General features: G+C 35.2%; 58 protein-coding genes, 2 pseudogenes, 2 riboswitches and 2 other annotated features (1 of these 64 only partly in view). Of the genes and pseudogenes, 19 read left to right on the top strand and 41 right to left on the bottom strand.

Annotated features, from left to right (window positions below; translation table 11 throughout):
• Window positions 1-53: 53 nt before the first annotated feature.
• Window positions 54-632, bottom strand: a complete 579-nt coding sequence (locus ILT06_RS09030) for an ECF transporter S component (RefSeq protein WP_000810851.1) — start codon at window positions 630-632, stop codon at window positions 54-56.
• A gap of 162 nt (window positions 633-794) precedes the next feature.
• A riboswitch (FMN riboswitch) is annotated at window positions 795-934 on the bottom strand.
• A gap of 245 nt (window positions 935-1,179) precedes the next feature.
• On the opposite strand from ILT06_RS09030, the gene ILT06_RS09035 reads away from it, so the two are divergent.
• On the top strand, window positions 1,180-1,866 hold the full coding sequence (locus ILT06_RS09035) for a hypothetical protein (RefSeq protein WP_000711806.1): 687 nt from the start codon (window positions 1,180-1,182) through the stop codon (window positions 1,864-1,866).
• A 29-nt stretch (window positions 1,867-1,895) separates the two neighbouring features.
• Here the strand turns inward: ILT06_RS09035 and ILT06_RS09040 are convergent, their stop codons facing one another.
• From ILT06_RS09040 to ILT06_RS09105, 14 genes are all read right to left on the bottom strand, one after another.
• The gene (locus tag ILT06_RS09040; RefSeq protein WP_064476628.1) at window positions 1,896-2,510 is read right to left on the bottom strand and encodes a peptidoglycan DD-metalloendopeptidase family protein; all 615 of its coding nucleotides are present in this window, start codon (window positions 2,508-2,510) and stop codon (window positions 1,896-1,898) included.
• A gap of 85 nt (window positions 2,511-2,595) precedes the next feature.
• Window positions 2,596-3,177, bottom strand: coding sequence for a cob(I)yrinic acid a,c-diamide adenosyltransferase (locus ILT06_RS09045; protein WP_064476692.1), 582 nt, complete (start codon window positions 3,175-3,177; stop codon window positions 2,596-2,598).
• A gap of 137 nt (window positions 3,178-3,314) precedes the next feature.
• Window positions 3,315-5,090 (bottom strand): sensor histidine kinase ResE, encoded by a 1,776-nt coding sequence (gene resE, locus ILT06_RS09050; RefSeq protein WP_222655025.1) that lies wholly within the window; start codon window positions 5,088-5,090, stop codon window positions 3,315-3,317.
• The gene (gene resD, locus ILT06_RS09055) at window positions 5,090-5,806 is read right to left on the bottom strand and encodes a DNA-binding response regulator ResD (protein ID WP_000426862.1); all 717 of its coding nucleotides are present in this window, start codon (window positions 5,804-5,806) and stop codon (window positions 5,090-5,092) included. Before resD ends, resE begins: the two co-directional genes overlap by 1 nt.
• 302 nt (window positions 5,807-6,108) lie before the next feature.
• Window positions 6,109-7,266: a cytochrome c biogenesis protein ResC gene (gene resC, locus ILT06_RS09060; protein WP_064476629.1), complete on the bottom strand. Its 1,158-nt coding sequence runs from the start codon at window positions 7,264-7,266 to the stop codon at window positions 6,109-6,111.
• A 14-nt stretch (window positions 7,267-7,280) separates the two neighbouring features.
• Complete coding sequence (resB, locus tag ILT06_RS09065) at window positions 7,281-8,906, bottom strand: cytochrome c biogenesis protein ResB (RefSeq protein WP_064476630.1); 1,626 nt, start codon at window positions 8,904-8,906, stop codon at window positions 7,281-7,283.
• A gap of 121 nt (window positions 8,907-9,027) precedes the next feature.
• The gene (gene resA, locus ILT06_RS09070) at window positions 9,028-9,549 is read right to left on the bottom strand and encodes a thiol-disulfide oxidoreductase ResA (RefSeq protein WP_064476631.1); all 522 of its coding nucleotides are present in this window, start codon (window positions 9,547-9,549) and stop codon (window positions 9,028-9,030) included.
• A gap of 94 nt (window positions 9,550-9,643) precedes the next feature.
• Complete coding sequence (rluB, locus tag ILT06_RS09075) at window positions 9,644-10,372, bottom strand: 23S rRNA pseudouridine(2605) synthase RluB (RefSeq protein WP_064476632.1); 729 nt, start codon at window positions 10,370-10,372, stop codon at window positions 9,644-9,646.
• 292 nt (window positions 10,373-10,664) lie between these two features.
• Window positions 10,665-11,195, bottom strand: coding sequence for a spore maturation protein SpmB (gene spmB / locus ILT06_RS09080; protein ID WP_000029511.1), 531 nt, complete (start codon window positions 11,193-11,195; stop codon window positions 10,665-10,667).
• Entirely contained in the window at window positions 11,192-11,788 is a 597-nt protein-coding gene (spmA, locus tag ILT06_RS09085) for a spore maturation protein SpmA (protein ID WP_000247805.1), read from the bottom strand. The genes spmB and spmA overlap by 4 nt, the downstream gene beginning before the upstream one ends.
• The gene (gene dacB, locus ILT06_RS09090) at window positions 11,781-12,905 is read right to left on the bottom strand and encodes a D-alanyl-D-alanine carboxypeptidase DacB (protein WP_064476633.1); all 1,125 of its coding nucleotides are present in this window, start codon (window positions 12,903-12,905) and stop codon (window positions 11,781-11,783) included. Before dacB ends, spmA begins: the two co-directional genes overlap by 8 nt.
• Before the next feature lie 111 nt (window positions 12,906-13,016).
• Window positions 13,017-13,931, bottom strand: coding sequence for a superoxide dismutase (locus ILT06_RS09095; RefSeq protein WP_222655026.1), 915 nt, complete (start codon window positions 13,929-13,931; stop codon window positions 13,017-13,019).
• Window positions 13,932-14,036: 105 nt separating this feature from the next.
• Window positions 14,037-14,528, bottom strand: coding sequence for a YpuI family protein (locus tag ILT06_RS09100; protein ID WP_016133998.1), 492 nt, complete (start codon window positions 14,526-14,528; stop codon window positions 14,037-14,039).
• 22 nt (window positions 14,529-14,550) lie between these two features.
• A complete protein-coding gene (locus ILT06_RS09105) occupies window positions 14,551-14,940 on the bottom strand; it encodes a hypothetical protein (RefSeq protein ID WP_064476635.1) in 390 nt (129 codons plus the stop codon).
• 186 nt (window positions 14,941-15,126) lie between these two features.
• Here ILT06_RS09105 and mprF point away from each other — a divergent pair, with 186 nt between their 5' ends.
• On the top strand, window positions 15,127-17,712 hold the full coding sequence (gene mprF / locus ILT06_RS09110) for a bifunctional lysylphosphatidylglycerol flippase/synthetase MprF (protein WP_064476636.1): 2,586 nt from the start codon (window positions 15,127-15,129) through the stop codon (window positions 17,710-17,712).
• A 4-nt stretch (window positions 17,713-17,716) separates the two neighbouring features.
• Here the strand turns inward: mprF and ILT06_RS09115 are convergent, their stop codons facing one another.
• Window positions 17,717-18,505 (bottom strand): hypothetical protein, encoded by a 789-nt coding sequence (locus tag ILT06_RS09115; RefSeq protein ID WP_064476637.1) that lies wholly within the window; start codon window positions 18,503-18,505, stop codon window positions 17,717-17,719.
• A 175-nt stretch (window positions 18,506-18,680) separates the two neighbouring features.
• On the opposite strand from ILT06_RS09115, the gene deoD reads away from it, so the two are divergent.
• The 4 genes from deoD (at window position 18,681) to ILT06_RS09135 (ending at window position 22,313) form a co-directional block, all read left to right on the top strand.
• The gene (gene deoD, locus ILT06_RS09120; RefSeq protein WP_000110707.1) at window positions 18,681-19,388 is read left to right on the top strand and encodes a purine-nucleoside phosphorylase; all 708 of its coding nucleotides are present in this window, start codon (window positions 18,681-18,683) and stop codon (window positions 19,386-19,388) included.
• Window positions 19,389-19,544: 156 nt separating this feature from the next.
• Window positions 19,545-21,356 (top strand): sensor histidine kinase, encoded by a 1,812-nt coding sequence (locus ILT06_RS09125; RefSeq protein WP_088048394.1) that lies wholly within the window; start codon window positions 19,545-19,547, stop codon window positions 21,354-21,356.
• A gap of 107 nt (window positions 21,357-21,463) precedes the next feature.
• Entirely contained in the window at window positions 21,464-21,994 is a 531-nt protein-coding gene (locus tag ILT06_RS09130) for a tyrosine-type recombinase/integrase (protein WP_000806236.1), read from the top strand.
• A gap of 124 nt (window positions 21,995-22,118) precedes the next feature.
• Window positions 22,119-22,313 carry a DUF3924 domain-containing protein gene (locus ILT06_RS09135; protein ID WP_001094858.1) on the top strand — a complete coding sequence of 65 codons (195 nt, stop codon included), beginning with the start codon at window positions 22,119-22,121 and terminating at the stop codon, window positions 22,311-22,313.
• 290 nt (window positions 22,314-22,603) lie between these two features.
• Here ILT06_RS09135 and ILT06_RS09140 read toward each other — a convergent pair whose 3' ends face one another.
• A complete protein-coding gene (locus ILT06_RS09140) occupies window positions 22,604-23,449 on the bottom strand; it encodes a DUF72 domain-containing protein (RefSeq protein ID WP_064476639.1) in 846 nt (281 codons plus the stop codon).
• Between the two features lie 160 nt (window positions 23,450-23,609).
• On the opposite strand from ILT06_RS09140, the gene ILT06_RS09145 reads away from it, so the two are divergent.
• The 4 genes and pseudogenes from ILT06_RS09145 to ILT06_RS09155 all read left to right on the top strand — a co-directional run bounded on the left by ILT06_RS09145 (window position 23,610) and on the right by ILT06_RS09155 (window position 26,929).
• Complete coding sequence (locus tag ILT06_RS09145) at window positions 23,610-24,881, top strand: ATP-binding protein (RefSeq protein ID WP_064476640.1); 1,272 nt, start codon at window positions 23,610-23,612, stop codon at window positions 24,879-24,881.
• 243 nt (window positions 24,882-25,124) lie between these two features.
• Window positions 25,125-25,504, top strand: a pseudogene (locus ILT06_RS32460) (collagen-like repeat preface domain-containing protein); the annotation flags it as partial.
• A gap of 462 nt (window positions 25,505-25,966) precedes the next feature.
• Window positions 25,967-26,305: a Gly-Xaa-Xaa repeat protein gene (locus ILT06_RS32465; protein WP_240383353.1), complete on the top strand. Its 339-nt coding sequence runs from the start codon at window positions 25,967-25,969 to the stop codon at window positions 26,303-26,305.
• Window positions 26,306-26,500: 195 nt separating this feature from the next.
• Complete coding sequence (locus ILT06_RS09155; RefSeq protein WP_088048392.1) at window positions 26,501-26,929, top strand: hypothetical protein; 429 nt, start codon at window positions 26,501-26,503, stop codon at window positions 26,927-26,929.
• Window positions 26,930-27,055: 126 nt separating this feature from the next.
• Here the strand turns inward: ILT06_RS09155 and ILT06_RS09160 are convergent, their stop codons facing one another.
• The gene (locus ILT06_RS09160) at window positions 27,056-29,098 is read right to left on the bottom strand and encodes a transglycosylase domain-containing protein (RefSeq protein WP_088048391.1); all 2,043 of its coding nucleotides are present in this window, start codon (window positions 29,096-29,098) and stop codon (window positions 27,056-27,058) included.
• 312 nt (window positions 29,099-29,410) lie between these two features.
• Between ILT06_RS09160 and ILT06_RS09165 the strand changes: the two genes are divergently transcribed.
• From ILT06_RS09165 to ILT06_RS09175, 3 genes are all read left to right on the top strand, one after another.
• Entirely contained in the window at window positions 29,411-30,031 is a 621-nt protein-coding gene (locus ILT06_RS09165; protein WP_000231446.1) for a DUF47 domain-containing protein, read from the top strand.
• A gap of 11 nt (window positions 30,032-30,042) precedes the next feature.
• A complete protein-coding gene (locus tag ILT06_RS09170; RefSeq protein WP_000380274.1) occupies window positions 30,043-31,041 on the top strand; it encodes an inorganic phosphate transporter in 999 nt (332 codons plus the stop codon).
• A gap of 117 nt (window positions 31,042-31,158) precedes the next feature.
• Window positions 31,159-31,959 (top strand): sulfite exporter TauE/SafE family protein, encoded by an 801-nt coding sequence (locus ILT06_RS09175; RefSeq protein WP_000455764.1) that lies wholly within the window; start codon window positions 31,159-31,161, stop codon window positions 31,957-31,959.
• A 293-nt stretch (window positions 31,960-32,252) separates the two neighbouring features.
• On the opposite strand, the gene ILT06_RS09180 is transcribed toward ILT06_RS09175, so the two are convergent.
• Complete coding sequence (locus tag ILT06_RS09180) at window positions 32,253-32,480, bottom strand: hypothetical protein (protein ID WP_000882907.1); 228 nt, start codon at window positions 32,478-32,480, stop codon at window positions 32,253-32,255.
• A gap of 170 nt (window positions 32,481-32,650) precedes the next feature.
• On the opposite strand from ILT06_RS09180, the gene ILT06_RS09185 reads away from it, so the two are divergent.
• Complete coding sequence (locus tag ILT06_RS09185) at window positions 32,651-33,163, top strand: Crp/Fnr family transcriptional regulator (protein ID WP_000600574.1); 513 nt, start codon at window positions 32,651-32,653, stop codon at window positions 33,161-33,163.
• Window positions 33,164-33,195: 32 nt separating this feature from the next.
• On the opposite strand, the gene hmpA is transcribed toward ILT06_RS09185, so the two are convergent.
• From hmpA to ILT06_RS09200, 3 genes are all read right to left on the bottom strand, one after another.
• Window positions 33,196-34,404: an NO-inducible flavohemoprotein gene (hmpA, locus tag ILT06_RS09190; protein WP_088048390.1), complete on the bottom strand. Its 1,209-nt coding sequence runs from the start codon at window positions 34,402-34,404 to the stop codon at window positions 33,196-33,198.
• A gap of 159 nt (window positions 34,405-34,563) precedes the next feature.
• A complete protein-coding gene (locus ILT06_RS09195) occupies window positions 34,564-35,082 on the bottom strand; it encodes a hypothetical protein (RefSeq protein ID WP_064476644.1) in 519 nt (172 codons plus the stop codon).
• A gap of 114 nt (window positions 35,083-35,196) precedes the next feature.
• Window positions 35,197-36,294: a site-2 protease family protein gene (locus ILT06_RS09200; RefSeq protein ID WP_088048389.1), complete on the bottom strand. Its 1,098-nt coding sequence runs from the start codon at window positions 36,292-36,294 to the stop codon at window positions 35,197-35,199.
• 150 nt (window positions 36,295-36,444) lie between these two features.
• On the opposite strand from ILT06_RS09200, the gene ILT06_RS09205 reads away from it, so the two are divergent.
• Window positions 36,445-36,642 carry a hypothetical protein gene (locus ILT06_RS09205; RefSeq protein ID WP_001053356.1) on the top strand — a complete coding sequence of 66 codons (198 nt, stop codon included), beginning with the start codon at window positions 36,445-36,447 and terminating at the stop codon, window positions 36,640-36,642.
• Between the two features lie 99 nt (window positions 36,643-36,741).
• Here the strand turns inward: ILT06_RS09205 and ILT06_RS09210 are convergent, their stop codons facing one another.
• The gene (locus tag ILT06_RS09210) at window positions 36,742-37,593 is read right to left on the bottom strand and encodes a YhfM domain-containing protein (RefSeq protein WP_142289430.1); all 852 of its coding nucleotides are present in this window, start codon (window positions 37,591-37,593) and stop codon (window positions 36,742-36,744) included.
• A 183-nt stretch (window positions 37,594-37,776) separates the two neighbouring features.
• Between ILT06_RS09210 and ILT06_RS33040 the strand changes: the two are divergent.
• Window positions 37,777-38,065 (top strand): annotated as a pseudogene (locus tag ILT06_RS33040) (class I SAM-dependent methyltransferase); the annotation flags it as partial.
• A gap of 453 nt (window positions 38,066-38,518) precedes the next feature.
• Here the strand turns inward: ILT06_RS33040 and ILT06_RS09220 are convergent.
• Entirely contained in the window at window positions 38,519-38,728 is a 210-nt protein-coding gene (locus ILT06_RS09220; RefSeq protein WP_000880630.1) for a hypothetical protein, read from the bottom strand.
• A 271-nt stretch (window positions 38,729-38,999) separates the two neighbouring features.
• Window positions 39,000-39,258 (top strand) — a binding site (T-box leader).
• 56 nt (window positions 39,259-39,314) lie between these two features.
• Here ILT06_RS09220 and brnQ3 point away from each other — a divergent pair.
• Entirely contained in the window at window positions 39,315-40,670 is a 1,356-nt protein-coding gene (brnQ3, locus tag ILT06_RS09225) for a branched-chain amino acid transport system II carrier protein BrnQ3 (protein WP_064476648.1), read from the top strand.
• A 23-nt stretch (window positions 40,671-40,693) separates the two neighbouring features.
• On the opposite strand, the gene ILT06_RS09230 is transcribed toward brnQ3, so the two are convergent.
• The 9 genes from ILT06_RS09230 to gltP all read right to left on the bottom strand — a co-directional run bounded on the left by ILT06_RS09230 (window position 40,694) and on the right by gltP (window position 48,417).
• Window positions 40,694-40,990, bottom strand: coding sequence for a DUF3992 domain-containing protein (locus ILT06_RS09230; protein WP_142289442.1), 297 nt, complete (start codon window positions 40,988-40,990; stop codon window positions 40,694-40,696).
• A 97-nt stretch (window positions 40,991-41,087) separates the two neighbouring features.
• Entirely contained in the window at window positions 41,088-41,720 is a 633-nt protein-coding gene (locus tag ILT06_RS09235) for a response regulator (RefSeq protein WP_000598709.1), read from the bottom strand.
• Window positions 41,717-42,772: a sensor histidine kinase gene (locus ILT06_RS09240; RefSeq protein WP_064476649.1), complete on the bottom strand. Its 1,056-nt coding sequence runs from the start codon at window positions 42,770-42,772 to the stop codon at window positions 41,717-41,719. Before ILT06_RS09240 ends, ILT06_RS09235 begins: the two co-directional genes overlap by 4 nt.
• Complete coding sequence (gene liaF / locus ILT06_RS09245) at window positions 42,772-43,512, bottom strand: cell wall-active antibiotics response protein LiaF (RefSeq protein WP_064476650.1); 741 nt, start codon at window positions 43,510-43,512, stop codon at window positions 42,772-42,774. The genes ILT06_RS09240 and liaF overlap by 1 nt, the downstream gene beginning before the upstream one ends.
• A gap of 106 nt (window positions 43,513-43,618) precedes the next feature.
• Entirely contained in the window at window positions 43,619-44,281 is a 663-nt protein-coding gene (locus tag ILT06_RS09250; protein WP_075308722.1) for a PspA/IM30 family protein, read from the bottom strand.
• Window positions 44,282-44,337: 56 nt separating this feature from the next.
• Window positions 44,338-44,694 (bottom strand): lmo0954 family membrane protein, encoded by a 357-nt coding sequence (locus tag ILT06_RS09255; RefSeq protein WP_048370510.1) that lies wholly within the window; start codon window positions 44,692-44,694, stop codon window positions 44,338-44,340.
• Window positions 44,695-44,923: 229 nt separating this feature from the next.
• Entirely contained in the window at window positions 44,924-46,240 is a 1,317-nt protein-coding gene (locus tag ILT06_RS09260; protein ID WP_064476694.1) for a Na+/H+ antiporter NhaC family protein, read from the bottom strand.
• 94 nt (window positions 46,241-46,334) lie between these two features.
• A riboswitch (SAM riboswitch) is annotated at window positions 46,335-46,440 on the bottom strand.
• 120 nt (window positions 46,441-46,560) lie between these two features.
• Window positions 46,561-47,079 carry a ribonuclease FAU-1 family protein gene (locus ILT06_RS09265; protein WP_088048387.1) on the bottom strand — a complete coding sequence of 173 codons (519 nt, stop codon included), beginning with the start codon at window positions 47,077-47,079 and terminating at the stop codon, window positions 46,561-46,563.
• A gap of 66 nt (window positions 47,080-47,145) precedes the next feature.
• Window positions 47,146-48,417 (bottom strand): glutamate/aspartate:proton symporter GltP, encoded by a 1,272-nt coding sequence (gene gltP / locus ILT06_RS09270; RefSeq protein WP_064476654.1) that lies wholly within the window; start codon window positions 48,415-48,417, stop codon window positions 47,146-47,148.
• A 493-nt stretch (window positions 48,418-48,910) separates the two neighbouring features.
• Between gltP and ILT06_RS09275 the strand changes: the two genes are divergently transcribed.
• Together ILT06_RS09275 and ILT06_RS09280 are read left to right on the top strand one after the other, a co-directional pair.
• Window positions 48,911-50,182, top strand: coding sequence for a murein hydrolase activator EnvC family protein (locus ILT06_RS09275; RefSeq protein ID WP_064476655.1), 1,272 nt, complete (start codon window positions 48,911-48,913; stop codon window positions 50,180-50,182).
• Between the two features lie 102 nt (window positions 50,183-50,284).
• Entirely contained in the window at window positions 50,285-50,446 is a 162-nt protein-coding gene (locus ILT06_RS09280; protein WP_001096003.1) for a hypothetical protein, read from the top strand.
• A 30-nt stretch (window positions 50,447-50,476) separates the two neighbouring features.
• On the opposite strand, the gene ILT06_RS09285 is transcribed toward ILT06_RS09280, so the two are convergent.
• The 8 genes from ILT06_RS09285 to sat form a co-directional block, all read right to left on the bottom strand.
• On the bottom strand, window positions 50,477-51,832 hold the full coding sequence (locus ILT06_RS09285; protein WP_064476656.1) for a sodium-dependent transporter: 1,356 nt from the start codon (window positions 51,830-51,832) through the stop codon (window positions 50,477-50,479).
• A gap of 111 nt (window positions 51,833-51,943) precedes the next feature.
• Window positions 51,944-52,191, bottom strand: a binding site (T-box leader).
• 61 nt (window positions 52,192-52,252) lie between these two features.
• Window positions 52,253-52,870 (bottom strand): NAD(P)-binding protein, encoded by a 618-nt coding sequence (locus tag ILT06_RS09290; RefSeq protein ID WP_088048386.1) that lies wholly within the window; start codon window positions 52,868-52,870, stop codon window positions 52,253-52,255.
• Window positions 52,845-53,600 (bottom strand): sirohydrochlorin chelatase, encoded by a 756-nt coding sequence (locus ILT06_RS09295; protein WP_088048385.1) that lies wholly within the window; start codon window positions 53,598-53,600, stop codon window positions 52,845-52,847. The genes ILT06_RS09290 and ILT06_RS09295 overlap by 26 nt, the downstream gene beginning before the upstream one ends.
• A gap of 1 nt (window position 53,601) precedes the next feature.
• Complete coding sequence (gene cobA / locus ILT06_RS09300) at window positions 53,602-54,378, bottom strand: uroporphyrinogen-III C-methyltransferase (protein ID WP_000521275.1); 777 nt, start codon at window positions 54,376-54,378, stop codon at window positions 53,602-53,604.
• 85 nt (window positions 54,379-54,463) lie between these two features.
• The gene (locus ILT06_RS09305; RefSeq protein WP_064476658.1) at window positions 54,464-54,664 is read right to left on the bottom strand and encodes a DUF3906 family protein; all 201 of its coding nucleotides are present in this window, start codon (window positions 54,662-54,664) and stop codon (window positions 54,464-54,466) included.
• Between the two features lie 10 nt (window positions 54,665-54,674).
• A complete protein-coding gene (locus ILT06_RS09310; protein ID WP_088048384.1) occupies window positions 54,675-56,297 on the bottom strand; it encodes a nitrite/sulfite reductase in 1,623 nt (540 codons plus the stop codon).
• An 11-nt stretch (window positions 56,298-56,308) separates the two neighbouring features.
• A complete protein-coding gene (gene cysC, locus ILT06_RS09315; protein ID WP_048561381.1) occupies window positions 56,309-56,902 on the bottom strand; it encodes an adenylyl-sulfate kinase in 594 nt (197 codons plus the stop codon).
• A 12-nt stretch (window positions 56,903-56,914) separates the two neighbouring features.
• Window positions 56,915-57,671, bottom strand: partial view of a sulfate adenylyltransferase gene (gene sat, locus ILT06_RS09320; protein WP_064476660.1) — the 3' portion only. 380 nt of this gene lie beyond the right edge of the window; the window shows 757 of its 1,137 coding nt (coding positions 381-1,137); the start codon falls outside the window, past its right edge; it ends in the stop codon at window positions 56,915-56,917.

The following is a 57,671-nucleotide window of genomic DNA, read 5'->3' on the forward strand; positions in this document are numbered from 1 at the left end:
CTTAATAAAAAACCACTAGTAGTTCCATACTACTAATGGTTTTATTTTATATTTTATGCATTTTTCATTTTTGCAAACACCCATACTTTCAGGCGTGAGAATAACGCTACAAATACAATTGTCACAACAATTCCTTTAATCAAATTAAATGGTAAGATTGCCGTTACAACCGTTGTTCTTATAGCCTCGCTAGACATAGCTGGTGAATTTAAAAACCAAGTGTAAGCTGGGAATATAATGATGTAATTTAATACACTCATAATGAGCGCCATTGTAATTGTCCCTAGCATTAATCCTGTCGTTAAACTCTTAACAGTACGATACTTTCTAAATAAGAAAGCTGCCGGTCCAATAAATAAACACCCTGCAATAAAGTTAGCAATTTCTCCAACTGGCACTCCCGTTAAACTCCCTTGAATTCCGTAATGTAAAATATTCTTTATCGCCTCTACAATTATCCCTGCAACTGGCCCGAAAATAATTGCTGCAATTAGAGCTGGTACATCACTAAAATCAATTTTTAAAAATGGCGGAAGCCCTGGAAACGGGAAATCCAACATCATCAGTAAATATGCAATACTACTTAGCATCGCTACACTCACCATCTGCACTACACTGTTTTTTTGTTTCATCTTTCTCTCTCCTTTTCCATCGATCTTCTCATGGAAAGTGGAAAGGTTCTGCTATGCCTACTTTTTCATAGAACGAAAAAACCCTTTGTGTTTTACACAAAGGGAGAATTTAAGGCACATCAAACAGACGTTCAAATCCATATCTTTTTTGAACGCTTGAACCTCCATCTTCTCCCATCCAGACTATACTGTCGGCTTTGGAATCACACCAAATCCTGCCTTAACGGCTCGCGGGCTTAGAACAAAATTACATACTGTTCATCACCGCCGGTCGGGATTTTCACCCTGCCCCGAAGATAGACCGATATTCTATTTTCCACTTTATTATACAACAACATAATCGTATTGTGAACAAAAAAAGTGTAACTTATTAAAAATAAGTTATTAATTTTATATAATCAAAACCAATCACTATATTTTACAATACACCCCAGATTTTTTAGTATTCGGCATTTCCCCTATGAATCCCCTAGTCATATATAATGAAAAGTGATAAGATGTTGAATTGTTAAGATAAGAACATTTTCTGGATTATGGAGGAAATGTCATGAAAAAAGAAAAGAGACACTCTATTCGAGAAACAATGAAAAAAAACTTAAGAAAAGAATACTTTTACTTAAAAAAAGAATTACTTTTCTACTGTCCAATTGATTTAGGCACATTCTCAAGCGAGACATACTATGCTGCTTTCGATGAAGATGGCATCAGTATTTATCAGTATGATAAAAAAACAGAGAGTAAATTAAAACTGTGTGAGCGTCACCCGTGGAAGAGTTGGAATAAAGTGAAGGTGGATCATTATTTGACAACTTCTCAATTTATTTTTCAAGGTGAGCGAAACTGGATACTATCCCTTTTCCAAAAAGGAAAAGAAGCTCAAAAAATAATTGAAGAGCACACATCTTTACAAACTGAAGTTGTTTCCCGTTCTTTCTTGAAAAAACTTCCAGGGTTCCGTTCTAATGCACCGTTGAATAAATACATCGGCAGCATTTGCTACACTGCACTTATTGCATTTTTATTAAAATGGATGATTCCATTTCAAGCGCCACAAATCGCCCTGTACTCCATTTCAATCGGTTGTATGCTTCTTGGTTTACTTTGTTTGACAATCGGTTTAATTGAACCGACTATTGTACTATTTCGAACGAACGAAAAAACAAGAACGAAAGTATTTTACTTATATAGCTACTTAGCTATTTCTGGATTTATATGTGTCTTTATTTTTTGGTAAAAAAAGAGCTAGTTAAACTAGCTCTTTTTTTACTTTACGTATAATTGTTGATTTGGATAAATTCGATCTTGCTGCAGTCCATTTTTATCTTTAACTTCCTTAACTGACATACTAAATTTCCGTGCAATACTAACTAAAGTGTCCCCTTTTTGGACGACATATAAGGATGAGGAAACAACTTCATTTCTCTGTTCATTTAGAACAAGCAATGGATTCATCGCATTCTTTTTCGCCATCGTCCATCTTCCTTGATGAACTTCTAAATGTAAGTGTGCACCTCTCGATTCTCCTGTATTTCCTACTTCTCCAATTATTTCTCCTTTTGAAATATAATCCCCTTGAACTACATATCTCTTATTTAAATGCGCATACACGGCCTCATATTCTCCATGTTTAATAAATACAACGTTTCCATAACTACTTGAATAATAAGACTTTGTTACCTTACCTTCTTGAATAGCTGCCACAGGCGTGCCAATCGGTGCCGCTATATCTATACCGTAGTGTTTTCCATGCCTTGTCCCAAAATAATCACTTATCTGCCCTTCAACAGGCCATGTCCATTCATTTCCCTCTGCGTACACATGTAATTGAGATAAAAACAATACCATCAATAACATGACGCCATATTTTAACACTTTCATATACATCCTCCGTTTTCTAATTAACACCATACCTCCTCTTATTTTGGTATATTACAGAAAAAAGTATACAAAAAAAGAAAGTGAATCACTCCACTTCCTTCTCGTTTTTATCACGAAAAACGATTGCACTGCGATTATACTCCACATCTTTTACTTGTAATCGAGCGTTTATTACTCTAGCTACCGCAAACAAATAATCAGATAATCTATTTACATACTTTAGAACAACTTCATTTATTTCCCCTTCTTTTTGCAAGGACACTACACATCGTTCTGCTCGCCTTACAACTGTACGTGCAATATGAATAGCAGCTGCCGACTCGCTTCCACCCGGTAAAATAAAACGCTCTAATGGCGGTGCTTCTTCTATATACGAATCAATCCTTCTTTCTAAGCTTTCAACCATTTTGATCGTTACTTTATAAGGTATTTTCCCCTCTACTATCGCCAAGTCTCCCCCGCAATCAAATAGTTCATGTTGAATATTTTCAAGTTCATTGTAAATATCTCCAAAAGACCCGCCTTGTAGCTTAGTCATTGCATATCCAATATGAGAATTCGCCTCATCTATCGTGCCATATGCTTCAACTCGGATATTATCTTTATCCACTCTACCGCCTATTACACTTGTTGTCCCTTTATCTCCTGTTTTCGTGTATAATTTCATCACTTCACGACACCCCTCTTATTATTCTTCATTCGACTGAGATAGAAAAAAAGTTCTACTATTATTTATTTAATTGATTTTACAAAAAAATAAAAAACAGTAGAACTTTATTCATTATCAACTTTAAAAACGTATATCTAAATTATACGATTCGGTAAATATACAGAGAATGTAGTTCCCTCTCCAACAACACTTGAAACAGCAATTTTACCATCATGGCCTTGCACAATGTTTTTTGCAATCGCAAGCCCGAGCCCTGTTCCACCTTTTTTCCCACGTGTTCTTGCTTTATCAGCTTTGTAGAAACGATCAAATAAAAATGGAATATCTTCTTCTGGAATACCAGCGCCCGAATCTTGTACTTCAAAAGTAAGACCATTATTTTTCGTATCGATTACAAGCGTTACATATCCGCCTGCATTCGTATGACGAATTGCGTTATCAATTAAATTCGTCAATACTTGTTCCATACGATCTGCATCAAACGGGTATTGCTCAATTGGATTTTGGAAATCAACCGTTAATGCGACTTCTTTGTCCTTTGCAATCCCTTGGAATTTACGACCTATTTTTTCAACGAAAGGATGAATATCAACTTCACCTATATGTAACTCTACATTACCACTTTCCATACGCGCTAAATCTAATAATTCATTTACAAGTTTACCTAAACGAACGGATTCATCATAAATGATTTGAACAAACTCATTAATTTCTTCTTTCGTTTGCACAATATCATCTAAAATCGCTTCACTATACCCTTGAAGCATTACCATCGGTGTACGAAGTTCATGTGATACGTTCGCAATAAAGTCTTGACGCATCTTCTCAAGACGGCGTTCTTCCGTCATATCACGTAATACAGCTACAGCACCGCGAATTTTCGTTTGGTTGTACAGCGGAGTCATAAGAACTACATAGTTCCCTTTTTGTAAATTAATTTCAACCACTTGTTGTTGTTCGCTTTCTACAACGAGATGGAATAGTTCAACAAGTTCAGAAGGTAGTTTTTTACTGAGCTCGACTTCCTTTTCCTCTTGCCAAACTTGTAAGAAATGTTCAGCCGGCGGATTAATTACAACGACTTCACCTTCTTGATTTAACGTAATAACCCCATCTGCCATACTACTTAAAATACTAGCTAACTGTTCTTTTTCTTGCTGCAGGGCATTCATATTAAACTTCAACTGTTTCCCCATTTGATTTAAGGCCGTTGCAAGCTCACCAATCTCGTCCTGAGATACCATAGGAGCCTTCGCATCAAACTTCCCACGCGCGACCTCAAAAGCAACCTCACGCATTTTACGGAGTGGTGCTGTAATTCGAGTAGATAAGAAGAATGCAAAGAACGTTGTTAATATAATCGCTATCCCTGCTGATAAGAATATAAAATCAGTCGTTCTCTCCATACCTTGTATCGGTACTTGTAAAGATTCATATACGAACACTGCACTTTGATTTTTTGAATGCATTGGTTTTCCGACAATCATAATATCATTTTCAGTGTTTTTATTCTTTCTACTATTAGAGGCTTTTCTAATGTTATTCTTAATTTCTTTTTTGTCTGTAAAAACAGCCGCTAATTCTTTATCTTCTTTCAAATCATCCATTGTAAGAGTGACTAATCCTTCTTGTTTCGGCGAAGAAGATATTTCTTTACCATCTTCTACAATAATGATCCTTGAAAGTGGATCAGAGAATTTGTACGCGATATTCTCAATCGTTTTTACATCGGCACCTTCTTCAATTAACTCTGAAACACTTGTTGCAACTTTTTGAAGCCTAGCTTCACTCATATCAACATAATATGTTCTAAAAAACTGTGAAAGTAAAATCGCAACAAATCCAAGCACAAACGAAACGAGAAGTAATATGGTCATCCATAACTTCCCTACTACACTTCTCCAAAGCATCAGTCGTTCACAACCTCAAACTTGTAACCTACGCCCCAAACGGTAACAATCATCTTCGCAGCATCTGGTGATTTTTTGCTTAACTTCTCACGTAAACGCTTTACATGCGTATCAACTGTACGTAAATCTCCAAAGAATTCATATTGCCATACTTCTTTTAACAATTGCTCACGATCAAATACCTTATCAGGCGCTTTCGCTAAGAATAATAGTAATTCGTACTCTTTCGGTGTTAAGTTTACTTCATTACCATCTGCTGTAACACGGTGTGCATCATTATCAATTGTTAAATGAGGGAACACAGTAACATCTTTTGTCGTTGTATCTTGTGTAAAGAACGTTGTTGGTACAGAACGGCGTAAGACCGCTTTCACACGAAGCACTACTTCACGTGGGCTAAATGGTTTCACAATATAATCATCAGTTCCTACCTCAAACCCTTGTACTCGGTTTACTTCTTCACCTTTTGCCGTCAACATAATAATTGGCGTCGCTTTCTTCTCACGAACCCCTTTACACACTTCAATACCATCTTTACCTGGCATCATAAGATCTAATAGGATCAAATCGTAATCATTTTGTAACGCCATTTCTAAAGCTGTATCACCATTGTCCGCTTCTTCAATTGTGTATTGTTCTCTTTCTAAATACATTTTCAACAAACGACGAATACGATCCTCATCGTCTACAATTAAAATTCTTGATTCATTTTCCATTTCTACCCGTTGCGTACTTTTACCACAACGGTTTACACCTACCCTTCTACACTAGTATGTTGCGCTATTCTCGTTTATTTAAGCAATCTTCTAAATGTTTCACTTCCCATATTATGCTTCACAAGAATAATAAAGTTTGTTCATTTTTTTTCCAAAACTATGTATTTTTTTTGAACAGTACATAATGTCCTCGACATCATTTTACAAAATCAACCGCTACTTTGTCATGTTTTTCTCAAAAAAGAAGAAAAGTTGACAAAAATAAAATAGGAAAGTGACATTCACTCTCCTATTTTATTTCTCTATGCGTATGAATGTAAACCCGCGATAATTAAGTTTACTACAATAAAGTTAAACATAATGATTGCAAAACCAATTACCGCTAACCACGCTGACTTCTCTCCGTGCCACCCTTTTGATAAGCGTAAATGTAATACCGCCGCATAAAAGAGCCAAGTAATAAGCGCCCAAACCTCTTTTGGATCCCAGCCCCAAAAACGCGTCCACGCTATTTGTGCCCAAATCATGGCGAAAATTAATGCACCTAATGTGAAAACTGGGAATCCAATTGCAATAGAACGATATCCGATTTCATCCAGTAAATCACTATTTGTATTCTTTACTAACGGCTGAAGTGCTGCCGATACTCGTTTGCGTAAAACAAGTCTTAATACAATATAAAGTAATGTCCCAACTAACACTGACCAAATAACAGTATTTAATTTTTTCGCATTTACAATCGCTGGAACTTCAACTGTCGGTTCTAATTTATTTTCTGTCAATAACTTTCCTTCGTGCGGTCCTACTAAAGCCGGAAGATTGTACTTCATTTCCACTTGTTGTTCATTTTTATCAATCCATTGAAACTTCGCTTCATATTTCATACTAGAAAATACCGTTGTCACTGCAATAAAACCAACTGTACAAACAAGTGTGAACACTACCGTTTCTAACCAAAATGTACGTTTACTTCTCGTTGATTGATCTACATTTTTCAATAAATACATAACACCCGTAATAAAACTAATTGCTAAAATTGCTTGTCCTGCTGCTGCAGTCGTCACGTGAATATGTAACCAATTACTTTTCAAAGAAGGAATAAGCGGAGATATTTCCCTCGGAAACATACTTGCATAGGCAATTAATAAAAGCGCAACTGGTAATGCAAAGAGTCCGATTATACTTACGCGATACATAAAATACATGACAATAAATGCTCCGACAAGCATCATGCCGAAAAACGTACCGAACTCAAAAAAGTTACTAACTGGTGCATGTCCTGATGCAATCCATCTCGTAACAAAATATACTGTTTGTGCAATAAACCCTAAAATTGTAATCGTTATTCCTATATTTGCCCATTTATGACCTTTTTCTTTAATTGCTCCCCCGAAAAATAGAGTTGCAATTAAATATAAAATAAATGCGGTAAAGAGAAAGTTACTACTTATTTGCACCATATCGTTTCCCCACCTTAACTAATTTTTTTATCCACTACTTTATCGCTTGGCTGTGGAATTGCTGTACCTTCTAGTACTCTTTCAATATCTTTCTTTAAACCGAACCAATTTTTATTCGTATGTCCTGCAATCCACCATTCATCATTAACGCGTTGTATCCAAATACGGCGATGATTCCAATACATCCCTTGAATGACACCAACCATAAATATAAATCCTCCAATACCGAGAATCCAAAGCGTTAAATCTTTCCTTACAGTAAGTGCTGTTGCATTTTGCATTTCAACACCTGCAAAGGACATTTTATATTTGTTATTCCCATCTGGTTCTATATTTTGCTGAATACCAACAAAACTCACTTCACCATCTGGTGTTTCAGGCGTAAACATTTTAAACACAAATGCAGGGTTGTTTGGTAATTTCGTTCTCGTATTTGGTCTTCCATTCTCGTCAAAATAAAAATCAGGGAAATAGCTTAATAGTTCTAAAGAATAACCATTTCCTAAATCAAATTTTTCTGTAGGATTCGTTAAATCTACTTTAATCGGTCCCCACTTTTGATTATTTTCTTTGTTTTGCAAATGGAATGACATGCTTTTAAATTCACTTTCTTTGTAATCCACTTGATATACAGCAAATTGATCAAATTTCAGCGGTTCATTCACTCGAATTTCCGCTTCTTTTACTTTTTCTAATTTCGGTTTTTGTCCTGCTATATTTTCGCCGACCGCTTTATATAATACAGCATTCGTTTGGAAGTTTTTCGCAATCATTTTATCACCTACACGGTCAATTGCTTCATCAAAAACTTCCTTGTCCTTACTTTTATCATAAACTTCCTTTATAAATTTCTCGTTTTTTAAATAGTATTGACCATCCGTTCCTGGTATTTCTTTCGTTTCACCATCACGTAACCAAAGCGCTTCGTCTACGTACATACTCGGTAAAAAACGGAGCATTGCACCGAATAAAAAGATAATGAGACCGATATGATTCACATATGGACCCCAGCGTGAAAACCGTCCCTTTTCAGCTAAAATGTTACCGTCTTCCACTTTCACATTATAGTTTGCTTTCTTTAAATTCTTTTGCACTCTTTCCAAGTCACCATCTTGTGGTGTACCAGTCCCGTATAATCTTTGTCTCTTTAAAAAGCTAGGGTGTCTTTTCACCCCTTGCTTCTTTAAAGCTTTATAAAGTGGTATAACACGGTCTAAGCTACATATCACCAGTGAAATACCTATTGAAGCAATTAAAATCATATACCACCAAGAACCGTATAAATTATTAAATCCTAATTGATAGTATAATTGCCCTAAAAACCCATATTCTTGCTTATAATACTCAGCTGGTGCAATCCCTGGAGTTATGTACATTTCTTGCGGAAAAATAGTTCCTATCGCTGATGCAGCTAAAGTGATTACAATGAGCCAGACACCCACTTTTACAGAAGAGAAAAAGCTCCAAATTTTATCGACTATCGTTTTTGTTTGTGTGAGAGATCTCCGAGCACTCCCCTCATAGCGCATATCCAATAGTTTTATATTTTCATTACTTTCAAATGGTTTCCCACATGCTTCACAAAAAACAGTTCCTATTGGATTAACATGTCCACATTCACACTTAATTTCTTTCAACACTCTCACCGCCCCTATATCTATATGTACTATTGTATATTCTAACCTCAAGTTACCGCAATACTCAGAATTTTTAAATCAGAGGCACTATAAGTATGCACCTCATATGTAAAGGCTTTCTTTATTACGGAGTAATTTTCTTTAAATATTCTTCTAACTGTTCTTTCGTTTGTTCACCTATAATTTGTTCGACTACTATTCCATCTTTATCAATCAAAAAGCTTGTCGGTAATGGTCCTACCCCATATGTGCCTATGATTTTTGTTCCTTTATCAATAGCAACTGGGAATTTCAAATCATATTGTTTCACAAAGTTCTTAACAGCAATATCTGTTTCATCTGCATCTAACGCAATAATTTCAACACCTTTTTCTTTATACTTTGGATATAATTCGTTCATATAAGGCATTTCTTTCTCACACGGTTTACACCAAGTGCCCCAAAAGTTTAAAAATACACCTTTTCCCTTTAAATCTTTCAGTTCAATTTTCTTTCCTTCTAAATCTGTCACAACAAAGTTAGGTGCTTCTTTTCCAATTTGCATTTTCTCTTTATCAGCAAAAAATCCTTGATAAAGTGTAAATCCTACAGCACCGCTTAAAATGAGCAGAATAATAACGCGAAATAATAAGCGATTTTTTTTCATATTGTCTCCCCTCTCTTCGACGAGTGATAAATATATGTATTTTTTAATAAATCACCAGCGGAGCATTCCACTGGTGAAAGTTTCACACTATCGATTAGCGCGGCTTTGTAGAAGCCAATGCACGTAATTGTTTCACCTCATGTGGTGACAATTCTCTCGCATCACCAGGTCGCAAGTTACCCACTTCTAAAAAGGCGTAGCGTTCACGCTTTAGTTTCACTACTTTACAATCTAACGCTTCAAACATGCGGCGTACTTGACGATTACGTCCTTCATGAATCGTTAATTGTACAATCGCAGTCTCTTTACGCTTGTCCCAAGAAATAATTTTCACTTGTGCTGGTGCTGTTTTCCCATCTTCTAATGCAACACCTCGTTCTAACATGCGAATTTTCTCACCTGTTAATGGCCCTTTAATTTTTGCAACATATGTTTTTTCAACTTTATATCTCGGATGCATTAATACATTTGCAAATTCCCCATCATTTGTCATCAATAATACGCCAGACGTATCATAATCTAAGCGTCCGATTGGGAATAAACGTTGTCTAATTTCAGGGAAAAAGTCTGTTACAACACTTCTTCCTTTATCATCTGATACACTTGAAATTACGCCAGTTGGTTTATATAGTAAAAAATAAACAGGTTCTTCTTTTTCAAGAGGGATGTTATTTACTTCTACTTTATCTTGAGGAGTTACTTTCGTTCCTAACTCCTTCACTATTTTTCCATTCACTTTTACTTTTCCTTGCTGAATTAATTCCTCAGCCTTTCTTCTCGATGCAATACCTGCTTGCGCAATCACTTTTTGTAATCGTTCCATTTCTTTTTTTCACCTCGAATTTATCTTACCTTACATTAGAAAGACTTGGCAACCGCATACGCTTGACGGCTTTTCGCTTCATCTTACTTAAACAACATAGCGATGATAATAAACATATAAAGGGCAAATCATGTTTTTACCTTTTATTATTGTCCATATTCTTCATATTGCTCACAATAAAAGTTCATCATTTTGTCAAAAATACCGCATAAAAAAACCACTATTAAGCAACACCTTAATAGTGGTCGTATACGTATTATAAGCGAAATAGCATAAAAAATGAATAGCCGCCTTACTTAAACATTAAAGAAACAAACACAATTGAACAAATAATCCCGATTAAATCGGCAAAAAGTCCTACTTTTAATGCATCTCCCATTTTTCTAATTCCAACAGCTCCGAAGTATACTGTTAAAATATAAAAAGTCGTATCCGTACTCCCTTGCATCGTAGAAGCCAATCTTCCAATAAACGAGTCTGGCCCATATGTGGCAATTAAATCGGTCGTAATACTTAAACCAGCAGATCCTGAAATAGGGCGTATAAGTGCTAGTGGAACAATTTCTGCTGGGACATGAATTAAATCTAACATCGGCTTCATTACTGATATCATTGCATCTAATGCACCTGAAGCTCGAAATATAGAAATAGATACGAGCATTCCAACCATAAACGGTAAAATGGAGATTGCAATTTGAATTCCTTCTTTTCCTCCCTCAACGAACGATTCATAGGTTGGTACTTTCTTTATCGTGCCATATAAAAGGATAAAACCAATTACACAAGGGATTACCCATAATGAAATTGTATTTACAATACTCATTTTTTCCGCCCCTTCCTACTCCTTCTTCGGTAAAAATAGCGGTCAATCCAAATCGCTCCGATCATAGAGAGTACTTGTGCAATGAATGTTACCCCAACAATTTCAGTAGGATTCGCTGATTCATACGTCATTCGAATCGAAATGACAGTAGTAGGAATTAAAGTAATCGCTGATGTATTTAACGCGAGAAACGTCACCATAGAACGGCTCGCCGAATCCTTTCCTCCATTTAACTCTTTCAATTGTTCCATCGCTTTAATACCAAGAGGGGTTGCTGCATTACCTAGCCCAAAAAAGTTCGCCATCATATTCGATAAAATAAATCCCATTGACGGATGATCTTTCGGTATTTCTGGAAACAACCTTTTTACTATCGGCATAAAAAGTGCCACTAACTTTTTTAACAACCCTGCTTCCTCTGCAATTTTCATTAAACCGAGCCAAAATACTAATACACTAATAAGTCCTATACAAATTGTTACTGCGTCTTTGGCTCCGTCAAATACGGCTTTATTTATTGCTTCCATCGTCCCATTTATCATGGCATATACAATCCCTATGACTGCCATCGCTACCCATACGAGATTAACCATCGCTCCCAACACCTATCATATGAGAAAAAATTTCTTTCACATTATTCCAATACATTCCCGTCGTAGCTACTAACTTTCGTTTACTATAAAATAAATTCCGTTCTCCAACTTTCTCGTTGCCAACATAAATTTCTGTCTTTCCAACTTTTACTCCATCCTTAAGTTTTGCACTTTTATCGAGTTCAACTTTTAATATGACATTCTTTCTTTCTTGCTCAGTTAAAGGCACCGCAAAACTATTTTTCATATAAACATGATTGGCATATTTCTTTTCTGTTATTTCAGCAAGAGCTCCTTGTCCTACAACGTTCGTTTGCTTGAAACGTTCAAAACCTTTATCAAATAAATTCATATGATCATCCCAATCGCTAGAAGCGCTCAAAGTTACGACAATTAGATCTAGTCCATCTTTTGATGCTGTTGTAACAAGTGTCCGCCCTGCTTTCTTCGTAAAACCTGTTTTTCCTCCTGTCGCAAATTCATAATAAGACGTCACGAGTTTATGTTTGTTTTTCCACGGATAATCCCACGAATCTGATTTATACGTTTTCGTCCCAAAAATCTTCTTAAAGGTTTCGTTCCCCATTGCATACTTCGTTAAAAGTGCCATATCATAGGCTGATGAATAATGGGATCCATCTCCATCCAAACCATGTGGGTTTGAAAAGTGAGTATCTTTCATTCCAATTTGTTTCGCCTTTTCATTCATTAAATATACGAATCCTTCTATACTTCCTCCTACATTTTCAGCAATTACTTGCGCTGCATCATTACCAGATCTAAGCATGAGTCCATATACTAAATCCTCTAACTTTACTTTCTGTCCAGGCTTTAAATAAATTGCTGATCCTTCTACTCTCACCGCTTCATTACTAACCGATACCATTTCTTTCATTTTTCCTGATTCAGCAGCTAACAAGGCTGTCATAATTTTTGTTATACTAGCAATTTTTTGTGGCTCATGTTCTGCTTTTCCGTATAATACACGACCGGACTGTTGCTCCATTAATACAGCATTTCGAGCACTGACATTACTGTTCATCTTTGCATATGTAGGAATTGGCATAACGCTTGCGTACATAATAAGAAGCGTGATTATTACACAAATTCGTCTCATATTTCCCCCCACGTCCTTTTGGCACTTTTTGTACAAGTGTATGCTTGGCCTTTTAAAATATGAACGAAATCTCTTTCTCTTTCTAATAAAAAAGACGCAGAGAACCTGCGTCTAATACGGTGTCCATTCAATTTGTTTCGCACTTTCAAATCTTTTTTCTACATCAGGCCAATTTACAACATTCCACCAGTTTTTAATATATTCATCTTTTCGATTTTGGTATTGTAAATAATACGCATGTTCCCACACGTCTAGTACGAGGAGCGGTATCGTATCCCATTGTGTAAATAATTGATGAAGTGTACTCTGCAAAATTTCTAATCTTCCAGATCGTGGTACCCAAACGAGAAGCGCCCAGCCTGATCCTTCCACTTTAGAAGCTGCTTCTGTGAAATGTTTTTGAAAACGTAAAAAACTCCCAAAATCTTGTTCAATCTGTTGTGAAAGAGCCCCTCTTGGACTTCCGCCACCATCTTTTTTCATGTTATTCCAAAATATCGTGTGTAAGTAATGACCTGATCCATGAAAAGCCGCTTCTCTTTCCCAATGCTTAATTAAATCAAATTGATTTGTTTTTCTCGCTTCTTCCATCATCTTCTCTGCCTTATTTAATCCTTCCACGTAACTGCGATGATGTTTATCATGGTGTAACATCATAATTTCTCTAGAAATATACGGTTCTAACGCATTATACGGATAAGGTAATGGTGGAAGTGTATGCCCTCCAATTGGAACAGCTCGTTTACTATCCCCTCTTTCATATAGTTCATATTCCTCTTCTCCCTGCACGAATACTTCCTGCAAATGATGCTGAATATGTTCTACATCATCACTTATTTCATACATAAACTCTGCATCTGTATCATACTCATGCTCTTTCATACGATCTAATAACGTTTGAATTTTATAAGCAAGCATATGGACATCATACACTTCCATTGCACGGCTATCCAATACGTGAAGAACACTTTCACACCAGCTTTCTACTTCATGAAAGTAATCTGTAAATACACCTTGCTGACTCATGTTACACCTCCTTAATGCTATCCCCATAAATATATTCAAAGGAAATCCCTTATATAACTTTACAAAAGGAAAAGAAGCTAAGTCCCCTTAGCTTCTTTTTCGCAATTAATATTTGTGTAACATCTTTGTTTGGTAATCCGTCTCATAATATTCTAGTTCTTCTCGCATCAATTGAAATTTACCTTCTAAACTCTTCATCACTTGCTCTATAGATGCTGGTGGCGTTTGTTGAAAAACGATGGAGTTTTTCCCTGTATAGGCAGACCGACTATTTTCATACCAATGATCACTCTTTGGTGAGAAAAACTCTGCAATTACTTGATGATAAATTTTATATAAAATTTTCTCAGCTGCTGTTTTTCGAAATGGCTGGCTATTTAACAAAACAAAACATGCATCATGTCCTTCTTCACAAAAAACGAGAAGACGTCTCATTGATGCTAATAACCCTTTATAATATTGCTCGTTCCCTGCTGGTGTTTCTTCTAATAAAGAAGGCAACGTATGATAATTTACATAATTGGTTATCAAAGTAATAACATCTTCTAAAAACATAGAAACTTGTTCTGTTTGATTTTCAACCATCAGATTAGACATTTTTTCCCTCTCCTTTGCCATTTCACGCTATTTCTACTCTTTTATTTTTATGTAATTCAGCCAATATTTCTTGTACTTTCACCACTGTTCCCTCATCAAAATATTGTTGGAATGCTTCTATATTATTTAAATATAAACGTTTTTGCATGCGATGCTCATTCTCTTTCAATAAACAACATATCGCTACAATATCTCGTAAATATATGTCTTGTTCTTCTACTTTACATACTGGATTTCCTTCAAAAGGAGTAATTTCTTGTAAAATTTCTTCAAAATATCGAACGTATAAAACGGAAAAAGTTCTTTCTTTATTATTTAATATATATGTCACTTCAGATCTATTAAAGAAATCTTCTGATGTATTAGGTTTCGCTTTCTCTAACTCATATCCCGCATAACCTATTATAATCATCTACTTCCCCTCTCTTCCTTCTTTCAATTCATTTTAACTTAATTTTCTGACAAACGAAATACTCTTTTAAATATAACCCATATAAAAAATAGCTTCCCTATACAGGAATTTACCTTTTTATTTTTCTTGAAGTTTGTCATAATAATATTATTGTCTCAGTTTTCTTATACAAGGAGAGTTGTATTTATGTCGTTTTCATGGAAACGTTTCTTACAAATCGGGAAAATTATCTTCCCATTTGTTGTATTAACAATTGTATTCTTTCAAGCAAAAAAAGAATTAGCAGGCATTTCTTTTTTAGAAGCAATCAATACAATTAAAAACATTCCAACCGGAGGAGTTTTTTTAGCAATTACACTTGGTGCATTTGCCGTATCAACAATGTTCTTTTATGACTATGTTATGCTTCGTTATTTAAAAGCTGATATACCAGTCCAAAAGATTTTTCGTATCTCATGGATTGCTAATACTTTAAATGGATTTATTGGGTTTGGTGGTCTCGTTGGAGCTGGTGTACGCACAATGCTTTATCGTCCATACATAAAAGAAAATGGCAAACTTATTAAAAGTATTGCCTGGATGACAACCGCTTTTATTAACGGACTCGCAATTCTTTCTTTCCTCGGTCTTATTGGAATATTAGACACAAGTTTTATTTTGCATGAAAAACCGTGGCTATGGCCTGTTCTTATTTTCTTCGCCCTTTTCGTCCCTATATACATTGGCTTTTCTAAACTAAAAAATAGAAAATCAAAGCAAACCGAAGAGCAAGAAGAGGGGGAAGAAGAGAAAAATCCAACTGTTTTATACTCATTAGTTTCATTAGTTGAGTGGGTATCTGCCGGTATTGTTATGTACGTCATACTAATATTATTTGGTATCGATATCGAATTTCAAAAGTTTTTAGGTGTGTATGTAATTGCTGCTTTAGCTGGTGTTGTTAGTCTTGTTCCTGGTGGACTTGGTTCATTTGATCTTGTCTTTTTAACTGGGCTCGGACAATATGGCATTGATACAGGCGTATTACTACCTGCCATGTTATTATATCGCCTCGTCTATTACATTTTACCTTTCTGCCTTGGTCTTATTTTTGCAGCTTTTGAAATGACAGGCGTGGCCATTAAAAAGTTTGAAGATAAACCTTTTATTGCGCCTGCATTAGAAACAACTGGTGTTATATGGACTTTGCAGCGTGATTTTCTAGGAAAACTAGGTTCATGGGCCTCTGCTGCTTTAACAGTATTTGCTGGATTAATGGTTATTTTATCGACCATTCTACCGACAAGTATAAACAGAGCACACGCCTTACATATTCTAGCTCCAAAACATCTTATTCAATTTTCTTTTAGCTTATCACTAACATTTGGTATTCTCCTCCTGATCCTTTCACGAGGCATATATTATGGAACAAAACGTTCTTACTATATGACGATTATTTCTTTAATCGGAGCAGCCATCTTTAATACGCTAAAAGGGATTGATATTGAAGAGACGTTTATTTTATTAATCGTACTCGCTGTATTATATATGCTTCGTAAAAGATTTGTACGCGAGAAAATGGAAGTCTCACTTTCTGATATGGTCAAAGTTTTTATATTCTTACTCATCACTTTATATTTATATAAAAACTTAGGTATTTTATTTGCAGGTGCAAAAGAAGCTTTTAAACCTGATTTTGTCGTTCGTAATATTACGCAAGTGAAACGAAGTGCATTAGCAGCTGCCTTTTTCGTTCCTACATTTTTACTGATTGGCTCACTCATTGCCAATCGTTATCGAAATGAATTTCCCGGGCAACCAGCTAATGATAAAAGATTGCAAAACTTTTTAGATGAACATGATGGTAATGTACTTAGTCATTTAGGATTTTTAGGAGATAAACAATTCTTCTTCAGTAGTGATGGGAAAGCGCTCCTTCTCTTCTCTATAACTGGAAAACGTCTCGTTGTGCTAGGTGATCCAATTGGGGCTCCTTCCTCCTACCGTACTGTGTTACAAGAGTTTTTAGCTGAAGCTGATCGATTTGGATACATTTGTGTATTCTACCAAATAGAAAGTAAATGGATGAGTTTATATCATGATTTTGGTTATAACTTCTTTAAACTTGGTGAAGAAGCTGTCGTTGATTTGAACACATTTACAATAACAGGAAAAAAACGCGCCGGTATGCGAGCAACTTTCAACCGTTTTGAAAGAGAAGGCTATACATTCTCTATTCACCAGCCACCGTTCTCAAACGAATTATTTGAAGAATTAAGAAAAGTTTCAGATGCGTGGCTCGGCGGAAAAAAAGAGAAAGGTTTTTCCCTCGGATATTTTGATCGTGAATATATTAGCCGTGCTCCTATCGCTACATTATGTGATGCGGATGGAAAAATCATTGCATTCACGACCTTTATGCCCGTATATCAAGACGGATCATTGTCTGTTGATTTAATGCGCTATTATCCAGATGCGCCTAGCGGCATTATGGATGCAATTTTCATCCACCTATTCCAGTGGGCAAAAGAAAATGAATACCACTCCTTTAATATTGGTATGGCCCCACTTTCAAATGTAGGTTTATCGACACAATCTTTCTGGTCTGAACGAGTTGCTGCTGCCATCTTTAATAATGTTCGTTATACGTATAGTTTTAGCGGGCTACGTCATTTTAAAGAAAAATATAAACCAGCATGGAGCGGTAAATATTTAGCATTTAGAAAGAATCACTCTTTACCAATTACAATGCTCTCTGTAACAAAATTAATAGGAAAACGAAAAAACAGCTAAACATTTAGCTGTTTTTTCGTTTTTGAACTTGTACAATAAATTCTTTTTCATATTTCTTACCATTTATATAGAAATCTCCCCATATTTTATACGTTCCTTCTATAGGAAATGTAATACGATATTGTAATTGCTCATCTGTATCAACAGGTATTGCGTATAAAAAGTTTTCTCTCGTTTCGTCCACGATATAGAGCGCCTCTACTTCTCCTCTCTCTGAATGTAATTTCAATTTGTCACCCTTTTTCGCTTGGAATTGAAATGTTAACGTCGCTGGTTCATTCGGATGCAATGCACCAAATAAAAGAGAAACTTCATACTCCCCTATTTTTTTTGTAAGTACACTATCGATTGGAAATTTTACTTTTTTCTTATTTTTCTCCTCTATTTCTCTCCCAAAATCTTTCTTCGCAAATGATTTCACAGATTTATTTTTGTCTTCATATAAAAATATTGTATACCCTTCATCTTTCGCTATTTTGGAAGATACCTTATAGGATCCATTTCCTGCAAATGTAGGTTTCATTTGTTGTACATGCTTTAATTGTCCGTCTACAATAACTGCCCGAATTTGATCATTCACACCACGAACTTCGTTATTTTTATTATTTAGTAATTGAAATAAAATATCTACTTTCTCATTTCCTTTTCCATTTGACACATCCCATTTTACTTCCTGAACATCACCTACAGTCTCTGTAGTTTCCTGATACTTTTTTATGTAAAATCCTCCTACTACAATAAATAGCAAAGCAACAAGTCCAATGACAAGATTTTTCAAAACATCACCTACCATTTTTATTGTCTCTGTTCATACAAAACTTCTTACATATATATTCTAGATTATGATTTATGAAATCCTCCTGCTTTGCACATATTACAAATAATTAAAAGATTTTAATTGAAAGGATTGATAGTGTATAATGCAAATGATATTGATTTCTATCGATACATTATAAGGAGGACTTTTCATGAGTGTACATATTGAAGCAAAACAAGGCGAAATTGCTGAATCTATTCTATTACCTGGTGATCCATTACGTGCAAAATATATCGCTGAAACATTTCTAGAGGACGTTACTTGCTATAATAACGTGCGTGGTATGTTAGGTTTCACTGGAACTTATAAAGGAAAACGCGTATCTGTTCAAGGTACAGGTATGGGTGTTCCTTCTATTTCTATTTATGTAAACGAATTAATCCAAAGCTACGGAGTTAAAAATTTAATTCGCGTTGGAACTTGCGGTGCGATTCAAAAAGACGTAAAAGTACGTGACGTTATTATTGCAATGACAGCTTGTACGGATTCTAATATGAACCGTTTAACATTCCCAGGTTTTGATTTTGCACCAGCTGCAAACTTTGACCTTTTAAAGAAAGCTTACGATGCTGGAACTGAAAAAGGCTTACACGTTCGTGTTGGTAATGTTTTAACAGCAGATGTATTTTACCGCGAAAGCATGGACATGGTTAAAAAACTTGGAGATTATGGTGTACTAGCAGTAGAAATGGAAACAACTGCTCTTTATACATTAGCGGCGAAATACGGTGTAAATGCGTTATCTGTATTAACAGTAAGCGATCACATTTTCACTGGTGAAGAAACAACATCTGAAGAGCGTCAAACTACATTTAACGAAATGATTGAAATCGCTTTAGATGCAGCAATTCAACAATAATACATTAAAGAACTCGTCATACGTCTGTCGAGTTCTTTTTATGTGACTTTTTACTAAAAACTACTTTCGGAAGAGACAGATTTTCTCCTCTACTTTTTTGTAACGTTTGTTATAATAAAGAAATCATTTACAGTATTTCTCACAAGAGGTGACGCAGTGAAAAACAGAAGTATCGTCTTTAAACTATTTTTATTAACATCAACATTATTTACAATCATATTCCTCCTTTTTTTCTTAGGACAATCTCTATTTTTAGAGAAATTTTATATTAATAAAAAAGTAAAAACAGTTCAAACTGCTTTTGAAAAATTCGTAGCTAATTATGAAAAAAGCGAAAAAGACCCTGAGGAAGTTAGAAAACTAAAACAAGAATTTCATGATAAAACAAATGCTGATATGCAATTTTTAAATTCTGAGGGCATTATTAAAAGTGACAACAATTACTACATTGATGTAATTAATCCTAAAAATAATGAAACATATTTCATTCCACTCAATAATCTTTTAACGCCTGAAGAATATAAGAAATTCGAAAACTTAGGATTGAAAAAAGATGGCATGATAAACGTCGTCGGTTTGGTACGAGGGAAAACAATAACACCACTAGAATTGACAACAAATTATAATCGATGGCAAAACGAACGTTTCAATTCAGATTTTCAATCCATTAATGGCAACTCTTCTAAAAATAGACTTACAAACCGCTCCAAAACTGTGACTCAAATTGAGTTTACTGGTATTGTATCTAAATTACAGCTTCCATCAAAAGCCGAGGTTCGTCTTGCAAATGATTTTGAAACATTACAAGCCGTTCAATATTTTGCAGACATTATTAGAAATGGCACTGCTAACTCGCACCAATTAAACACTTATATAATAGATGGTGGAGAGAATATAAAAAATAGTATCTTTGTAAAACCTATTGTGGAAAATGGAAAAATTACAGAATACGCTTTTGCCATAGCGTCTTTGCAACCTGTTAATGAAGCAATGCTCGTTTTAAAGGATTATTATGTCTATGCCTTAATCATCGTTTTTCTCGTAATTATTTTATTATCCTTCTACTATTCAAAAATCATTGTGAAACCATTAATTAAAATGAATCGCGTTACAAAGAAAATGGCCAATTTTGATTTTAGTGAGAAATTACCTGTAACAGCAGACGATGAAATTGGTGGGCTTTCCGGCAGTATTAATACGTTATCTGTAAACTTAAAAGACCGAATCGATCGATTAAATGTTGCCAATACAAAATTGCAACAAGATATTGAACGTGAACGTCAATTGGAAAAAACGCGAAAAGAATTCATTTCTGGTGTATCACATGAATTAAAAACACCACTCAGTGTAATTAGAAGTTTCGCAGAAGGAATTAAAGATGGCGTTAGTAAAGATACGACATATTACACAGATGTTATTTTAGAAGAAACCGAAAACATGAACAGACTTATTGTTGAAATGTTAGAATTAGCAAAATTAGAATCAGGTACGTACAAACTAGATATGACGACATTCTCAATCGGTGAATTAATTCAACAAGTCTATACAAAGTTATTATTTAGCATGGAGGAAAAGCATTTACAAGTGAACATAGATGTAGACTCTTCGATAGTTGTTAAAGCGAATCGTAGTCGTATTGAGCAAGTAGTTGTGAACTTACTTAGCAATGCAATTCGCTATACGCCAGATGGAGAAAAAATACAAGTCTCCGTTATAGCAATGGAAGATACAGTAAAAGTCGAAATCGAAAACACAGGAAACCCTATCCCTGAAGAAAGTCTTGAAAAAATTTGGGATCGTTTCTACCGTTTAGATGCATCTCGTAGCCGTCATACTGGAGGTACCGGTCTCGGGTTATCTATTGTAAAAAACATTTTAGACCTCCACCATGCCGAGTACGGTGTATATAACACGACTAATAGTGTTGTATTCTACTTTAATTTACAAAAAGTAAAAGAAGTCAAATAATTTGTCTTAATTTCACTAGGAGTTCACATGAAATTCACACTCTCCCTTTATAGTAAGAAACAAGTTAATCCTTTCCTTTACACACATAAAAGAGGAGAGTGCGTGAAATGAAACAAGCAGGACAACCTATTCAAAATGAAAAACAATTAGAAACTATCAAAAATATACTTTTACAATCTTCGAAACGTGATGGCTTATTATTCGTATTAGCTGTAAATTCTGGCTTAAAAGTAAGTGAAATCTTACAATTAAAAGTTAGTGATGTAATTGATGAAAATGAAAATGTTCGCCATTCCATTTTATTTTACAATGAAAAAGTAAAAAAACATAAATGGTTTGCTGTAAATGAAGACTTACAGCACGCGATCGAAGACTACATGAAAGAACGTAAAACTTGGAAACGTAATGAACCATTATTAAAGTCTCAAAAAGGAACGAAATCTATTACGAGACAACATGCATGGTACATTTTAAACAAAGCTGCAAAAGAAGTTGGATTAGAAGGGATTAGCTCACATACACTTCGAAAAACTTGGGGATATTGTGCATACAAATCAGGTGTTGATATCGCATTTTTACAACACTTCTTTGATCATAGTACTCCATCAAAAACTTTAAAGTATATCGGTATTGCTTAATAACTCTTATACATAAAAAAGGTTACCATTTATAAATGGTAACCTTTTTTATGTTTCACATTCTCTTTTCTTGTCTTGTCTCTCCTATATTGTAGTGGTACTCTAATAGTAAGGGGGAGAAATTATGAACACATTAACAATTGAATTACCGAAAGAAACGGCTGAAAAACTTGATTTATTAAAACAAGCTTATGAAAAGAAAACAGGTGCTTCCATTTCTGAGAGTACTCTTGTTCAAACACTTATCTCAAAAGAGTTTATCCAAGCGATAACTCCTTTTGATTTACAACAATTCATCACTGGAAAAGAACAGCATTAATTGCTGTTCTTTTTTTTGATACTTTATCAATGGTTTACTGGATACCCCGAAAAACTTCTTTGCATCAGCCACACTTTTTTAGAAATCTATCTACTTTTAATGTCTCATAAAAAGTTTTTTATTTATTTTTCGGAAAACTATTGACATTGATAATGATAACCATTATCATTTATTACGAAGCCAACAATTGATGAATCAACCAAACGCTCAGTAACATTGTTACCCCTCTTTTTCATATAGAAAGGCACTGTACATTCCCCCTGTTTGTACAGTGCCTTTCTTGTTTATTATCATTCAAACAAATTTAATTGCTCGGGCTTCGGCTCACCATATGTAATGTCCATCATTTTCATAAGTTGTTTCGCATTATCCGCTGCATCTCCGCCCGAATTATTGTTAAATAGTACATATATGTCCTTTGTCTTCTTTTTTAATTGCTCTAGTCTTTCTACCCATTCTTCTAATTCTTTATTGTTGTAGCGATATAAGCAACGAACCGCTCTCCAATTTTCTCCTTTATCAAGCCAGCCATGAACATTTCGACCATGAAAACGTATTAACACCATCTCTGCATTCGTTACTTCTAATACGAGCGGTACCGAACCTGTCCCGGCCTGTGGCTCATCACAAATGGTATGAATCCATTTCTCTTGTTCCAAAAACTGTAGCGTCTTATCTCTCATTTCCGGATAAAACCATGTTTGGTTCCGAAATTCTATAGCACACGGTAAACCTTCCATTTTTTCTTTCGTATATCGAAGAAAATCCACATTTTTCTTTTTACAATCAAACCATGGTGGATATTGAAATAAAATCATTTTTAATTTATCAGCTTCTATTAAAGGCAGAATAGATTGTTTGTACACATCAAACATCTCGTCGAACGTAGAAAAAGGGATTTCACCTTTCATATGTCCGGTCATCCCTTGATATGCTTTTACGACAAAAGAAAAACCTTTCGGTGTCTCCATTGCCCATTTTGTATAGTTTCGTGCAGGTTGCATCGCATAAAATGAACTATCTACTTCCACAATAGGAAAATGCTCACTATATGTTCGTAATTTATTTCTATTTTCATAGGGATCTATATATAAAGAATCATGATCTCCCCACCCTGTCACTCCAATGAAAAGCAAATATATCCCTCCCTTTTTCACTTCACCTTCTATTCATTCTACTCACTTCCTGAACACTTCGACTAATCAATTTCATTAAGTAGCCCCTTCTTTAAGAGTATCCGTATAAAAATATGATATACTAGATGGAAGAATTTTTAAATTGAGGGGTTATTTATTTATGCTTCCAAACGATGATATTGTATCTCATGAAAAACGAATAGAAGAATTAGAAAATAAAGTACGTTTTTATGAAGAACTTGTGAATCAATTACCACATCATTTCACATACAAAAATCCACATATTGGTTTACAAATAAAGAAAACGAGAACGACTCATTCCATTCAAAACATACAAAAAGAGAATAGAGAGGCTGATTTTCAACTTACTTGCGATTCATTATTTTTATTTAAACAACTTGAAACATACTTTGTTCATATTTTTGATGCTTTTTCACATCATGTAACCTTTGTTGATAATAAAGGAAATATAACATTATGTAATCAAATTGCAGCAGATGATTTTGGTGTAGTACGAAATGATATAATCGGAAAGCCAATTCAACAATTACTACAATTACCAGAAGAAAAAATTAAAGCTCTTGAAACATTAAGAACGGGAACAGAAATATATAATGAAGAAGTTTTAGACAAAAACTATGGCATTTTAAATAACCGAATTATTCGTGATTATAACGGAGAGATTTTTAGAGTTATTAGTGTCTTTCATTATTTAAACACAGAACGTGATGCAGAAAAATTTTCGTTAGCAGGACGAATCGCAGCCGGTATTGCACATGAAGTACGTAATCCTCTTACAACCGTACGAGGTTATTTACAATTTTTACAAGAAACTGTTTCTCCATCTAATAAAGAACTATTTAAAAACTTACTTATTCCTGAATTAGATCGTGCAAATAGTATTATTACAAAATTTTTATCTATTTCAAAAACACGCGAATTTACAAGAGAACCGTTTCCTATTAATACATTTTTACGTGAGTATATTCAACAGTTACTAGCTAGTGAAGTATTTTTACATAACATTTCAATTGATTATAATTTTTCTACCGAATTAGATGATGTATTGGTCCATATTGATCGTCACGAACTTGTGCAAGTTTTTTTAAACCTATTTCAGAACGCTTTCGATGCCCAAGGTGAAAAAAAACTTTCTATCCAAATTACTAGTTATCGCCTAGATAATTTTGTTCGTATTACTTTCACTGATAATGGGATTGGTATTCCTCCAGCCATTCAAGAATACATCTTTGATCCATTCTTCTCAACAAAAGATTCAGGTACAGGGCTTGGCTTGTCCGTAACGAAGAAAATCATTCAAAATCATAACGGTACATTAAAAATGACTAGTACTGAAGATGGTACAACTTTCACTATTTCAATTCCAATCTTACCTAAAACAGCCCTTGAAAAATTAAATCAATGCAAATAAAGGACCAAGCCACAAACTGCATGCCAATTGTTAAACACTCCCAACAATTGGCATGCAGTTTTTTATGTTGCACGTTTCTTCTTTACATTATATAAACCCTTCTCTATATCTTACTTATTTTTGCTAGATGGGCCAATTTCTTATTTTTTTAGAAATGGTAGTTTGTCCATCACGAATTTAGTATGAACTTCATTTTAATATATAGTAATGACTATTGATTCTATGAAAGAAAGGAATGAAAAGATGAACAATAAAAATAAAGGAAAAGTATTTTATGGGAATGATTGTTGCGAAGTCAGAGCTTGTAGTCATATTAACATTTCTAAGTCCGAACTTACAGAATTCGTTAGACTTCTTCAAGCTCTTGGCCAAGCTATTCAAGCTGTCTTTCAAAACCCTTCTCAAAATAATATCGATAACTTAATCGCTGCCCTAAATAACTTACAAAAATTCCTCAATTGCTTAGATTTATCTCCAGCACAAAAACAAATTGGAAATTCTATTATTGCTAATCTATTAACTATTTTAAGAACAACCCTTTCTCATGCGGAGCATTGTACGTTGAACTACAAAGCCTGCTTAATTATTTATTGTATATCGCTAAGTTATTCAAAGTAGATTGTTGTACGATCGACAAATTAGTTAAACTCATAACAGAGATTCAAACTATCCTAGTTCAATACGGATCAGGTTGCCTTGGAGGAGGAGCAACAGGAGCTACTGGACCTCAAGGTGCTACTGGTGCTCAAGGTGCTCAGGGACCAGCGGGTGCTCAAGGCGCTACTGGACCTCAGGGAGCTCAAGGTATTCAAGGTCCAGCCGGCGCTCAAGGCGCTACTGGTGCTCAAGGCCCAGCCGGTGCTCAAGGTGCTACTGGTGCTCAAGGTCCAGCCGGCGCTCAAGGTGCTACTGGTGCTCAAGGCGCTACTGGTGCTCAAGGTCCAGCCGGTGCTCAAGGTGCTACTGGTGCTCAAGGTGCTACTGGTGCTCAAGGCGCTACTGGCGCAACAGGACCAGCGGGTACTCCAATTCCTGTAACTATCGCTGCAATTGGAAACTCCAATGCTCAAACTATATCACCTGGAATGAATATCCAATTCAATCAAGTTTTTGAAATAAATAATATTAATTTTAATGACACTACAGATACTCTAACAGTTTTAGAAACAGGCGTATATGATATTAGTTTCTCAGCGTCTACAACTTTCCCAGGATCTTCACCATTTGGATTCGGTATTTCATTCAATGGTCAACCACCTACTCGTAATTTCTCAACTAACGTTATCGGTAGTGCTGTTTCTTTCTCTACAATCGTTACTTTACAAGCTGGTACAACGATTTCTATACAGCCTACAGCAAACACTATTTCTATTCCTAACACAGGTGATACAACTGCAACACTATCCGTATTCCGAATTTACTAATTTTCAATCAATAAATAGATTTATACTAATATGTATCGTTTAACCGTGCATTAAATCTCTCTTTATATAGAAAGGAGCACTTATTTGGGAGGATAAGTGCTCCTTCTTTACGTTTCTTTACCTCAAATTTACTCTGTCTTAATCCTCATTTTGTATGATAAATAGTGAAGTCAAAGATATGAAAGAGGGATGAAGATGAGAGTTATGTCACTAATACGCATTTGGTTTGCTCTTATGGTATGCATTATTTTATGTGTAGGATTTTTTTTAACTCTAAAATATTCCACTATATCAAAAGCAGAGAGAAAAACTGTTCCATACAAACTTTTGTATACAAAACAAAGCAACATCCCTTATTCCAATACCACAAAGAATGAAAAAAAGGTTATAAAAGGAATGCTTATTACGAAAGCTTCTAGTTCCGAAGCGTTACTTCAAATTGCTGAAACGATTAAAGATCAGTATACAAATAAAAAAATCGATGAAATCACACTTTCTATCCACAATGAAAATAATGGTAATTACGAAGAAGAATTACTTTACGAGCCTATTAGTAAAGGAAAAATAATCATCACATACGATTCTCAATCCTTTGGCAGTACAAATGTTACACTTAACGAGTAATACTATTTATCCCAATTGATATGGGCTAACAACTCGTAGAGATAGATACAGCTCCTCCCACCGATTAAAAGTTCACTTAATTTCTCATACGAAAAAGAGGCGAATTTCGTTATTCGCCTCTTTCTTTTACCAAAATGAAGGAATCCATTCTTTCACTTTATCAATCCACTCTTGTTGCTCTTTTTTTCTTTGTTGTTCCTCTTCTTTTCTTCTCTTCTCTTCTTCTTTTCTTCGTTTTTCCTCTTCTATTGTATTCAATTGTTTTTTATAATCAGCCTCAGATATGAGCGATAACTGGAATGCTTTTTGAGCTGGATTGGCATTCGCTTTTTTCATAATATCCCGGAACATTGTCGTCGTAATTTGACTTCCCCCCGGAACATAATGATCACTATCTGTTTTATCATATCCTACCCAAATCGCACCTACTAAATCTGGTGTGTATCCAACAAACCATGAATCCTTTGCACCGGTGCTTGGTCCATTTACAATTTGAGTCGTTCCTGTCTTACCAGCCGTATCAACATTATTAACTTTCGCCTTTTCGCCCGTTCCCTTTTCGACAACACCTTTTAATAAATATGTCATCTTTTGAGCAATTTTCTCGCTCGTCACTCGTGTCTCTTTCTTATACCACTTTCCAATTATTTCACCTTCAGCATTTTGTATCTCTCTAATCGCATGAGCTTCCACTTGGACACCGTCATTTGCAAATGCACTATACGCTTGAGCCATTACAAATGGAGATGTCCCCACATGCATACCGCCTAAAGCGATCGGATACGTACGATCTTCTGGCACTAATGGAATACCAAATCGCTCTAAAGATTTCAATCCCTTATCCAATCCAATTTGTTCTAATAGCCAAACAGCCGAAACATTGTACGACTTTGCCACAGCTTCATACATTGTCACATCACCGTGAAAAGTGTGATCGCTATTTTGTGGTTTATATTCTTTAATATTAAATGGTTCATCTTTCAATATATCGTATACTTCATACCCTTGCTCTAACGCTGGTACATATACAGCCAAGGGCTTTAAGGTTGAGCCAGGTTGTCTTTTTAATTGAGTTGCATGGTTAAACTGTAAAAACTGATACGGCCCTCTTCCTCCAACTAAAGCTGGTACGCCACCTGTTTTTGGATTCATAAGAACTACACCCGTTTGCATAAGCTGGTCTGAGCCATTATCTTTGAAATAACTCTCATTATTCACAACGTCTTCCACAGCCTGTTGTTTTTTCGGATCAAGCTCTGTATAAATACGATAACCACCCGCTAAAATTTCATTTTGTGTTAATTCGTACTTGTCCATTGCTTCTCTAACAATATAATCTACATATTGAGAGTATTTCCCCTTGTATTTATCATCCACACCACGTTTTAACACAAGACCGCTCTCTTTTTCTTTATTATACTGTTCGTCAGAGATATATCCTTGCTCTTTCATTAAACTTAATACAACATTACGTCGTTCGATTGATTTATTAAAGTTTTTATAAGGCGAATATGCAGACGGTGCTTTAATCAAGCCAGCAATCGTTGCAGCTTCTGAAACTGTTAAATCTTTTACATCTTTATCAAAATAAGATTTAGCTGCCCTTTTTATGCCCCAAGCACCTTCACCAAAATAAATTTGGTTCATATACATTTCAATAATTTCATCTTTCGTATACGTACGCTCTATTTTTTTTGTTAAAAAATATTCCTTTATTTTTCGAGAGTATGTGCGGTCTTGTGTCAGAAATACATTTTTCGCAAGTTGTTGTGTAATTGTACTTCCCCCCGCCACGACTTCTCCTGCTGTAATATTTTTAAAAACTGCACTTATAATTCCACTATAGTAAATACCGTGATGGTTAAAAAATTCCTTATCTTCTACTGCAACAATTGCCTGAACCATAATGTCAGGAATATCTTTCCTTTTAACACCTTCTGTTTTAGAAGAAGCTAATTTCGTCGCAACTTCATTATTTGCATCATAAATTAAGGTCGGTTGCGGAACAGCTTGTTTCAATTCAGATATGTCTTGAATAGAAATTATTATATTTATAGCAATAAATAGAGTAGCAAGTAAACTTCCTAATACAATTAATGAATTACGAAGTTTCTTCCTCTTGTTGAACCACTCCCGCATTTTTTTTAAGTGAGTGTTCTTCAATTTCATTCGTTCACTTCCTTCGTTTGTTTACACTCTTCTTTTCAAAAGGAAGAATATACCTCCTTTTAAATTTATTATAATAACGTAGTCTTTCCTGTAGTGTAAAGCTTTTCTTTCACATTCATACTTTTTGCAAGAAAAGGACATTCTACAAGTAAGATATTCACTATTGATTATTAATATTATTAATACAACAATGAGAGTTATGTTAAGTTTTTGTAAACTTTTCGATAAAATGTTTTAAAAAACGACAGTTTTTTGTTAGAATTGACTAGCCAATATATTTTACATATATTACTTTTGTGGGGGTAACTAATAATGGTATTTAAATCAAAAAAAGATAAATTTTCTGAAATGTTAATGAATGTTTCCGAAAATTTAAAAGAAGGCGCGCAGTTTTTCGTGGAGTATAAAATTAAAAATGCTAGCGATTTAAAAGAGTTTTCTATGCGCATGAAAGAGTATGAGTCAAAAGGTGACTCATTTATTCACGAAATCATTATGGAGCTAAACAAAGCGTTTATTACTCCAATTGAACGTGAGGACATCCTACAACTTGCAATGAGTATGGATGATGTATTAGACGGATTAGATCATAGTGCTGGTCTATTCGAAATGTATTCTATTACAGAAGCTGATGAATACATGATTAAATTCGTTGAAGCAATTAATCAATGTGCGATTGAGATTGCAAATTCTGTTGAACTACTGTCTAAAAAGAAGTTAGTCGACATTCGTACGAACGCGATTAAGATTAAGGATTACGAATCACAATGTGATGATATTCGCCGTCATGCGATTAAGCACTTATTCTCTCGTGAGAAAGATCCGATTAAGATTATTCAATACAAAGAGATTTACGAAGAGCTTGAAGAAGTAGCGGATAGCTGCCAAAGCGTTGCAAACGTATTAGAAACAATTATTATGAAGAACGCGTAAGGAGTTTGATCATGGATACACTCTTGATACTGACCGTTTTAGTAGTCATTTGCGCTTTAGCTTTTGACTTTATCAATGGATTTCACGATACAGCAAACGCTATTGCAACGGCTGTTTCAACGAAAGCTCTAAAGCCTAGACATGCAATTATTATGGCAGCTATTATGAACTTTTTAGGTGCGATGACATTTACAGGTGTAGCAAAAACGATTACAAAAGATATCGTTGATCCATTTGCCTTGCAAAATGGTTCTCTTGTAATTTTAGCTGCTTTACTTGCGGCAATAGCTTGGAATTTAATTACTTGGTACTACGGTATTCCAAGTAGTTCTTCGCATGCAATTATCGGCTCAATCGCAGGTGCAGCTATCGCTGCTGCCGGTATTAGCTCATTAAATCTTAAAGGGTTCATAAAAATTCTTGAAGCTTTAATCATTTCACCGATTATCGCTTTTGTTATTGGTTATATCGTATACAGTATTTTTAAAGTAGTCTTTAAAAACTTTAATTTAACGAAAACGAACAAAAACTTCCGTATATTCCAGATCTTCACTGCAGCATTACAAGCTTATACACATGGTACGAATGATGCACAAAAAGCAATGGGAATCATTACGATGGCTCTTATGGCCAATAACTATCATACTTCTGACGACATCCCGTTCTGGGTACAATTATGTTGTGCAATCGCAATGGGTCTTGGTACTTCTGTCGGCGGATGGAAAATTATTAAAACTGTCGGTGGACAAATTATGAAAATTCGTCCTGTAAATGGTGTAGCTGCTGATTTATCATCATCACTTGTTATTTTCGGCGCAACATTCATTCACTTACCGGTTAGTACAACGCACGTTATCTCTTCTTCTATTTTAGGGGTTGGTGCTTCACATCGTGTGAAAGGTGTAAAATGGGGAACTGCAAAACGTATGTTAATTACATGGGTTATTACACTTCCTATTTCAGCTTCGTTAGCTGCATTATTTTACGCTTTATTACACTTAATCTTTTAATTAAAAGTCGTCTTCCTTATTTTTCTAGGAAGACGACTTTTTTGTGAACAAACCTTTTTCTTATTAAAAAGCGTGTATAATAATTGGTGGATAAGTTATATAGAGGAGTTGGAAATTTTGGAATACATCATGTTACTTTTCATCGGGTTAATCGCCGGGACAGTCGGGAGTCTAGTCGGGCTTGGTGGCGGAATTATTATTGTTCCGTTATTAATTGGATTACACAGTCTATCACCACAACTTGCAGTAGGAACTTCAATGGTAACAGTCGTTTTTACAGGACTATCTTCCACCCTTACTTATATGAAGCATAAACGAGTAGATTACAAAAGTGGACTTATTTTATTTATCGGGAGTGGCCCTGGTGGTATCATCGGCTCGTGGGCAAACAAATTTTTAAACCAAGATACATTTTCTTTATATTTTGGGATTTTCCTTATTTTTGTCTCCATTCTTCTTATGTTACGAGACAAATTAAACCCCCTTTCTTTATCCAATATGACGGTAATTAAGCGTTCTTTTACAGATAACGAAGGAAACACTGTACACTATCAATTCCCACCGCTTCTCGCTATCTTTATCGCCTTTATAGTTGGTTTTATATCTGGATTATTTGGAATTGGCGGCGGTGCCTTACTTGTTCCAGCAATGATGCTACTTTTTGCATTCCCAGCACATATTGCTGTAGCAACTTCGATGTTTATCGTATTTTTATCAGCAATTGTAAGTTCTGCAACTCACATCTCCCTTGGAAATGTCAGCTGGGTTTACGCATTAATTCTTATTCCTGGTGCATGGATTGGCGGAAAAATCGGGGCTTATATTAATACAAAATTAAGTGGTAATGCCGTAATTAATTTATTACGTATCACATTAATTATTCTCGGAACTAGATTAATCATCACTTCTTTTTTATAACGCGTTCTTTTTAGGATGCGTTTTTCTTATACACATGAATATAAAAATCCTCCTAAGAGAACAAATAAAATTAAACAAACACATAATAACATATAATTGGAAATATGTACTTTCTTCAAGTTGACCACTCCTATAACTGCGACTGTTATCTTTATGATAGCGAAAAAATAATTCACTTGCAGTTACAAAGTGCTAACAATGCAAAATCATTTATTACAAATTTTATCCTTATATTTCATTTCTTTGTATATTCTATCGTTTTAATAAAAAAAGATGTCATATTGACATCTTTTTTAGTGAAGAAGTGACCATCCCATAAAATCCTCATGTACTTGGCACGCCCTCTTATCGTTTCGATCATATAATTCAGCATAACTATCTGTTTCTTCATCATAAGCCATCGTATAAATAATTTGGCCGTCTACTTCAACGGATAACACGACTCCACCTTTCATCTCTTCTACATGAATGATAGCATTCGCCGGAATTCTCATATCCGTCATTTTTATCGCATCTAACAATATACTAAACCCCCTACAGCGTATTCATTGCTAGTACTATTACACACTAAATAGTATACTACTGTAATAGCATATATTTCGTCAATGAAATTGCTATTTAAAAGCATATTGTCTTTATACATATACGCTAAAATAGAAGAAATAGAAATGTTTAAATGGGGGGGCTAACATTGATTCTACACAAAGGAGATGTACTATTCCGTCAAGGCGAGGACGGTCCTTTATATTTTATAAAAACAGGTTTATTAAAAGTAGTACGGATAGAAGAAGATGGAACACCATTTCTATTCAACATTATCGTTCCAGGTGAAACGATACCTCACCATTCTTTAATTTCACCGAAGGAATATCACGGTACAGCAATCGCTTTAATGAAAACAGAAGTTGAACCTATAATTAGTAATGAATGGTACGATCAGCTTCAGGCAAATCCTGCATCATATGCAAATATTGCTATGCAACTACAATCAAAATTAAGAATGATGCAACAGCGTATCGATCAATTGACAACCGTCTCTCCGAAAGAACGTCTACATCGTTTACAAGAATGGTTCACACTATATTTAGGTGACATTCCTATATATGAAATATTAACACAAACTGAAATCGGTCAACTCATAGGTATACGCCGTGAAACGGTAAATCGGCTGTTACGAGAACAAATAAAAAACGAGGTAAAATAATACCTCGTTTTTTTACTTATTTCAAACTTCATCTATTGTAAGCTTGCTGCTGGACCGAAAAATTCATAATGAATATGCTCTTGTTCCACACCTAAATTAGTTAGTGCAGCATTTATATGCTTCATAAATGGTACGGGACCACAAAAATAAAATTCTGCTTCAGTTGTCGGAATAATAGTTTGTAACCATTCAGCTTCAATGAAACCTTCTTTATCAAAGTTCTTCATTTCCAAATCTTTTTCAGTTGGTGCAGAATAGCAAGTGTATGCTTTAACTTGTTCGTATTCATTATCTACTGCCTCAACGTGTTCTTTCATTGCATGTGTATTACTATTTATCGCTGCTTGAACAAAACATACATTACGTTTTGAGTTTTGTTCAATTAACGTATTTAGCATACTCATCATTGGTGTAATACCTACTCCACCACTAATTAGCACAACTGGTAATGTTGAATCCATATTTAATACGAAATCTCCTGCTGGTGCACTTACTGGTAACATATCCCCTTCTTCTACATGATCGTGTAAGTAGTTAGATACTTTACCGTCCGGTGTATCTACACCTTTTTCTTTCTTTACACTAATACGATAATATTCTTTTCCAGGAGCATCTGATAAACTATATTGACGATTATGTGTATACGTTTCACCTTCTATGTTTATTTGAATCGTTACATATTGTCCTGGGATGAATGAAGAAACTTGCCCTCCATCTTCAGGTTTTAAATAAAATGATGTAATAACGTCGCTTTCCTTCACTTTTTTAACAACCACAAAGTTACGGAAATCTTTCCATCCACCTTCTTTATGTGCCGCTTCTTCATACATCTCTGCTTCAATGCTAATGAATGCATCAGCAATGACACCATAAGCTTCTCCCCATGCATTTAAAACTTCATCAGGTGCACCTGCGACCTCTTTAATTGCACGTAGTAAACATGTACCTACAATCGGGTAATGCTCTGCTTTAATACCTAAACTTCTATGCTTATGACCAATTTGTTTTACAACTGGAATAATAGCTTCTAAATTATCAATATACGTTGCAGCTGCATAAACAGCATTCGCTAGCGCTTGTTGTTGTCTTCCCTTTTTCTGATTTGTATGGTTGAAAATATTCAATAACTCCGGATGTTCCGAAAATAAAATTTGATAAAATCTCGTTGTAATTTCAACGCCTTTTTCTTGTAATAATGGTACTGTTGACTTTACGATTTCAATTGTTTTTGCACTTAACATTGTATCCCACTCCTCTATTTCCTTAACTGTTTTTAGTTTAACTGAATTGTATAGTACATATTGTGATTTTAATCACTATTAACACGGTGTTTTTGTGAATAATATATGAACATTGCACTTACAAAAGAAAATAAGCCAACTAGAATTCTAGCTAGCTTATTATTTGGACTGTATAGCTTGTTCAATTACCCTTATATCTTTCCCCTCTCCAAACTCTGTATACCCCCAGATGTTCGTTTCACCTCTATATTTATTTACAATAATATCTAAGTCATGGTATACACGATGTGCATAAACTACATACTCAATATTTTGAAGTTCCACACCTTTTTTTACAATTTCATAGCTTCTATTTACATCACGTTTTATTTTTTCATTCTTTATTTCTGTATGTATATTTTTTAAAGACGATTCTTGTTGTTGAAACCATTGTTTAAATTGGTTCCAGTCCCCTTCTGTATAATTCTCTGCTTTACCGTAATTTAAGAAATTATTATAACTTTCATGCGTCATACGAATAAAATCTAGCACTTTTGTCTCTTCTTGCACATCTTCTATTTGAGCTATTGTACTTACCTCAGCAGGCTTATTCGCATAATGTAATAGCAATTTCATAAGACTATAGCTCGCAATGATCATTACGATAATACTCCCGAATACAATTAACAATTTCTTCATATACAGAACTCCTTCTCTACTAAAGATATTACAATGTATAACTATACTTGTAACATTCTCTCGTAGAAATATAATTCCTGTATAAATTCTTCCTATCATTTCGACAATATTTTTCTATACATTTCTCGTTGGTAAATGTTCTTGTAAAACAATGTACCCTTCATAAGCTGTGTAACCGAGTATAGCCATTAATCCGATATAACAAGCAAAGACTGTCCATTTTGTTTTCATATCAACTTTATAATAGTTTTCCTGTTGTCTCTTTTCTGTCTCCCATTCCTGTAATTTTCTTTCTGACATTTCAAATGCTTCTCTTATATGAATTGTATGCGTTTCTTTTTCATCTTCATATGGAACGTAATCAAGCGGCTCAAACTTTGGTAAAAGATGCTCTAACACTTCAATCTTTTGAAGTTCTCCTACTTTTAATTCTTTCTCTCTTTCTTTTTGCCTTAATATATTTATTTCATGTTGCATCATATATATATTTCGATGCACCGCACCTGTTTCTTTTAACTCTTCTTCAAGCCTTGCAACATATTCTTTCATTCCATCAATTCTATATCCTAATTCCTTAATTGGCTCATCTCTCTTTATTACTCTATATAATTCCATACAGCCGATAATAAAAATAAATCCTCCCAAAATACTTTTAAAGTAAATGGAATAACCGAGCAATACAATAAGACCCGCTCCCCAAATCTTTGTACTTACAACTGAGATAATTCGTCCACCATCTAATGGAGAAACCGGAATCAAGTTAAAGAAGTTAATCATACTTCCAAGTAAAATAATTAATGCCCAAAATGGCTCTTTCGTTATTATATAAAGTGGAATCGCAGGTAAAAATGACAACAATCCGAAAAGAGGTCCCATATAGGCGATATAAGCTTCATCTTTTGCATTTTTTGGCATCTCTTTCATCCCAATAAGAGCACCCATAAACGGAATAAATATTGCTGGCGATGTTGGTATCCCCTTTCTTTTCGCAGCCCATAAATGGCCCATTTCATGAATAAACAATAAATAAATGAGCGCTACCCCAAATTTCCAACCATATATAACTGCGTATGCACCAAGTGATATAAACATACTAAATACCGTTGAAAACTTTGCTAATTTAAAAATTGCAAATACCCACTTTAACTTAGAGAGTAAAAATAGCCCTATTGCAACTATAATTCCCCATAATCCTTTTTTATTATTTTTCATATTTCTCTCCTTTATCTCTCATTAATGAATCATATTCATTCATCAAAACTATTCTTTTCTCTATTATGACATATTTTTTTCTATCGTTAGAAATAATGTTTATTTAATCCATTTTTAGCCAAAAATATAAATATAAGGAGGTGTTTGCAAATGAATTTACAATCTCTCATAATAGGCGCTCTATCGTTTTTAGCTTCAACTCTTATTTTTTATACTGTTAGTTACGTATTATTATTAGATTTGTTGCCCAATCACGTATTTATTGCCCTTGTCATCCTTTCCGCTCTTATGATTTCTTTTCTTATTACACGAAAATCAATGAATGAGCCATCTGCAAAAGCAAAATAATAGAGAGGGGTGTTTTCCCCTCTCTATTATCATTTCCTAGGAAAGGTCATATAGACTTTACATTCATCCCGATCCGTAAGGGCTAATTAAAGTTTCATTTTATCTTTGTAAATCCATTTTTTCACCATACTCTTTAACAATTTGAATGATATTTTGAAAAACACCTATTTTTTCTTTTTTACTATTTAATATTATCAAATCATAATTTTCATAATATGTTTCTAATGACTTTAATTGTGATTCTGAAGCATCTTTTACCTGCACAGTAGCATGCAATTCATATTGTTTATACCCTTCCTTTACCTTTTCACCTGAAATTTTTTCACTCTCTTTTGCTCCAATTAATTTTTGAACTTTTTCTGGGAAAACGACTTGTAAATAATATTCTTGTTCCTTCTCTAACTTGTTGTATAGTGATTGTGAAATCGTATAACGCACCGTATAATTCACTTTTTGATCGCCTGCTTTAATATGAAACGCAGTAATCTGCAAATCTTTTTTTGTTACTTCCGTTAAAGGACCTACCTGCATCTCATCTTCTTTTTGTTCTGAAACATTTGGAAATATAGCCAAAAGCTTTTCCGTATCTTTTTTATTCAGCATATACATAGCTTTCTTATATTGTACCCATCCTCGTCTGTCTTCTCCTCTTAGCCATGCATAATATGTTTCTTTTTTTCCATCCCTATTAATTTGTATTTCATATTCCGGTTCACCAAAACTACCTGTTACTTCTTGTTTTTCCGCTTTATCTATAATGTCTATTACTAACTTAGCTTCTGATTCCTGTAACTTTTTCTCTTTATGTTTTTTTTGTATAACGGTTGCCCCTATTGTTTCTTTCACTTCATTCACCGTCTCTTCCACTTTTTTTGTTTCTTTTTTTTGCTCTACTTGACCACAAGATGCTAGTAACATAGCAAATAACAACAATACATATTTCCTTTTCAACTTAATCCTCCTCTTACAATAAGAAATTCTTATACTCTTCATATAAAAAACAAAAACGTGACACACTATAAAATACGCTATACTAAGTATTGAAAGGAGGTCTTTTTCATGTCCATTAATTTTCACGATGCAAATAATAAATACACATACGCACAGCGAAACGCCCATATTTCTTGGGGAGAAATGATAAAAAGTATTACAAATATACAAAACAAACAAATAATTGATATTGGCTGTGGTGGCGGGATTTATACGAAAGAACTTGCTCTTATGGGGGCAAAAAATGTCATTGGACTTGATTTTTCAAAAGAAATATTACAAGCTGCAAAAGAAAATTGTAGCGGCTTTCCAAATATTTCATTCATTCACGGTGATGCACATAGCGTCCCATATTCTATATGATACATTCGACATTGTTATTTCGCGCGCAGTGATTCATCATTTACAAGACATTCCTACATTTCTACGTGAAGCTTCTCGTATATTAAAGAAAAACGGTGTACTTATTGTACAAGACCGAACCATTGAAGATTGTACAATTCCTGGAAGCCCCGAACACATTCGTGGATATTTTTTCTCTATCTTTCCAAAACTCATTGAAATAGAATCAAAAAGGCGGCCAAAAACCACCACGATACAGCAAGAATTACAAAAACATTTTCTTCACGTGTTCCCCTCTCAAACACAATGGGAAGTACGAAAAATACATGATTCTGTAGAAGCATTGCTACAAGATTTATCACCTCGAACAGGTCGATCCATTCTATATGAATTAACAGATCATGAACTTTCTCAACTTCTACAACAAGTCCAGACCGCACTACAAAGCATCTCTCCTATTATCGAAAGAGATCGGTGGACAATTTGGAGCGCCATGAAATTGTAAGGAAGGAAGCCTCACAACATAATGTGAGGCTTCCTTCTTTCATAATCTAATTTTGCAACACTCTTGATAGCCTCCACTTCTGGCCTGTGCACTTCCACACTTCGGACATACTAAATATCTAGACTGATTTGTCAACAAACTACCTTTTTGAAAGAGTAAAACTTCTGCTTGTTTAAACGAACGCGAATAATATAACCACATAAAACCAATTATAGCAATAATGCCAAATAATACTCCCATCGCAAGCATTTCAGTCACCTCTTTTGGTTTGTTCTTTCCAGCAAGTGGATTGTTGTATTATTCTCTGTAAATTCAAACAATACCTTCTTTACTCCTATAAATATCAACTTTCTCTACAAATTTTACAATTCTCTACAAATTTTCACTCCCGTTTTACAATCCACCATTCCCTTTACATCAACGAATATCACATTCAATATTTCCGTATATACATATATCTTTCAAAAAAATATTGACTTTCAAAAAAAAACATGTGACAATACTTTCAGAATACTTGAATAAAAATTCATTGACGAGAACGAGTACGTTATAGGACTGTCCCCCAGAGAGTTGGCGATTTGCTGAAAGCCAACGTTCAGTGCGTAACCGAAAATCATCTCCGAGAAGTAGAACCGAATGTCACAGTAAGTTCTTACCGGCTGTCCCCCGTTACAAGGAACACGTATCATGTTGTACGTTGTAAAGCCGTATACATATAGACTCATTTCTACATGTATAAATTAGGGTGGTATCGCGGGTAAATATAACTCGTCCCTTTCTTTAGGGACGAGTTTTTTGTGTTCTTACAAATGAATTTAAAAAAGGAGGAAAAACAATGAACACTGTATCAAAAAAACATATTTTTTTCACGGGTCTTATGCTATTTTCTTTATTTTTTGGGGCAGGTAATTTAATTTTCCCTCCCATGCTTGGACAAAATGCAGGTGAAAACTTTTGGCCGGCAATGATTGGATTTTTACTAACAGGAGTCGGTTTACCATTATTAACTGTTATTGCAATTTCTTTATCAGGAAACGGTATGCAACAACTTGCAAGTCATGTTCACCCATTATTCGGAATTTTCTTTACTGTAGTTGTATACATCGCAATCGGTCCTTCTATGGGAATTCCACGCGTTGCAAATGTCGCTTATGAAATGGGTGTTAGTTCTTTCTTACCGGAAACAATTCGCTCTAGTAACCTAGCTCTATTTTTATACACGGTCATCTTCTTCGCTATCGTATTTTGGCTTAGTTTAAATCCATCTAAACTTGTCGATCGCATCGGAAATATTTTAACACCTATTTTATTACTCTCTATTTTCTTACTATTTGTTAAAAGTGTATTTACACCACTCGGGCAATCAGGACCAGCAATGCAAGAGTATCAAACTTCTCCAATCTTCAAAGGCTTTATGGAAGGATACTTAACGATGGATACCATTTCTGCGCTTGCATTTGGAATTATCGTTGTAAATGCCATTCGCTCTAAAGGTGTGAAAGATCGTAAATCCATTGCTATCGCAACAGCGAAAGCAGGACTTATTGCCGCTACTGGTCTCGTACTTGTATATGGTGCACTTGGCTGGCTCGGTGCAACTAGCGTCTCGCTCGGATATGCACAAAATGGCGGACAATTACTTACTGTTATCGTACAGCAATTATTCGGTCCCTACGGTTTACTTCTATTATCTCTAATCGTTACACTCGCTTGTCTAACGACTTGTGTTGGACTTGTATCTGCGTGTAGTCAATATTTCTCAACATTATTGACTACATTTTCATACAAAATGTTCGCGATTATCATTTGTGCGTTAGGATTATTAGTTGCCAACTTAGGTTTAACGAAAATTATTGCCATCTCTGTTCCAATTCTACTTGTTGTATATCCAATTGCAATTGTACTCGTTCTCCTATCATTACTTCATAAATATTTCGGTGGATATCGCTCTGTTTATGTAGGTGCTTTAATTGGAGCAGCAATCGTAAGCGTATTTGATGGATTAAAGCAAGGTGGTATTTCAGTTTCATTTATCACACCATACTTTGAATTTATCCCTTTATATAAGGAAGGAATAGGCTGGTTAATACCAGCATTAGCCGGGGCTATTATCGGCCTTACAATCGCTAAGTTAAGCGGTGCGAAAAAAGTTCCCTTAATAACCGATTCCCGCGAAGTAAAAGCATCCTAAAAAACTCCCGAAAGGGAGTTTTTTTACTTTTGATAAGCAGTATGATTAAAACTGCTTATTTTATACGCTTTCGTATAATATTCGATATTTGTATCCACTGTTTCTACTTTGACAACATCGTAGCAATCTTCTTGCTTTACTAAAAATAAATAGTACTCTTCTGTCGCCTCAACAATTGCAATTTTATCTGTTTCAACATTATATTGTGCACAAAGCGCTTGTAATGCGTTCACATAATCCCCTAATTTTTTAGACTTATCCATGCCAAATATCGTTTGAACTAACATACACTCTCTCCCCTTTGTATGTACTGTTAACAAATCAATGATAACGCTCACATTTATTAACGTCAATAAAAAGATTTGGCGTTAACTAATAATCAGTGGGATAGCCCCCACTGATTAAAGTTTCACTTTATCATTTCGTCAATTGATGTCTAAACGCATAAATAACCGCCTGTGTCCGGTCACTTACATTTAGCTTATTTAAAATATTACTCACATGTGTCTTTACTGTTTTGAGGGCAATAAACAATTCATCTGCAATCTCTTGATTACTTTTCCCCTCTGCAATTAATAACAAAATTTCAGACTCTCTTTCTGTTAACTCCTCATGCAAAGGCTGTTCTTTCTTCTGACGCATACGAGACATCATTTTACCAGTAACTTTTGGCTCTAATACCGTTTCTCCATCATAAGTAGCTCGTACAGCGTCTGCTATATCACTTGCTCTTGATGTTTTTAATAAATAACTTGTCGCTCCAGCCTCAATAACAGGGTACAATTTCTCATCATCTAAAAAGCTCGTTACAACTACAATTTTCGCTTCTGGCCATTCCTGAATAATAGCACGTGTTGCTTCAACCCCATCCATCTCGTCCATGACAAGATCCATCAAAATAATATCTGGTCTTAATTGCAGTGCTAACTCTGAACCTTTTCTTCCATTTTCAGCTTCTCCAACTACTTCTATATCTGGCTGCGTTGATAAATATGCTGATACACCCATTCGAACCATTTCATGATCATCGACAAGTAACACTTTTATCATGATTCTCCCCCTCTCTCAATCATAATCGGTACTTTTACTTCTATTTGTGTCCCTTTAGCCGGGAAACTAAGTACTTTTAATGTCCCACCAATCTCATGAACACGCTCTTGCATTGATCTTAAACCATATGAACCAGCCTTATTCACTCCGACTTCAAATCCAACGCCATCATCAATAATTTTTAGAATTGCATATTGATCAATTTTCCGAAGACGTACTTCCGTTTTCTTCGCTTTCGCATGTCGTAAAGTATTGGATAAAGCTTCTTGCACAATACGAAATAAATGATCTTCTACACCTTTTTTCAATTCTATTGGCTCGATTAGCCATTCAATTTTCATATGTTGCTTTCGCGATAATTCCGTTAATAATTCCTCTATACCTTGTGTCAGTTTCTTACCTTCTAATTGTACAGGCCGTAAATGAAGAAGCAATGCTCTCATTTCTGATTGTGCATTTACAACCATATTTTCAACGAGCTGCAACTGCTTTTTTGTCGTTTCTGGAATTTCAGCTACTTGTTCATTAATAGCCGACATCATCATCGACATTGCAAAAAGCTGCTGACTTACAGAATCATGCAGCTCCCTCGCCAATCGATGCCTTTCTTGGGATATCGCTTCTTGTCTCATCTCTTCATTCCAATGAGCTCGTTCATTCGTTACTTTTTGAAAGAGTCCAGCTTGCTCCTCTAATCGACGAGCAAGACCGATTACTTTTCGTTCTACTTCATGAAATTCATCATCTGCAGTAAACGAAACATCGCTCGGAAAATTCCCTCGCTCCACTTCAAATAGAAAAGTATTTAACCCTTGTATACGCTGCTCTATATAGTAACCGATTGCATATCCTACAATTCCCCCGATAAGTAAACTTGTAGTCATAATAAACAAGCCAATTGGAACAGAAGCGATGGATTCCTTCCATAATAAATCATACACTTGTTGCTCGCTTTTCCATACGTATACAATTGTACAAATGAGTGCGATACTAACAGAAGACAACATAGAATAACGAATATACATCCACGAAATATTTTTTTGTTTCTTCATTATACTTTCCTCACTTCCGTATCGCCTACGACAAGCGAAGAAATTATTTTAATACGACGAGGAGCTTCTTTATACTGCTCTGTTCTAAATGTAACATTGCGGTTAAACCCTGTCTCTTCATGACCTGGCAGGATCACACGTCCAACAATAACAGAATGATTTAAAGACAGTTCAATATCATATGGCACATATAAACGAATATTACCAACGACACCTCGAATAACAATTACCGTCTCCCCTTCTGGGATCATAGCAGTTGTTAAATCTATTTCCACATCACAAGCACCATATTGAACATTAATATCCTCAAGTTCATAAATATGATCCATCATTCGTATATTCCCTACAAACATATTTTTTAAATATGGTTCTGTGCGATATATTTGCTTCTCTTCGTCTATAATCCCTTTTTCTTTAATTTCAACCTTCATTGCTTTTTGCTGATGTCCTTGTTGAATCAGTTGATAACCAACTAAAGCTAAACAAGCAAATACGACAAGAACAAATGCTGCTGATGAAAATAAGAAGAATAGAAATACGATACCACCAACAAATAAAAATACATTTCCCCGTACGTAACGATTCTTCTTACGATAATGCCTTCCAAACATAAGCATAATAAATGCAAAAATGAGACCACCTGGTTCAAAATGTCCAAGTATCATATCAAGAAAAAGACCGAATCCAAATATGATGAGGAGCATCCCCATTAATTGTGTTTTTGAAAAATGCTTCTTCATTTCAGCTCCCCCCTTCTTGTCACATATACATAGAAGAAAAGGCATTGCTTTCCAACACCTTTTCTCCTATCACTATATCATAAGCCTGTTTTATAATATACTACTATTATTTTGTTAACTCTTTCGTTAACGATACATCATTCTTCTCTTTCATTTCACGCTCAAGCTTTGCAATCTTCATATCAAATGTGTCACGTTCATGCTCCTCATTTATACGAGATTCTAAGTCGCGAATATGATCTTCAATTTCTTCAAAGCGTAAGAACGGATTATTTTCATCCATTTTATGCATCGCTGTATTCATACGACGATTTGCATGTGCCATATTTTCACGTGCCATTAATTCCATACGTTTTGCATGCATTTCTTTTAATTTATTTTTCATCTCAGCAAGACGACGCTCTAACTCATCAATTTGATCTACAACACCTGCATACATTTCTTCTAATCGAGTTACTTGCCCTTCATAATACGCTACTTCTTCTAACGCACGCTCATGTAGTTGTAATTCGCCTGCTTCTTGAGCGACGATCGCTTGCTTTGATCTTTTATTAACGAAATAACGTGCTTGCTCAAGCTCACGAGCGAAATTAGATTTTAATGTTTTGTGGCGCTCAATTAACTTCTCAATTTTTGTTATTTCACGCTCACTATCGCGTAAATATTGGTTTAACATCGCGATTGGATTCTTTCTTTCTTTCTCATCTAACACATTATGAAAATCTGCTAAAATTGCATCGCGTACACGTCCGAATAAAGATTGTTTCATTATAATCTTCCTCTCTTCTACTTTATCAATTTGATTTGGTTTTTATTAATTTTTTATTAGTTTTTCATTAACTTGTTCCACTCATCTTCAAAGTTGCTATATGGTTTAGAACTTTCTGGTGCAGAATCAACAACTACATTTTTTTCTTTTTTCCACTCACGGTATCCGTAGTATAAAACTACTAATGCTGCGATACCGATTAATGCTGGGGAGTGCGAAAGTGCGATGGACAAGCCGATCAAACCTACAATACCCCAAGCTAACTTTCCAAAAAATGATTGTGCTCGCACAAATGATTTATAGCTCCAGTACACAACTCCTGCTCCGATTGCGAATCCTACAATACCAGCAAGACTACCAAGAGCAATTAAAGCCAAAATACCGGCCGCGATAAACGCTAGAAATTGTTTCATCTTGTGCTTGCCTCCCTTCGATTTGATACTCTTATCTTAACTATTTTTTCACTTTTCCATAACGAGCTTAAGAACCGTTTTCGACTCAGACTTAAGACTGAGTTGCATTCAGCCTTTTGTAAAAATATGCGGTAGGATAGGATGATTCACTCTTTTATCGCACATAAAAAGCCGTACAGAGAACATTCTCTGTACGGCTTTCGTTACGATTCATAAACTTCATTTTAAATTATGCTGTTTTGTGATACTCTTTCTTTCCCGCTACTTTAGAAAACCTCGGGAAACCAATTAATATAGAAATGATTCCACATACTCCAACTAAGATTGGATAAAACGCATATGGTAACAATTCAATCGGAGATAACGCCGCAAATCCTGCTGCCGTTAACATTTGCGCACCATACGGAATTAATCCTTGCACACAGCATGAGAAAAGATCTAATACACTCGCTGATTTACGAGGGTCAATTTCATATTGATCTGCAATGTTTTTCGCAAGCGGACCTGTAAAGATAATAGAAATCGTATTATTCGCTGTACACATATTCGTCAGACTCACTAAGCCAGCAATACCGAACTCTGCTCCTTTTTTCGAACGAATGTTACGCGTTAAAAGATTCATTAAATATTGAATGCCACCGTTATATTGAATCAGTTCGACCATACCACCAATTAAAATAGCAAGTAATACTAACTCCATCATACCGCCCATTCCAGACGTTACACTTTTAAAGAAACTCTCTAACGTGTAACTTCCATCTAAAAGACCGATAACGCCAGATAGTACAGTTCCACCAGTTAACACAATAAGTACATTCCAACCAAGCAATGCTGTAATAAGTACTCCTGCATACGGTAAAATCTTTATCCAGTCAAAGCTATGCGCTTTAATCTGCGTATCGCTTCCTAAAGTAATGATTACTAATAGTACAATTGTAATAATAGCCGCTGGTAATACAATTAAAAAGTTCGTTTTAAACTTATCTTTCATTTCTGTTCCTTGCGAACGTACAGCTGCGATTGTTGTATCTGAAATAAATGATAAATTATCACCAAACATCGCTCCGCCAACAACGGTAGCCATCGTAAGTGCAATTGAGATATCAGTTTGCCCACTTATACCTACAGCAATCGGTGCTAATGCAGCAATCGTTCCCATTGAAGTTCCCATCGCTAATGAAATAAATGCCCCTATAACAAAAATTCCAGCTACGATAAACCCTTGCGGTAAAATTGATAACGCTAGGTTAACTGTAGAATCAACGCCGCCCATCCCTTTTGCCGTTTCAGAAAATGCTCCTGCAAGCACAAAAATTAGAACCATAATCATAATATCTGGGTTCCCTGCACCTTTAGCAAATCGTTCTACTTTTACATTAAAGCTTTCTTTACGATTCATTGCTAAAGCGACCCCTACAGCAATTGAAATTGCTACAAGTATCGGCAATTTATAGAAATCACCTGTAATAATTCCAGAACCAATAAATAGCGCCAAAAATATCCCAAGCGGTAATAAAGCCAAACCATTTCCTCTCGTTTCTTTCAAAGTACCATCTCTCCCTAGTTTCAACCTTTTTCTAATGAATAACAAAAGACCTCTTCCAATGAGAAGAGGTCTTATACATCTATAAGAAACACTCTTCTCATCTTTCAAGCACATGCTTGCTGGATTTGGCACAGCACTCTGAAATCGAGTCCGCTGCCGAGGCATCGTAGGGCCAGTCCCTCCGCCTCTCTTTATAAGAAGGTTTCATATTTATTTTTTAATAATAATTTCTTCCCTAACTTTACTCGCTTACAAAACAAAAGTCAATTATTTTTTGTATAGATTTTTTTGGTAATTATGCAAAAATTTGAATACAACAATCATTTTAACTTTTTGATTTCTTCTTCCAATATTGAAATCCAATAATATTCATTATTTTTTATTGCATCTATTATCCATTTCGTAGTGTACCAAGCTAACTCATACTCTTCTTTTGTAACATCGCTACTTTTATAAGCATCCTCTAGCTCATCTTCATCCAATATATACATTTTACCGTTCGGTAATAACACTACATCTAAATATAAATCATCAAAATACGGTAAACCACGGTCGTCAATTTTATATTCTTTCGCCACATCGATATAATATTGCACTAATTTTTTCTGATCATCTAACATAGCTGTAATCGCAAAGTTTTTCCCGTCTATGAAATATTGAATCCACGTATATTGATTCCCTGCGATACAAAGTTCTTTACCATCATATTCTTTACAACTAGGTTCTCTTACCTTTTTTATTTCTAATATTCCTAGCATTCCTTCTTCTACTTGCTTAACCGTATAATTCTTCTCTATTAGTCGCTTCCACGAAGAACCGTCACCATATTTACGTTTCATTACGTCCGCTCCCCTTCTATATAGAAAAGCCCCCACATATTATGTGAGAGCTTGTTCAAATTATAATTAAGCTGCTTGCTTATTAGAAATTTCTTTCAAGTAGGCTTGTCCTTTTTCAGCGTCATACTGACCTTCCCACTTAGACATAACTACAGCTGCTAAAGAGTTACCTACAACGTTAACTGCTGTACGAGCCATATCTAAAATACGGTCAATACCAGCGATGAATGCTAAACCTTCAGGTGGAATACCTACTGTACCAAGTGTCGCTAATAATACAACGAATGATACGCCCGGTACGCCTGCGATACCTTTTGATGTTACCATCAATACAAGTAATAATGTAATTTGTTGTGTAATAGATAAATCAATACCGTACATTTGCGCTAAGAAAATAGCCGCAATTGCTTGATATAAAGTTGATCCATCTAAGTTAAATGAATAACCTGTCGGAATAACGAAAGATGTAATTGCTTTCGGACAACCGAACTTCTCCATTTTCTCCATGATTTTCGGTAAAACTGTTTCTGAACTAGCTGTAGAATATGCTAAAATCAGCTCGTCTTTTAAAATCTTAAAGAATTGGAAAATGTTAATTCCAAATATTTTCGCTGTAAGTCCTAATACGACTACAACGAAGAAAATCATTGCTCCGTATACTACAATTAATAATTTCCCTAATGGAATTAATGAAGCGAGACCAAATGTAGAAACTGTAACTCCAATTAGCGCAAACACACCAAATGGTGCAAATTTCATAACCTGGTTCGTTACGTAAAACATTGCATCAGCTACACCTTGGAAAAATTGAAGAACCGGTCTTCCTCTTTCACCAATTGCTGCTACACCTAAACCAAATAGTACAGAGAAGAAGATAATAGCAAGCATATCTCCGTCAGCTAATGACTTCATAATGTTCGTTGGAACAATATTTACAAATGTATCTGCAAAGGAATGACTTTGCACTTGCTCTGTCGTATGTGTATATTTCGAAATATCTGTCTTTGTTAACTGCTCCATATTTACGCCTTTTCCAGGTTGGAAAATATTCGCAATCAATAGACCGACAATAATTGCAATTGTTGTAATAATTTCAAAATAAAGAATTGTTTTTCCGCCTAGTCGACCTAATTTTTTAACATCGCCAACACCAGCAACCCCAACAACAATACTTGCTACAACAATCGGTACAACGATCATTTTAATTAATCGGATGAAAATATCACCAATTGGTTGTAAGTAACTCACCACTGCCGGATTGCCAAAGAAAATCGCCCCAACTGCAATACCAAGCGCAAGTCCTATTAATATTTGCCATGCAAGTCCTATTCTTTTCATATTTGTTGTAACCCCCTCTTCGATGTGTCACTCTATCTCTCATTCTATCTCTATAAAACTCGAAATTAAGAGTATTACATATTATTCGACAATTCACTACATTTTGTCCCTGTTAAAAATCATAAATCAAAATTTAAAATCTGACAACAAAATAACTTTGCCCGAATGCAAATAATTTTCTTGACAAAAACAAAACCCATGTCAGAAAACCTCACATGAGAACGATTCCTTATCAGTGTTTCATTGGATTCCTGTCTACTATTTCACTATATAAAACAAATATATTTTTCCTTTATTTTACAACAAAATCCAAAAAATACATCCTTGTTGAACGAATAAAAAAGCGCATCCAACATGACAATTATCATTAAAAAATGATAATTTCCGACAAAACTTAGCAATTTTATAAAATTTTCTTTACATTATGGTTACAACGATAGACACTCTTCTTCTTATGATATATAACATTCATAGGGAAAGGAGCCAGACAACTATGAAAAAGAAATTTGCGGCGTTTAGTGTTTTAGCAGTAGGAACGATTTTTGTTTCTCCACTACTTTCACCCGTATACGCTGAAACGAATCAAGATAAATTATCTAATATTCAATCTGAATTAGAAGGAAAACAAAATGACTTACAAAATAAATCAGCTGAGAAAGAACAAATAGAAAAAGAAATTCAAGAATTACAAAAGAAAATTGACGACTTAACTACTTCTATTAATAAAAACGAAGCTGAATTAAACGATACAAAAAAAGAAATTAACAAAACACAACAAGTAATTACTGAAAAAAAGAAACATATAGAGCAATTACAAACAAACATAGATACGCGTCAGGAAGTTATTAAGCAACGTTTACAATCTATGCAAGAAAAACCTCGTACAAATATCATTACAGAGGTAATAACAACTTCTACAAACATTGCTGATCTTGTTGATAATATGTACTCTGTAAGTTTAATTTTAAACAACGATACTGATATTGTGAAAAAACAAACAACTGATCAAAATGCTGTGACGAAAGAAAAAGAGGCTGTTGAGAAAAAAGAGCAACAACTAAAAGACGCTGAACAGAAATTAGTTCAAAAACAACAAGAGTTGCAAACGAATCAACAACAACAGCAAACATTTATTAGCGATCTACATACGAAAGTAGCAAAAGTAGATTCAGAGATTGAAGGGTTAGAAGAATCCAAAGGTATTCTAGAAAATCAGCGTCAAGCTGTTCAAAAAGCAATTGAAGAAGAAAAGCGTGCCGAAGAGGCTCGTAAAGCTGAGGAAGCTCGCAAGGCAGAAGAAGCTCGTAAACAAGCTACTACATCTGCTCAAACAGCTCAAGCAGCTCCAACACCACACGATACAAATATTGGCGGATTTATTAAGCCAGCAGCTGGATCAAAAACTTCTGGCTTTGGTGTGCGCTCTATAGATAACCATAAAGGAATCGATATCGCAGCTTCAGGAACCGTTCCAATTATTGCCGCCGCTGACGGCGTTGTTATCCGCTCGGAATTATCATCTAGTTACGGAAACGTTGTGTATTTATCTCACCGTATAAACGGAAAAACATATACGACAGTATATGCTCATATGAGTAGCCGTTCTGTATCAAATGGACAAACCGTAAAACAAGGCACTCAACTTGGATTTATGGGGAACACTGGCCAATCATACGGACAACATTTACACTTCGAACTTCACCTTGGAGAATGGAATGTCGGCAAGACAAATGCAGTTGATCCATCTCCTTATATCGGATTATAGAAAAAAACTCGGTGCACACCGAGTTTTTTCTATACCCTTCACACAATATAGGCATTCCACATAGACTACAACTAAACGCCTATATTTTACGGGGTGAATCATATGAATACACAATTACAACAAAAAATAGAAGAGGCTAGAGAAACTTACATCGGCCGGCTATTTACATTTGGCGGCTCAGCATTATTTTTAATCGGATCATTTATCGCAGTCGTCACAGCCTATAAAGCATATAATCGTTTATTAAATACACCTACAACATAATAAAAAGACGGAGAAATCTCCGTCTTTTTATTATGCAAACATTTTAAATACGCCTATCGCATTTAAAAATACAATAATTACAGTTACTGGAATAACATAACGAAGCAAGAAGAACCAAATATTAAATAATGTTTTACCTTTCGTTTCCGTAACTTCTAATTCTTTCATTAACATCTCTTTACTCATTTTATTTGGTACGAATAGCGAAATGGCTAGTACTCCGAGTGGCAGCAATACATTACTTACCGAAAAATCGACGAAATCAAAGAATGTCTTACCAAATATTTTCACATCACTCATAATTCCAAACGATAATGCTGACGGGATTCCAACTGCAAAAATAAGAATACCAATTAATAATGATGCTGACGGACGCTTTTTCTCATTATCTTTCGCAACAGATGCTACTACAATTTCAAGCATGGAAATAGCAGATGTTAACGTTGCAAAGAAGAATAAAACTAAAAACATAATGAAGAAAAATTGTCCAAATGGTATTTTCGCAAATACTGCCGGAAGGACGATAAACAGTAGTCCTGGTCCTTCAGTCGGCTTAACGCCTAATGCGAAAATCGCCGGGAAAATTGCTAATCCTGCAAGTACTGTAACAAAAACCGTTAAACTTACAATAGATGTTGCTGATTTAGCTAAATGTTCTTCTTTCTTCAAGTACGAACTATACGTGACCATTACTGAGGCACCTACTGTTAGTGAGAAGAACGATTGTCCCATCGCGTATAAAATCGTATCTGCTGTCAGCTTTGAAAAATCTGGTTTCAAGAAGAACTCTACCCCAGCAAAAGCACCATCAAGTGTTAAAGCACGAACTATGATTGCAATAAACAAAATAAATAATAGCGGCATCATATACTTACTTGCCTTTTCTATTCCCTTCTCTACACCTTTACTTACTACAAAAATAGTACAAAGCATAAAGATAAATTGCGCTCCAATCGCACTTACTGGATTTGAAATCGTTTCACCAAATAATTTTCCATAATCAACAACACCATTCCAGAAGCTTCCTGTAACACTATAGTATAAATACAGTAAAATCCATCCACCTACAACACTATAGAAAGAGAGTACACTAAAACAAGTTACAACTCCCATACGACCAATCCAAGGATATACTTTACTATTTGGTACTAGTACTTTATAAGCTGTAACCGCCTCTTTTTGAGTGCTACGTCCAATAACAAACTCCGCTAATAGTAAAGGCATACCTATAAATAAAGTTAATAGTAAAAATACAAGGAAGAATGCGCCTCCCCCACCATTACCTGCAACATATGGAAATTTCCATATGGCACCAAGACCTACTGCGGCTCCGGCTGCTGCGAGTACAAAGCCTATTTTCGACGTCCATTGCTGTGTTTCTTTCATCATAAATTCTCCTTTTCTGAATATTTAAACTTTTATTAATTATACACTTTCATTTCATACTCGCACACCTCCTTTAGAAAATAAAAAAGTCCCCTACACGCAAATATGCATGTAGAGGACGATATATGTAATGTAAATACCGTGGTACCACCTCAATTGGATTGATAAATCCCACTTGTTCAAGTACAGGAAAACTCCGATACTCTATCCTTTTAACGGCGGAACCCGGGTTGCCTACTACAATGTTCAACATACCTCTCGCAAGCCCATTCTGTATATTTTATCGTACCGGGCTCCCACCTTACCCCAGCTCTCTGAACGTATCAAATATACATACTCTTCTTGCTCATCGATTTCATTTATTGAAGTTACTTGTGATTATAAATTATATTTTTATAGTTGTAAAGTACAATTTATTCATTATCCTATATGAACTCTTCTCTCTAATTCTTGTAAAAACAATTTTCTTTTTTGTTCATTTTGAACATATATCGAATTTAATACTTCTTGCAACAATGTATTTCTCTCTCTTTTCTCTATTTGTAATTCTTTCACTTTTATTCTAACTTCGTATAAAAAATCAAGATACGATTCATACGCCTCATCATATTTATTTGCGATATCATCACGGATTTTTTTTGCCAATTTCGGACTTGCTCCTCCAGTAGAAACAGCCACATTCAGTAATCCACGATGAATCGCCGCCGGAAAATGAACATTGCCACTTTCCGGGTTCGTAATAACATTTACTAATTGATTTTCTGTGCTATCTTCAGCAATTTTTTCATTTAATACGGCATCACTACTCGCTGCAACAACTAAAAAAGCACCTTGAATATCACTTTTTTCATACTCCCTTTGATACCAACGAATTTGCTTTTCTTCCACTAGTTTCACTAAATTCGCATCCAATTCAGGACTTATCACAATTATATCCGCACCTTGTTTTAGTAAAGGAATAATTTTAAATCCCGCGACTTTTCCTCCACCAATGACAACAACACGTTTCTTCTCAACTCGCACTGTAAGTGGATACATATTGATCTCCCTTCAATAATTTCTTCGTTTTCTGAATTAACATATATTGAAACGCTTCATTTTTTCCTAAATACGGACTTATTTTTATCTCATCCGACTCATATTGGCGCACTTCTTTTTCAATATGTTTCATAAGTAAACCTGTAAATAATAAGTAAGGCAATACAACGATATTCTTTTCTTTTCGTTCAACAACTTCCTTTAACTTCTCCTCAAATTTTGGCTCGGCAGCCGCTAAATAACAAACCTCTACTTTTTTAATTTTCTCTTCATGTTGAAATAAAGAAGCGATCCAGTTTATATCTCTTAATACGTCAGGATCACTACTCCCTCTTGCAACGAGAAGTAGCGTTACTTCATCCTTATCTTCCTGTTCAATGCCACTTCCGCTATACACCGATTTAACAAGTGTTTCTGATACACCAAACGGGTTACCGTAGGTCACTTTAACATTCAAAAATTGATTATTTAACTTTTCCAATTCAAACGGTATATCTTTTTTCACATGACCTGCCGCTAATAAAAAAACTGGAATAACAATAATCTCTGTAGCACCACGCTTCACACATGTACGGAACCCTTCATCAATCGTTGGACTCGCTAACTCTAAAAAACAAACTTCTTGAATACTTGCCTCTACACGGTTCATGCATGACGTAATAAATGCAACCGCTTCTTCTTTAGCTGCTTTCAAACGACTTCCATGACATATATATAAGATGGCTTTCATTTTATAACACTCCGCTTACTTGATACGTACTTTCTGTCTGTTTCTCAAACCAATGGATTTTTTCTCTAAAACGGACCACTTCTCCAATTACAATCATGCTCGGATTTTGAATTTGTTCTTTTTTCGCAACATCTACAATTGTTCCTAACGTCCCAACAACTGTGCGCTGCATTGATGTCGTTCCCCGCTCAATAATAGCCGCAGATGTACTTTTGTCTTTTCCATGCTTCATCAGTTGTTCACATATGTAGGGTAAATTGCTAACCCCCATATATACAGCTAAAGTCTCTACACCTTTCGCTAAATGTTCCCACTTCACTTCTTCTTCAACACCTTCTTTCCTATGCCCTGTCACAATAGCAAAACTTGCACTTGCATCACGATGTGTCACTGGAATGCCAGCATAAGCAGGAGCAGCTATTCCAGCTGAAATACCAGGAACGATTTCAAATGGTACACCTTGCTTTGCTAACGCTTCAGCTTCTTCGCCTCCTCTACCAAATACAAATGGATCGCCGCCCTTAAGCCTCGTTACAACTTTTCCCTTTTTCGCATATTTAATAAGAAACGTGTTAATCGTCTCTTGCTTCATCGTGTGATAATTTGGTAGTTTTCCGCAATAAATTAAATCTGCTTCAGGCTTTGCGTATGAAAGTAACTCTTTATTCACGAGACGGTCGTATAAAATAACGTCTGCCTTCTCAATACATTTCAACCCTTTCACAGTAATTAAATCTGGATCACCAGGACCTGCACCAACGATATAAACCTTCCCCATCATCTCTCCTCATTTCTACTATTAAAGTGAAACTTCCATCCTTATATACGAATGGAAGTTTTCATTATTTCCTATTACCTGTTCCCTACTCATGAATAACAAATGCCGCACCTTTTCGAATCTTCTTTTTTTCAAATAGAGAAATCTCCTTTACTTCTGGCAGCGGTAAAAAATGCTTTTCAAGCTCCATCTCCGCGAGCTTAAACGCCTGTTCTTCACTTTGAGCAACAACAACAATCGGAACAATACTATTTACTAACATAGCTTCAAATCGATATAAATCCATATTGTCCCTCCTAAGACGCTATTACTTCTTCTAACACGGTATTTAACACTCTTTGTAGTGTCTCTATACCAACACGACCGACAAAATCATAAAACGTTTCGGCTGGTAATTTATTCTCTTTGAAATAACTTATAAATGATGCAAGTACTTCAGGTAGGTCCTCACCATCTATTTTTCCTTTTAGCTTTTGATTGTAAGCCCCTCCATCTAACAACGTTCCACCTACATATATTTCAAATGCTTCAACAATTCCTTTTTCCTTCGTTTTCATTTTCACCCCTTGTAATCCAATGTCAGCAATTTGACGTTGACCACATGAATTCGGGCATCCTACCATATGAATACGAACTGGAACATCGAGTGCAATTTGTGTATCTAAGTATTCGGCAATTTTTCGCAATCTTTCTTTCGTTTCTACTAAAGCAAGATTGCAATATTCAATACCAGTGCAGGAAACCGCATGACCAATAAATGATTTCGGGCTTGCTGATATTGCTTCAAACAACGGCTCATTCAGTAAACCCGTTACATTTTCTGGCGGAACATTCGGAATAATGAAATTTTGAGAGTTGCATGTACGAATCTGTCCATTTCCATACCGCTTAGCAATTTTTGCAATCTCAAACATTTCTTTTGCATGTAAACGTCCTACCGGCACATTAAAACCTACATATTTAAGTCCATCTTGTTTTTGATCTTGAACACCATAAAAGTATCCAGCATTCCAACCTTTGAGAGCACTTTCTCCTTTACTTTGCAATGGTCCTGTATACTCTATTAGTTTCTCTTTAAATTTCTCTGCTCCCCAGTCTGCAACTAGAAATTTCAAACGGGCTAAATGACGTTTTTCACGGTATCCAAAATCACGGAATATCGTCGCAATCGCAATCGCTACCGTCTTCACTTCTTCTGGTAAAACGAATACATCTAATTCATCAGCTAAATATGGACGAGCTGATAATCCACCACCTACTTTTATATGAAAACCAACTTTTTTCTCACCATCTATTTCTTTCGTAGCAGGTGTAAATGCAACACAGTTAATCTCTGCGTTTGCTGAATTATAAATGTTAGAACTAATAGACATTTTAAATTTACGTGGTAAGTTAGAAAACTCCTCATTATGTTGGAAATAGTCATATACCTCTTTCACAATACCAGTTGTATCAAACAGTTCATTTGCATCAATGCCAGCAAGTGGATTCCCTGTAATATTACGCGTTATATCACCACACGCCCCTGCTGAAGATAACCCAACTCTTGCCAATCTTTTAAAAATATCTGGAATTTGATGAATTTCTAACCAGTGAAACTGAATCGCCTGTCTTGTCGTAATATCTATTACGTCACGTCCATAATCCTCAGCGATAGAAGCAAGCACTTCTGCCTGTGCATTCGTAATAATCCCTGAAGGAATATTTACACGCATCATAAAATAACCAGCTTCTTTCGGTCTTTGTAAATATAACCCTGCCCATTTGAATGCGTCCCACTCTTCTTTCGGAATAGATTCGAAGCCATTCTCTGCATAGTAAGGAATATCATTAAAGATTTCCAATCCATCTTTTTTTAATTTATTTTTCTCAGTCTGATTTAATTTTTCATTGCTAGCCCATACTTTTTCATAACTCATTTTTTATCCCCCTATATAAAACTACGCTCTTGTAAGTACTTCACGATTTGTTCTGCACATTCTTCAATAGAATACTTGTGCGTTTCTACAATTAATTCCGCTTTCTCTGGTTCCTCATACGGTGAATCAACACCAGTAAATTCTTTAATATCACCTTGTCTTGCTTTTTTATAAAGCCCTTTCGGATCACGCTTTTCACACTCTTCAATTGGACATTTTACAAACACTTCTATAAACTCATCTGCTGCTAATAAATCTCTTACTTGTTTTCGGTCTACTCGAAACGGTGAAATAAACGCTGTAAGAACAACAGTGCCTTGATCTACGAATAGCTTCGCCACTTCGCCAATCCTTCTTATATTTTCCATACGATCACTTTCAGAAAAACCTAAGTCTTTATTTAAACCGTGGCGTACATTATCCCCATCTAGTACATAGTTTCCAATATTCTTTTCAAATAGTTTACGAGCAACCGCGTTCGCCACCGTAGATTTACCTGAAGCTGATAGACCAGTAAACCAAACTACAAAACTATGATGCCCATTTCTTACTCTTCTCTCATCTTTTGAAACAGACGCTGTATGCCAAGTAATATTCGTGTCCATGTCATTCTCTCCCTATTCTGTTACTACTTCTTTTTTCAAACCTTTAATTAGCACTTCCACTACTTCTTTACGACTAAATGTACTTGGCGGAACCTCACCGTTTCGTAATAGTTCTCTTACTTTCGTACCCGATAAAATAACATGATCTTCTTTGCCGTGCGGGCATGTTTTCGTCGAAGCCATCGCTTCACATTTCGTGCAGTAAAAACTATGTTCAAAAAATAACGGTGTAATTCCTAACTCTTCCACTGTAAAGTTTGTAAAAATTTCTTGTGCTTCATACGTACCGTAATAATCTCCTACCCCTGCATGATCGCGTCCTACAATAAAGTGAGTACATCCAAAATTCTTTCTAACTAATGCATGGAATATTGCTTCCCTCGGTCCTGCGTAACGCATTGCTGCAGGAAATACCCCTAAAAAGACACGCTCTTTCGGATAATAGTTTTGAAGTAATACTTCATAGCTTTCCATCCTTACATCAGCAGGAATATCGTCCGACTTCGTTTCCCCAACTAAAGGGTTTAAAAAGAGACCATCTACAATTTCAAGAGCAGATTTTTGAATATACTCATGAGCACGATGTACCGGGTTTCTCGTTTGAAATCCGACTACTGTTTTCCAACCACGTTTTTTAAATTCTTCTCTCGTTTCAATTGGATCTAAATGATAAGAAGGAAACGGATTATTTTCAAAGCGTTTTGTAAGAATAATAGCTCCACCGACATAAACGTTCGGTCGCTCATATAACTTCTTCACTCCTGGATGA

Source organism: Bacillus sp. 17RED48, from assembly GCF_019837545.1.
Lineage (GTDB): Bacteria > Bacillota > Bacilli > Bacillales > Bacillaceae_G > Bacillus_A > Bacillus_A wiedmannii.

What these genes read in the sequence shown, in the direction of transcription:
- ILT06_RS09030 (WP_000810851.1), bottom strand. Translation starts at nt 632, where the DNA reads ATGAAACAAAAAAACAGTGTAGTGCAGATGGTGAGTGTAGCGATGCTA.
- ILT06_RS09035 (WP_000711806.1), top strand. Translation starts at nt 1,180, where the DNA reads ATGAAAAAAGAAAAGAGACACTCTATTCGAGAAACAATGAAAAAAAAC.
- ILT06_RS09040 (WP_064476628.1), bottom strand. Translation starts at nt 2,510, where the DNA reads ATGAAAGTGTTAAAATATGGCGTCATGTTATTGATGGTATTGTTTTTA.
- ILT06_RS09045 (WP_064476692.1), bottom strand. Translation starts at nt 3,177, where the DNA reads ATGAAATTATACACGAAAACAGGAGATAAAGGGACAACAAGTGTAATA.
- resE (WP_222655025.1), bottom strand. Translation starts at nt 5,090, where the DNA reads ATGCTTTGGAGAAGTGTAGTAGGGAAGTTATGGATGACCATATTACTT.
- resD (WP_000426862.1), bottom strand. Translation starts at nt 5,806, where the DNA reads ATGGAAAATGAATCAAGAATTTTAATTGTAGACGATGAGGATCGTATT.
- resC (WP_064476629.1), bottom strand. Translation starts at nt 7,266, where the DNA reads ATGGTGCAAATAAGTAGTAACTTTCTCTTTACCGCATTTATTTTATAT.
- resA (WP_064476631.1), bottom strand. Translation starts at nt 9,549, where the DNA reads ATGAAAAAAAATCGCTTATTATTTCGCGTTATTATTCTGCTCATTTTA.
- rluB (WP_064476632.1), bottom strand. Translation starts at nt 10,372, where the DNA reads ATGGAACGATTACAAAAAGTGATTGCGCAAGCAGGTATTGCATCGAGA.
- spmB (WP_000029511.1), bottom strand. Translation starts at nt 11,195, where the DNA reads ATGAGTATTGTAAATACAATTTCATTATGGGTAATCCCTTGTGTAATT.
- spmA (WP_000247805.1), bottom strand. Translation starts at nt 11,788, where the DNA reads ATGGTTAATCTCGTATGGGTAGCGATGGCAGTCATAGGGATTGTATAT.
- dacB (WP_064476633.1), bottom strand. Translation starts at nt 12,905, where the DNA reads ATGAGACGAATTTGTGTAATAATCACGCTTCTTATTATGTACGCAAGC.
- ILT06_RS09095 (WP_222655026.1), bottom strand. Translation starts at nt 13,931, where the DNA reads ATGAGTCAGCAAGGTGTATTTACAGATTACTTTCATGAAGTAGAAAGC.
- ILT06_RS09100 (WP_016133998.1), bottom strand. Translation starts at nt 14,528, where the DNA reads ATGTCTAATCTGATGGTTGAAAATCAAACAGAACAAGTTTCTATGTTT.
- ILT06_RS09105 (WP_064476635.1), bottom strand. Translation starts at nt 14,940, where the DNA reads ATGATTATAATAGGTTATGCGGGATATGAGTTAGAGAAAGCGAAACCT.
- mprF (WP_064476636.1), top strand. Translation starts at nt 15,127, where the DNA reads ATGTCGTTTTCATGGAAACGTTTCTTACAAATCGGGAAAATTATCTTC.
- ILT06_RS09115 (WP_064476637.1), bottom strand. Translation starts at nt 18,505, where the DNA reads ATGGTAGGTGATGTTTTGAAAAATCTTGTCATTGGACTTGTTGCTTTG.
- deoD (WP_000110707.1), top strand. Translation starts at nt 18,681, where the DNA reads ATGAGTGTACATATTGAAGCAAAACAAGGCGAAATTGCTGAATCTATT.
- ILT06_RS09130 (WP_000806236.1), top strand. Translation starts at nt 21,464, where the DNA reads ATGAAACAAGCAGGACAACCTATTCAAAATGAAAAACAATTAGAAACT.
- ILT06_RS09135 (WP_001094858.1), top strand. Translation starts at nt 22,119, where the DNA reads ATGAACACATTAACAATTGAATTACCGAAAGAAACGGCTGAAAAACTT.
- ILT06_RS09145 (WP_064476640.1), top strand. Translation starts at nt 23,610, where the DNA reads ATGCTTCCAAACGATGATATTGTATCTCATGAAAAACGAATAGAAGAA.
- ILT06_RS32465 (WP_240383353.1), top strand. Translation starts at nt 25,967, where the DNA reads ATGAATATCCAATTCAATCAAGTTTTTGAAATAAATAATATTAATTTT.
- ILT06_RS09155 (WP_088048392.1), top strand. Translation starts at nt 26,501, where the DNA reads ATGAGAGTTATGTCACTAATACGCATTTGGTTTGCTCTTATGGTATGC.
- ILT06_RS09160 (WP_088048391.1), bottom strand. Translation starts at nt 29,098, where the DNA reads ATGAAATTGAAGAACACTCACTTAAAAAAAATGCGGGAGTGGTTCAAC.
- ILT06_RS09165 (WP_000231446.1), top strand. Translation starts at nt 29,411, where the DNA reads ATGGTATTTAAATCAAAAAAAGATAAATTTTCTGAAATGTTAATGAAT.
- ILT06_RS09170 (WP_000380274.1), top strand. Translation starts at nt 30,043, where the DNA reads ATGGATACACTCTTGATACTGACCGTTTTAGTAGTCATTTGCGCTTTA.
- hmpA (WP_088048390.1), bottom strand. Translation starts at nt 34,404, where the DNA reads ATGTTAAGTGCAAAAACAATTGAAATCGTAAAGTCAACAGTACCATTA.
- ILT06_RS09195 (WP_064476644.1), bottom strand. Translation starts at nt 35,082, where the DNA reads ATGAAGAAATTGTTAATTGTATTCGGGAGTATTATCGTAATGATCATT.
- ILT06_RS09200 (WP_088048389.1), bottom strand. Translation starts at nt 36,294, where the DNA reads ATGAAAAATAATAAAAAAGGATTATGGGGAATTATAGTTGCAATAGGG.
- ILT06_RS09205 (WP_001053356.1), top strand. Translation starts at nt 36,445, where the DNA reads ATGAATTTACAATCTCTCATAATAGGCGCTCTATCGTTTTTAGCTTCA.
- ILT06_RS09220 (WP_000880630.1), bottom strand. Translation starts at nt 38,728, where the DNA reads ATGCTTGCGATGGGAGTATTATTTGGCATTATTGCTATAATTGGTTTT.
- brnQ3 (WP_064476648.1), top strand. Translation starts at nt 39,315, where the DNA reads ATGAACACTGTATCAAAAAAACATATTTTTTTCACGGGTCTTATGCTA.
- ILT06_RS09235 (WP_000598709.1), bottom strand. Translation starts at nt 41,720, where the DNA reads ATGATAAAAGTGTTACTTGTCGATGATCATGAAATGGTTCGAATGGGT.
- ILT06_RS09240 (WP_064476649.1), bottom strand. Translation starts at nt 42,772, where the DNA reads ATGAAGAAACAAAAAAATATTTCGTGGATGTATATTCGTTATTCTATG.
- liaF (WP_064476650.1), bottom strand. Translation starts at nt 43,512, where the DNA reads ATGAAGAAGCATTTTTCAAAAACACAATTAATGGGGATGCTCCTCATC.
- ILT06_RS09250 (WP_075308722.1), bottom strand. Translation starts at nt 44,281, where the DNA reads ATGAAACAATCTTTATTCGGACGTGTACGCGATGCAATTTTAGCAGAT.
- ILT06_RS09255 (WP_048370510.1), bottom strand. Translation starts at nt 44,694, where the DNA reads ATGAAACAATTTCTAGCGTTTATCGCGGCCGGTATTTTGGCTTTAATT.
- ILT06_RS09265 (WP_088048387.1), bottom strand. Translation starts at nt 47,079, where the DNA reads ATGAAACGTAAATATGGTGACGGTTCTTCGTGGAAGCGACTAATAGAG.
- gltP (WP_064476654.1), bottom strand. Translation starts at nt 48,417, where the DNA reads ATGAAAAGAATAGGACTTGCATGGCAAATATTAATAGGACTTGCGCTT.
- ILT06_RS09275 (WP_064476655.1), top strand. Translation starts at nt 48,911, where the DNA reads ATGAAAAAGAAATTTGCGGCGTTTAGTGTTTTAGCAGTAGGAACGATT.
- ILT06_RS09280 (WP_001096003.1), top strand. Translation starts at nt 50,285, where the DNA reads ATGAATACACAATTACAACAAAAAATAGAAGAGGCTAGAGAAACTTAC.
- ILT06_RS09285 (WP_064476656.1), bottom strand. Translation starts at nt 51,832, where the DNA reads ATGAAAGAAACACAGCAATGGACGTCGAAAATAGGCTTTGTACTCGCA.
- ILT06_RS09290 (WP_088048386.1), bottom strand. Translation starts at nt 52,870, where the DNA reads ATGTATCCACTTACAGTGCGAGTTGAGAAGAAACGTGTTGTTGTCATT.
- ILT06_RS09295 (WP_088048385.1), bottom strand. Translation starts at nt 53,600, where the DNA reads ATGAAAGCCATCTTATATATATGTCATGGAAGTCGTTTGAAAGCAGCT.
- cobA (WP_000521275.1), bottom strand. Translation starts at nt 54,378, where the DNA reads ATGGGGAAGGTTTATATCGTTGGTGCAGGTCCTGGTGATCCAGATTTA.
- ILT06_RS09305 (WP_064476658.1), bottom strand. Translation starts at nt 54,664, where the DNA reads ATGGATTTATATCGATTTGAAGCTATGTTAGTAAATAGTATTGTTCCG.
- ILT06_RS09310 (WP_088048384.1), bottom strand. Translation starts at nt 56,297, where the DNA reads ATGAGTTATGAAAAAGTATGGGCTAGCAATGAAAAATTAAATCAGACT.
- cysC (WP_048561381.1), bottom strand. Translation starts at nt 56,902, where the DNA reads ATGGACACGAATATTACTTGGCATACAGCGTCTGTTTCAAAAGATGAG.